The sequence below is a fragment of the Streptomyces sp. NPDC086080 genome (assembly GCF_044540255.1).
Taxonomy (GTDB): domain Bacteria; phylum Actinomycetota; class Actinomycetes; order Streptomycetales; family Streptomycetaceae; genus Streptomyces.
Map to the genome: position 1 here is coordinate 1 of NZ_JBITRU010000018.1, position 43,148 is coordinate 43,148.

At 70.2% G+C, this 43,148-nt stretch carries 43 protein-coding genes, 1 tRNA gene and 1 pseudogene; 31 read left to right on the top strand and 14 right to left on the bottom strand.

What is annotated here, in order from left to right:
- Nucleotides 1-541 precede the first annotated feature (541 nt).
- Nucleotides 542-1,084 (top strand): DUF4262 domain-containing protein, encoded by a 543-nt coding sequence (locus tag ACIF9R_RS21360; RefSeq protein ID WP_399982319.1) that lies wholly within the window; start codon nt 542-544, stop codon nt 1,082-1,084.
- A gap of 162 nt (nt 1,085-1,246) precedes the next feature.
- On the opposite strand, the gene ACIF9R_RS21365 is transcribed toward ACIF9R_RS21360, so the two are convergent.
- From ACIF9R_RS21365 to ACIF9R_RS21380, 4 genes are all read right to left on the bottom strand, one after another.
- Complete coding sequence (locus tag ACIF9R_RS21365; protein WP_399982322.1) at nt 1,247-2,422, bottom strand: ABC transporter permease; 1,176 nt, start codon at nt 2,420-2,422, stop codon at nt 1,247-1,249.
- A gap of 112 nt (nt 2,423-2,534) precedes the next feature.
- Nucleotides 2,535-3,257 carry an ABC transporter ATP-binding protein gene (locus ACIF9R_RS21370; RefSeq protein WP_399982325.1) on the bottom strand — a complete coding sequence of 241 codons (723 nt, stop codon included), beginning with the start codon at nt 3,255-3,257 and terminating at the stop codon, nt 2,535-2,537.
- The gene (locus tag ACIF9R_RS21375) at nt 3,254-4,330 is read right to left on the bottom strand and encodes a hypothetical protein (RefSeq protein WP_399982328.1); all 1,077 of its coding nucleotides are present in this window, start codon (nt 4,328-4,330) and stop codon (nt 3,254-3,256) included. Before ACIF9R_RS21375 ends, ACIF9R_RS21370 begins: the two co-directional genes overlap by 4 nt.
- A 157-nt stretch (nt 4,331-4,487) precedes the next feature.
- A complete protein-coding gene (locus tag ACIF9R_RS21380; RefSeq protein ID WP_399982330.1) occupies nt 4,488-5,381 on the bottom strand; it encodes a DUF3152 domain-containing protein in 894 nt (297 codons plus the stop codon).
- 129 nt (nt 5,382-5,510) lie between these two features.
- Here ACIF9R_RS21380 and ACIF9R_RS21385 point away from each other — a divergent pair, with 129 nt between their 5' ends.
- Genes ACIF9R_RS21385 through ACIF9R_RS21395 form a run of 3 tightly spaced genes read left to right on the top strand, consistent with a single transcriptional unit; the run spans nt 5,511 to nt 8,361 of the window.
- On the top strand, nt 5,511-6,197 hold the full coding sequence (locus ACIF9R_RS21385) for a response regulator (RefSeq protein WP_399982332.1): 687 nt from the start codon (nt 5,511-5,513) through the stop codon (nt 6,195-6,197).
- Nucleotides 6,194-7,777, top strand: coding sequence for an ATP-binding protein (locus ACIF9R_RS21390; RefSeq protein WP_399982334.1), 1,584 nt, complete (start codon nt 6,194-6,196; stop codon nt 7,775-7,777). Before ACIF9R_RS21385 ends, ACIF9R_RS21390 begins: the two co-directional genes overlap by 4 nt.
- The gene (locus ACIF9R_RS21395) at nt 7,774-8,361 is read left to right on the top strand and encodes a hypothetical protein (RefSeq protein WP_399982337.1); all 588 of its coding nucleotides are present in this window, start codon (nt 7,774-7,776) and stop codon (nt 8,359-8,361) included. Before ACIF9R_RS21390 ends, ACIF9R_RS21395 begins: the two co-directional genes overlap by 4 nt.
- Here ACIF9R_RS21395 and ACIF9R_RS21400 read toward each other — a convergent pair.
- Nucleotides 8,289-8,849, bottom strand: coding sequence for a RidA family protein (locus ACIF9R_RS21400; RefSeq protein WP_399982339.1), 561 nt, complete (start codon nt 8,847-8,849; stop codon nt 8,289-8,291). The two genes, ACIF9R_RS21395 and ACIF9R_RS21400, sit on opposite strands and share 73 nt — an antisense overlap.
- A gap of 173 nt (nt 8,850-9,022) precedes the next feature.
- Between ACIF9R_RS21400 and ACIF9R_RS21405 the strand changes: the two genes are divergently transcribed.
- The 5 genes from ACIF9R_RS21405 to ACIF9R_RS21425 all read left to right on the top strand — a co-directional run bounded on the left by ACIF9R_RS21405 (nt 9,023) and on the right by ACIF9R_RS21425 (nt 12,267).
- Nucleotides 9,023-9,379: a hypothetical protein gene (locus ACIF9R_RS21405; protein WP_399982341.1), complete on the top strand. Its 357-nt coding sequence runs from the start codon at nt 9,023-9,025 to the stop codon at nt 9,377-9,379.
- 15 nt (nt 9,380-9,394) lie between these two features.
- Entirely contained in the window at nt 9,395-9,874 is a 480-nt protein-coding gene (locus ACIF9R_RS21410) for a transposase (protein ID WP_399982344.1), read from the top strand.
- A 471-nt stretch (nt 9,875-10,345) separates the two neighbouring features.
- A complete protein-coding gene (locus ACIF9R_RS21415) occupies nt 10,346-10,963 on the top strand; it encodes a hypothetical protein (protein WP_399982347.1) in 618 nt (205 codons plus the stop codon).
- Nucleotides 10,964-11,164: 201 nt separating this feature from the next.
- Nucleotides 11,165-11,473 (top strand): hypothetical protein, encoded by a 309-nt coding sequence (locus ACIF9R_RS21420; RefSeq protein WP_399982349.1) that lies wholly within the window; start codon nt 11,165-11,167, stop codon nt 11,471-11,473.
- Between the two features lie 476 nt (nt 11,474-11,949).
- Nucleotides 11,950-12,267: a hypothetical protein gene (locus tag ACIF9R_RS21425; RefSeq protein WP_399982352.1), complete on the top strand. Its 318-nt coding sequence runs from the start codon at nt 11,950-11,952 to the stop codon at nt 12,265-12,267.
- Between the two features lie 307 nt (nt 12,268-12,574).
- Here ACIF9R_RS21425 and ACIF9R_RS21430 read toward each other — a convergent pair.
- Nucleotides 12,575-12,648 (bottom strand) — tRNA-Gly (locus tag ACIF9R_RS21430).
- Nucleotides 12,649-13,156: 508 nt separating this feature from the next.
- Here ACIF9R_RS21430 and dcd point away from each other — a divergent pair.
- Complete coding sequence (gene dcd / locus ACIF9R_RS21435; RefSeq protein ID WP_399982355.1) at nt 13,157-13,732, top strand: dCTP deaminase; 576 nt, start codon at nt 13,157-13,159, stop codon at nt 13,730-13,732.
- A 122-nt stretch (nt 13,733-13,854) separates the two neighbouring features.
- On the opposite strand, the gene ACIF9R_RS21440 is transcribed toward dcd, so the two are convergent.
- Together ACIF9R_RS21440 and ACIF9R_RS21445 are read right to left on the bottom strand one after the other, a co-directional pair.
- Nucleotides 13,855-14,877 (bottom strand): YIP1 family protein, encoded by a 1,023-nt coding sequence (locus tag ACIF9R_RS21440; RefSeq protein WP_399982357.1) that lies wholly within the window; start codon nt 14,875-14,877, stop codon nt 13,855-13,857.
- A gap of 153 nt (nt 14,878-15,030) precedes the next feature.
- Nucleotides 15,031-17,313, bottom strand: coding sequence for a heterodisulfide reductase-related iron-sulfur binding cluster (locus ACIF9R_RS21445; RefSeq protein ID WP_399982360.1), 2,283 nt, complete (start codon nt 17,311-17,313; stop codon nt 15,031-15,033).
- A 347-nt stretch (nt 17,314-17,660) separates the two neighbouring features.
- Here ACIF9R_RS21445 and ACIF9R_RS21450 point away from each other — a divergent pair, with 347 nt between their 5' ends.
- The 7 genes from ACIF9R_RS21450 (at nt 17,661) to ACIF9R_RS21480 (ending at nt 25,525) form a co-directional block, all read left to right on the top strand.
- Nucleotides 17,661-18,698: an MraY family glycosyltransferase gene (locus ACIF9R_RS21450; protein ID WP_399982362.1), complete on the top strand. Its 1,038-nt coding sequence runs from the start codon at nt 17,661-17,663 to the stop codon at nt 18,696-18,698.
- Nucleotides 18,699-18,791: 93 nt separating this feature from the next.
- Nucleotides 18,792-20,639: a molecular chaperone DnaK gene (dnaK, locus tag ACIF9R_RS21455; protein ID WP_399982364.1), complete on the top strand. Its 1,848-nt coding sequence runs from the start codon at nt 18,792-18,794 to the stop codon at nt 20,637-20,639.
- Nucleotides 20,636-21,304: a nucleotide exchange factor GrpE gene (grpE, locus tag ACIF9R_RS21460; RefSeq protein WP_399982366.1), complete on the top strand. Its 669-nt coding sequence runs from the start codon at nt 20,636-20,638 to the stop codon at nt 21,302-21,304. Before dnaK ends, grpE begins: the two co-directional genes overlap by 4 nt.
- 36 nt (nt 21,305-21,340) lie before the next feature.
- Complete coding sequence (dnaJ, locus tag ACIF9R_RS21465) at nt 21,341-22,525, top strand: molecular chaperone DnaJ (protein WP_399982368.1); 1,185 nt, start codon at nt 21,341-21,343, stop codon at nt 22,523-22,525.
- Between the two features lie 6 nt (nt 22,526-22,531).
- Nucleotides 22,532-22,981: a heat shock protein transcriptional repressor HspR gene (locus ACIF9R_RS21470; protein ID WP_399982371.1), complete on the top strand. Its 450-nt coding sequence runs from the start codon at nt 22,532-22,534 to the stop codon at nt 22,979-22,981.
- Between the two features lie 276 nt (nt 22,982-23,257).
- Nucleotides 23,258-24,364 (top strand): sugar ABC transporter substrate-binding protein, encoded by a 1,107-nt coding sequence (locus ACIF9R_RS21475; RefSeq protein ID WP_399982374.1) that lies wholly within the window; start codon nt 23,258-23,260, stop codon nt 24,362-24,364.
- A gap of 126 nt (nt 24,365-24,490) precedes the next feature.
- Nucleotides 24,491-25,525, top strand: a complete 1,035-nt coding sequence (locus ACIF9R_RS21480; RefSeq protein ID WP_399982377.1) for a LuxR C-terminal-related transcriptional regulator — start codon at nt 24,491-24,493, stop codon at nt 25,523-25,525.
- Here the strand turns inward: ACIF9R_RS21480 and ACIF9R_RS21485 are convergent.
- Both ACIF9R_RS21485 and ACIF9R_RS21490 read right to left on the bottom strand, forming a co-directional pair.
- The gene (locus ACIF9R_RS21485) at nt 25,488-26,462 is read right to left on the bottom strand and encodes a helix-turn-helix transcriptional regulator (protein WP_399982379.1); all 975 of its coding nucleotides are present in this window, start codon (nt 26,460-26,462) and stop codon (nt 25,488-25,490) included. The genes ACIF9R_RS21480 and ACIF9R_RS21485 overlap by 38 nt on opposite strands.
- Before the next feature lie 25 nt (nt 26,463-26,487).
- Nucleotides 26,488-27,435 carry a helix-turn-helix transcriptional regulator gene (locus tag ACIF9R_RS21490; RefSeq protein ID WP_399982381.1) on the bottom strand — a complete coding sequence of 316 codons (948 nt, stop codon included), beginning with the start codon at nt 27,433-27,435 and terminating at the stop codon, nt 26,488-26,490.
- Nucleotides 27,436-27,630: 195 nt separating this feature from the next.
- Between ACIF9R_RS21490 and ACIF9R_RS21495 the strand changes: the two genes are divergently transcribed.
- The gene (locus ACIF9R_RS21495) at nt 27,631-27,786 is read left to right on the top strand and encodes a hypothetical protein (RefSeq protein WP_399982383.1); all 156 of its coding nucleotides are present in this window, start codon (nt 27,631-27,633) and stop codon (nt 27,784-27,786) included.
- A 5-nt stretch (nt 27,787-27,791) separates the two neighbouring features.
- The gene (locus ACIF9R_RS21500; RefSeq protein WP_399982386.1) at nt 27,792-28,127 is read left to right on the top strand and encodes a hypothetical protein; all 336 of its coding nucleotides are present in this window, start codon (nt 27,792-27,794) and stop codon (nt 28,125-28,127) included.
- 168 nt (nt 28,128-28,295) lie between these two features.
- Here the strand turns inward: ACIF9R_RS21500 and ACIF9R_RS21505 are convergent, their stop codons facing one another.
- Entirely contained in the window at nt 28,296-28,712 is a 417-nt protein-coding gene (locus tag ACIF9R_RS21505) for a pyridoxamine 5'-phosphate oxidase family protein (protein ID WP_399982388.1), read from the bottom strand.
- Between the two features lie 148 nt (nt 28,713-28,860).
- Here ACIF9R_RS21505 and clpB point away from each other — a divergent pair, with 148 nt between their 5' ends.
- Nucleotides 28,861-31,458, top strand: coding sequence for an ATP-dependent chaperone ClpB (clpB, locus tag ACIF9R_RS21510; RefSeq protein WP_399982390.1), 2,598 nt, complete (start codon nt 28,861-28,863; stop codon nt 31,456-31,458).
- A 9-nt stretch (nt 31,459-31,467) separates the two neighbouring features.
- Here the strand turns inward: clpB and ACIF9R_RS21515 are convergent, their stop codons facing one another.
- Entirely contained in the window at nt 31,468-31,950 is a 483-nt protein-coding gene (locus ACIF9R_RS21515; protein WP_399982392.1) for a hypothetical protein, read from the bottom strand.
- A gap of 160 nt (nt 31,951-32,110) precedes the next feature.
- Between ACIF9R_RS21515 and ACIF9R_RS21520 the strand changes: the two genes are divergently transcribed.
- From ACIF9R_RS21520 to ACIF9R_RS21530, 3 genes are all read left to right on the top strand, one after another.
- Nucleotides 32,111-32,638, top strand: a complete 528-nt coding sequence (locus ACIF9R_RS21520; RefSeq protein ID WP_399982394.1) for a YbjN domain-containing protein — start codon at nt 32,111-32,113, stop codon at nt 32,636-32,638.
- A 139-nt stretch (nt 32,639-32,777) separates the two neighbouring features.
- Nucleotides 32,778-33,263 (top strand): prevent-host-death family protein, encoded by a 486-nt coding sequence (locus tag ACIF9R_RS21525; RefSeq protein WP_399982396.1) that lies wholly within the window; start codon nt 32,778-32,780, stop codon nt 33,261-33,263.
- Nucleotides 33,264-33,422: 159 nt separating this feature from the next.
- Entirely contained in the window at nt 33,423-33,608 is a 186-nt protein-coding gene (locus ACIF9R_RS21530) for a hypothetical protein (protein WP_399982398.1), read from the top strand.
- Between the two features lie 43 nt (nt 33,609-33,651).
- Here ACIF9R_RS21530 and ACIF9R_RS21535 read toward each other — a convergent pair whose 3' ends face one another.
- A complete protein-coding gene (locus ACIF9R_RS21535) occupies nt 33,652-34,134 on the bottom strand; it encodes an ATP-binding protein (RefSeq protein WP_399982401.1) in 483 nt (160 codons plus the stop codon).
- A 178-nt stretch (nt 34,135-34,312) separates the two neighbouring features.
- On the opposite strand from ACIF9R_RS21535, the gene ACIF9R_RS21540 reads away from it, so the two are divergent.
- The 5 genes from ACIF9R_RS21540 to ACIF9R_RS21560 all read left to right on the top strand — a co-directional run bounded on the left by ACIF9R_RS21540 (nt 34,313) and on the right by ACIF9R_RS21560 (nt 37,293).
- A complete protein-coding gene (locus ACIF9R_RS21540) occupies nt 34,313-35,227 on the top strand; it encodes a helix-turn-helix domain-containing protein (protein WP_399982703.1) in 915 nt (304 codons plus the stop codon).
- On the top strand, nt 35,139-35,321 hold the full coding sequence (locus tag ACIF9R_RS21545) for a DUF397 domain-containing protein (RefSeq protein ID WP_399982404.1): 183 nt from the start codon (nt 35,139-35,141) through the stop codon (nt 35,319-35,321). Before ACIF9R_RS21540 ends, ACIF9R_RS21545 begins: the two co-directional genes overlap by 89 nt.
- A gap of 289 nt (nt 35,322-35,610) precedes the next feature.
- Nucleotides 35,611-36,507 (top strand): hypothetical protein, encoded by an 897-nt coding sequence (locus ACIF9R_RS21550; RefSeq protein WP_399982406.1) that lies wholly within the window; start codon nt 35,611-35,613, stop codon nt 36,505-36,507.
- 88 nt (nt 36,508-36,595) lie between these two features.
- Entirely contained in the window at nt 36,596-36,961 is a 366-nt protein-coding gene (locus ACIF9R_RS21555) for a hypothetical protein (RefSeq protein WP_399982409.1), read from the top strand.
- Nucleotides 36,958-37,293 (top strand): type II toxin-antitoxin system PemK/MazF family toxin, encoded by a 336-nt coding sequence (locus ACIF9R_RS21560; protein ID WP_399982411.1) that lies wholly within the window; start codon nt 36,958-36,960, stop codon nt 37,291-37,293. Before ACIF9R_RS21555 ends, ACIF9R_RS21560 begins: the two co-directional genes overlap by 4 nt.
- 14 nt (nt 37,294-37,307) lie before the next feature.
- On the opposite strand, the pseudogene ACIF9R_RS21565 reads toward ACIF9R_RS21560, so the two are convergent.
- A pseudogene (locus ACIF9R_RS21565) lies at nt 37,308-38,501 on the bottom strand (pyridoxal phosphate-dependent aminotransferase).
- A 795-nt stretch (nt 38,502-39,296) separates the two neighbouring features.
- Between ACIF9R_RS21565 and ACIF9R_RS21570 the strand changes: the two are divergent.
- The 3 genes from ACIF9R_RS21570 (at nt 39,297) to ACIF9R_RS21580 (ending at nt 43,083) form a co-directional block, all read left to right on the top strand.
- Nucleotides 39,297-39,830: a DUF2617 family protein gene (locus ACIF9R_RS21570; RefSeq protein ID WP_399982414.1), complete on the top strand. Its 534-nt coding sequence runs from the start codon at nt 39,297-39,299 to the stop codon at nt 39,828-39,830.
- 59 nt (nt 39,831-39,889) lie between these two features.
- Nucleotides 39,890-41,560: a polyamine aminopropyltransferase gene (locus ACIF9R_RS21575; protein ID WP_399982416.1), complete on the top strand. Its 1,671-nt coding sequence runs from the start codon at nt 39,890-39,892 to the stop codon at nt 41,558-41,560.
- Nucleotides 41,561-41,646: 86 nt separating this feature from the next.
- Nucleotides 41,647-43,083 (top strand): SRPBCC domain-containing protein, encoded by a 1,437-nt coding sequence (locus ACIF9R_RS21580; protein ID WP_399982419.1) that lies wholly within the window; start codon nt 41,647-41,649, stop codon nt 43,081-43,083.
- Nucleotides 43,084-43,148: the final 65 nt, after the last annotated feature.

A 43,148-nucleotide genomic window follows, 5' to 3' on the forward strand; every position in this document is an offset into this window, starting at 1 on the left:
CCTGACCCTCAATGAAGATCAGGATGATCGGACGATCGCGAGGTGGGTCACCGTTGATCCGCCGTTCAGCGGTCAGTTTTCATCCGTCGCCGACAGGCCACCACCCTGAGGCCGCGACGGCGCCTCCGGCACCACACGCTGGAACAGACAGGTCCTGGCGGGTTTGTGGTGCGCCCGGTCACGTTCTGGGAAGGAGGGTGGTCCGGCCGCCGAGGCGGCACTCACTGACAAGGCGATGCCGTTGCAGCGCCGGCAACCGCAGGGCCGGTCATCGGCCGTCGGCATCGCCACGCGTGGCCCGGGCTCACCCGACGCCGTCACGGGCCTGGCGCCCTCGTCGTTGTCGGCGCGGCCACTTCGACAGCGTGATCGGGTGGACGCCGAGGTCGGCGGCGATCTGTTCCAGCGTGACGCCGGGCTCACACCTGTCCGTGCACCAGTACCCAGCTCAGACGCCGTGGGCTTCTGTCGTTGTCGGTCGGTGTCGGGTTCCCTCGGGGCCCGGTGGGGGCCGTGATTGCAGGCGTCGTAGCCTCCTCGGGTGGACGACTCCTCTTGCTTCTGTCTCCTGTGCGCGCCTCCTCCGGGTGGCCCGGCCTGGGAGGAACGTGATGGCCGCATCGCCGCAAGCGTGTCCGAGTTCGGCTGGCACGTGATGGGGGTCGGCGCCGGGGGCGATGCGCCGGCGGACTGGGCCTACTCGATCGGCCTGTGGCACACCCTGCGCAGCCCTGAGGTCTGCATCTTCGGCCTGCGGGTCGAGACGATGATGCCCGTCATCAACGTTGCAGGCGGGGAGATCCGTAACGGTCACCCGCTGGAAGCCGACCAGGTGCGTGACGACATCCTGAACGGCTACCCGGTGACCGTCCGGCCGGTCCACCCGAGTTGGTATGGGGACTTCTTCGGCGCCGGGATCGACTACTACCAGGCCCCTCCATTTCCCGTCATGCAGCTGTTCTGGCCGGACAAGGACGGTCGCTTCCCCTGGGACGACCGGGCCGAGGAATACTGCCGCGCGAGCCAGCCTCTTCTGTGGATCCCAAAGGAGGAAACCAGCGGACCGTGGGCTGATCACGACTGAGGTCGACGTTCGGTCTTGGGCGGGGCAGCCTGGTGGTGAGCACCGCTTGAGGAGTTCGATCACTCCTCGTCACGGCCAAGAAACCACCTGGTCACGCCAGCCGTGTCGGACTGCCCAGGAGTGCTGGCGTCCGGCTTCGCCCGGCCTCCCCGCGGGGCACGACTACGAGCGCAGGGCGTCGACCGGTTCCATGCGGGAGGCCCGCAGGGACGGGTAGAGGCCGGCCAGGAGTCCTACCAGGGCTCCGGCGACCGGGGCTCCGAGGGCGAGGCGGACGTCCAGGACCGGTGTCCACTCCTTGACGGCGGAGACGATCACCACGACGACCATGCCCAGGGCGGCGCCCACGACACCGCCGAGGAGTCCGATCGTCGTCGACTCCACCAGGAACTGGCCGGCGACCTGACGCCGCGAGGCCCCGAGGGCGCGGCGCAGTCCGATCTCCCCGATCCGCTCGATGACCGTCACCAGCGTCACATTGGCGATACCGATGGCCCCGACCACCAGCGAGACCAGCCCGAGGACCAGGAACAGGCCGTTGACGTCGCCCTGCACCCCCTTGCGGGCCTCGGCCGGATCGGTCGGTGCCGTCACGGTCAGGGCAGCCTCGGCGCCGGGGGCCAGCGCGATCGGCGCCTGGCGGGCGACCTGGCCGGCCGCGCCGAGCGCGGTGTTGATCAGCACCCGGGTCACGGTCCCCAGCCCCATCCGGTCCGCGGCCGTCGTGGGCGGCAGGATCACCGCGGTGGCGAGCTGCTGTTCCCGCTCCACTCCGCCGAGTATCCCGATCACCGTGTACGCCTGGCCCTTCAGGAAGACCGCGGGAGCGTTCTCCACCGAGCTGATGCCGAGGAGCCGTGCCGCCTGGTCGCCGAGGACCGCCACCCGGTCGTGCCGGGTGATGTCCCCGTCGTCGAGGAAGCGTCCGGTGGTCATCCCGCCCCGTACCGCGGCCGGCAGCGTGGGGGACGCGGCGACGACCGCCATGGTCTGACCGCTGACCTCGCCGGGAGCGACCACGTCGTTGGCACGCACCTCGACGCCCGCGGTCTCCTGGGAGGAGGCGATCGCCGCCACCGACTCGACCCCGGCCAGCCGGCGCACCGCGTCGACCCCCGACCAGTCCACGAGCGGACCGGAGCCGGCCGAGGCCACGGAGGACACCTCCACCGTGACCGAGGTGGCGGTCAGGGCGTCGAACCGGCCCACGATCTGGTTGCCTGCCGTGGACGAGACCCCGATGGTGATGACCAGGGTGGTGATGCCCAGGACGGTGCCAGCGTGGTCAGGGCGGAGCGCATCGGGCGGGCGAGCACCCCCGCCAGCGCTTCGGACCACAGGTCCCTGAAGTCCATCCAGGGGCGCTCGACGGTCCCCCCGGCCGGTGCTCTTCCCCCGGCCCGTGCCGTGCCCGTGGAAGCCGCGGCTTGCGGGACGCGTTTGCGGAACCTCATCGGTGCTCCTCGGTGAGCCGTCCGTCGCTGATCCTCACCCGCCTGTGGGCACGCCCGCTGACCGCCTCCTCGTGCGTGATCACCACCAGGGTCATGCCCTGCTCGCCGAGCCGGCCGAAGAGGTCCAGCACCGACTCGGTGTTCTCGCTGTCGAGGTTGCCGGTGGGCTCGTCGCAGAGCAGCAGGGCGGGTTCGCTCATCAGCGCCCGGGCGATCGCCACCCGCTGTCTCTCACCGCCGGAGAGCCGGTCGGGCCGGAAGCCGGCCCGGTGCGCCAGACCCACCCGTCGCAGTGCCTGCTCGGCCCTGGTACGGCGGCCGGCCCGGCCGCGCCCGGGGCGCGGCCGGCGGTAGGTCTCGGCCAGCATGACGTTCTCCTCCACGGTCCGGTACGGCAGCAGGTGGAAGGACTGGAAGACGAACCCGTTCCGGCTGCCACGCAACGAGGTGCGCTCCAGGTCGCCGAGCGCGTTGGTCTCCACCCCGTCGAGCCAGTAGGTGCCCGAGGTGGGTCGGTCCAGCAGCCCCAGGGTGTTGAGCAGCGTCGACTTGCCGGAACCGGACGGGCCGACGATCGACAGGTGCTCGCCGCGCCGAACGGTCAGGTTCACCTCGCGCAGGGCGTGCACCGGCGGTTCGGAGTCGAAGGTCCGGTCCACGGCGATCAGCTGGATGACCGTGCCCGCGTCGGGCACGACGGAGAACGGCGGACCGCTCATCGCCCGACCACCACCTGGTCGCCGGACTTCAAGGCGGCACCGGACGACGGGGTGACCTCCACCTGACCGCCCGCGGAGAGCCCGGCCTCGACGGGGACGTCCACCACCTCGCCACCGCGCACGACCTGCACCCGGGCCTTCCGGTCGGCGGACGTGTGCAGCGCGGCGACGGGCACGGTCAGCACCTTGCCCTCCGACGAGCCCACCTCGATGGTGACCTTCGCGGATTCGGCGGCTTTCTCGGCCAGCTTCCCCGCCGACACGGAGATCTGCACCGGTACGGGAGCCGAGCTGTCGCCGCTCCCGCCGTCCGAGGTCCCCTGCTGCTTGTCGGTGTCGGCCGGAGCGTCCTTCGGTACGTCGTCGCCGAGTGCCACCACTTCGCCGTCCGCCTCCGTGCCGTCGGTGGTCTCCACCCGGGCCCGCATGCCCTTGTGGAGCAGCTCGGCGTCGTCGGCCGGGACCACGGCCCGTACCACGACCTTGGAGCTGGTCACCGTGGCGACCGGTCCGGAGGGGGTGTCCCCCGTCTTCACGGACACCTTGTCCAGCCGAGCCGGAAGTTTCGGCAGGAAGACCACCTCACCGGCGGGGACCTTGGTCCCATAACCGGCCTGGAAGGCGGAGAGCGCGGCGTTGGCCGCGTCCAACTGTTGCTGTGCCGACTTGAGCTGCAGCTCAGCGGCGTCCCCGCCGGTGCCCGAGCCGTCTTCGGAGCCGCTGCCGGATTTCCCGGAACCGCCGCCGGGCTCCTCGGAGCCGCTGCCGGATTTCCCGGAACAGGAGGCGGCGGGATCTTCGGGGGGCACGGGGGTGTAGGCGAATCCCTGCCTCTTCATGCAGGCCGCGATCGCGTTCTTCAAGAGGTACTGCTTCTTGAGATCGGCGTTCGCGTCGGCGGGAATGTCGAGCTGCCCCAACGCGCCGGCCGTGGTCCTCTCACCGTCCGACGCGTGGGACTCCGAGCCGGTGTCGGTGTCCGTGTCGGTGTCGGTGCTACAAGCCGCCAGCAGCGACAGCAAACTGACCGCCGCCGTCGCGGCCAGTCTTCGGACAGTGCGGGATCGAGTCATCTACGTCCATCCGATCGGAAGGGAGGGGGATTCAGCCTGCGGACGCAGGAGAGGGCGGAGTTCACAGTGGTGCCGGCAGTTCATGGCCGTGGGGCCGGTACATGACCGAGCTGTAACAGCCGTGTGCCGTGACGGCCGGCCTCGGGACCGGCGCCGGTCATACGGGCGGCCCGGTGACGAAGCCACCGTTCTCGTCGTAGGGCCAGGCGTTGGCGACGCACCCGTGCAGGCCCTTGATCTGCTGCATCATCACGGGGGCCAGTTGCCCGGCGCCCCCGCAGGTCACGTGCGAGTGGCCGAGGAAGTGCCCCACCTCGTGGTTGATGATCAGCGCCCGGTAGTCATGGATCGGCCCGTCGAAGGTGGGCGAGCCCTTGACCCAGCGCTTGAGGTTCACCACCACCCCTCCGGGAACCTCGCAGTTGTACTCGCCTCCGGTGTCCTGCTGGATGCCGGCCCAGCACAGGGCGTCCGCCGTCGCCGGTGTCGCGATCTTTATCGTGATGTCGTGCGGCGATCCCGCGCCCACCAGCTGGAACGCGTTGTCCGGGTCGTGGGTCCAGCCCCGCGGGGCGGCGAGTATCCCGGCGATCTCGTTCGCCGCCTGGGACGGCGAGATGTCGAGGCCGGTCTCGACCTCCACGACGTAGCGCACCGGGCGGGAGCCGCTGCCCACCTTCTCCCCACTGGCCTGCGCGGTGACGAACGTCCCGCTGCCCGTCGGGGGAACGTCGATCTCGGTCCGACTCGCGGTGGGAGAGGGAGTGGGAGAGGGGGAGGAGGGCGGTGTGGGAGTGGGAGTGACGTGCGTGCTCCGCGGGTGCGGCGCACGCACCGACGCGTCGCTCCGCCCGCCTTCCAGCAAGTACGCCGCCGAACCCAGCAGGCCGACGGTCACCAGCAGGCTGGTCAGCAGGCTCCGGCCCCGGCGGCGCGGCCGTTCCAGGCGATGGGCGGACCGGCGTCGGCGACCGGCGCGGTGACCGGTGCGGTGACCGGCCGTGGTGCTGCCGGTGGCGGGTGCGGATTGCCGCTGAGGTGCCGAATGCATGGCAGCTCAATCTGGTGATCCCAGATGATCCCCATGAGCCGGTGCCATCACGGAAAGATAACGACGCCCGCGTTGGAGAGGGGCCTTCTTCGGGACGGTCATCTCGTCCGGTCTGCTTACACTGCCGAGATGCCACGGGTTCTGATCGTCGAAGACGACCTGGATGTCCGCAGGGCCGTCCAACTGGGTCTGCGGCACCAGGGACATGAGGTCTTCGCCGTGGAAACGGGGGAGGAGGGACTGGAACAGCTCCTCCCCTTCCGGCCGGACGTCGTCGTACTCGATCTCATGCTGCCCGGCATGTCCGGCCTGGACGTGTGCCGCCGGATCAGGGACCGCGACCAGGTGCCGATCATCATGGTGACGGCCCGGGGGGACGACGTCGACGTGGTCGTGGGACTGGAGACCGGTGCGGACGACTACGTGGTGAAGCCCGTGCAGGCCCGGGTGCTCGACGCACGGATACGGGCCGTACTGCGCAGACAGGACGTGTCGCTGCCGGACGGCACCCGTCCCCGGGCGGAGACGCACGGCGAGCTGGTCGTCGACCGCGCCGGGCTCGTGGTGACGCACCGCGGCGAACCGGTCACCCTCGCCCCCTCCGAACTGCGGCTGCTGCTGACCCTGTCGGCCTCGCCCGGCCAGGTGTTCAGCCGCCAGCAGCTGCTGGAAGCGGTCTGGGAACACAGCTACCACGGCGACATACGGCTCGTGGACGCCTGTGTGAAGCGACTGCGCAACAAGCTCGGCGAGGGCAGGAATCCCCGTTACGTGCAGACCGTTCGCGGATTCGGTTACCGCTTCGGCACCTCATGAGCCACCGGACGTCCGCCGCCGTACCGGGTGCCGGCCCCCGGCGGCTCCTCCGGGCGGCACTGACGCGCATCCCCCTCCCCCTGCGCGGCCTGCGCCCCCGCCTGCTGACGTCCTTCGTCCTGGTGGCCGTGGCCAGCTCCCTGGGCACCGGGGCCCTCGCCTTCCGCGAGGCGCGCACGGGGGTGCTCCAGCAGAGCCAGGACTCCGTCATCAACCGGTTCCGTACGAGCGTCGACGCCGTCGCGCCCTCCATCCCCCTTGCCCCGGACCGGTCGGACCTCCAGTTTGCGGTGGACCAGGTACTGTCCGCGAACCGTTCGTCGGGCTGGCGGATCATGGCCGCGTACGGCGGCCACCGCGCCTATGTGCCGAGCGCCGGTTTCGTCGAGCCGAGCCCCGAAATGCTCCGGTCCGTCCGGGACCGTCGTGTCGCGGTGTTCCAGCGGATGAACGTCGACGGGCGCCCTCGTCTCGTCGTCGGCATGCCCGTCACGTACACCTCGGGCGAGGGCACGCAGACGCTCTCCGGGCTCGTGATGTACCTGGAGGTCCCGCAGACCACCGAAGAGGGGTACGTCGAGGCCATGGTCCACGGCATCGAGCGGGCCACCCTGATGGCCCTGTGCCTCGCCGTCGTCCTGGCGCTGCTCGCCGCGAGCGGCGTACTGCGTCCCGTACGGGCGCTGCGCCGGGCGACGCGCCGGATGGCCGCAGGGCATCTCGACGTCCGGCTGGACGTCACCGGTTCCGACGAACTGGCCGATCTCTCCCGGTCCTTCAACGAGACGGCGGCCGAACTGGAGCGAACCGTAGGGGAGCTGCGTCGCCTGGAGGCCCAGGGGCGCCGCTTCGTGGCGGACGTCTCCCACGAGCTGCGCACGCCGCTGGCGGCGATGTCGGCGGTCACCGACGTGCTGGACCTGGAGGGGGGAGGGGAGACCGGTGAAGCGCTACGGCTCATCAGCGAGGGAACGAACCGGCTGAGCGGACTGGTGAACGACCTGATGGAGATCTCCCGTTTCGACGCGGGGGCGGCCGAACTCAACCGGGACGAGATCGACCTGGCCGAGTCCGTACGGCGCACCGTCGCCTCCCGGTGGCGGCAGGAGCAGGTGGAGACCCGGCTGCCCGGACCGGGTGAGCTCCGCGCGCGCGTCGATCCGCGCAGGCTCGACGTGGTGACGGCCAATCTGATCGGCAACGCGCTGCGGCACGGAGAGCCGCCCGTGCGGCTGACCATGGGGGTACGGGTGGACGGGGCGGGCATGGCGTGGGCCGTCATCGAGGTGACCGACAACGGGCCGGGGATCGCCGAGGAGGTCATGCCGCACATCTTCGAGAGGTTCTACAAGGCGAGCACCTCACGGGGCAGGAGCGAGAGCAGCGGGCTGGGTCTGGCCATCACGGCGGAGAACGTGCGGCTGCACGGGGGGCGCATCCGGGCGGCGAACCTGCCCTGGGGCGGTGCGGTGTTCACGGTCGAACTCCCGCTGCACCGCGACGACACCGACACCGACACCGACACCGACACCGGCACCGGCACCGGCACCGGCACCGGGACCGGCGGGGGCACCCGGTGAAGGGCTCGCGGACGGCAGCGCTGCTGTCCGGGCTCACGGCCGCGGCCGCGGTCGCGCTCACAGCGTGCGGAGTCCCCCCGTCCGGGGTCATCGAGGCCGGTGCGCCGGCGAGCGGCATGTACTCCCCCAGCGCGGCACCACCCTCGTCGCCCGCCACCGTCTCCCTCTTCTTCCTGCGCGACGGGGACCTGACGCCCTATCCCCGCCAGATCGACGACGCCGGGGACCTCGAGGCCGTCGTACACCTGCTGTTCAAGGGGCCGGCCGCGACCGAGACCGCGACGGCCATCACGGAGCTGCCCCGCCTGACGGACGCGCCACGGGTGGTGGTCGCCGACGGTATCCTCTTCGTCCAACTCCCCGGTAAGACGGCTCCGCTGAGCCGTCGGGCCATGCTCCAGCTGACGTGCACGCTGGACCACGCGGAAGCCGACGGCGGCACCGTGCGCCGTTCCGACATGTCCGTCAGCCTCCATGTGCTCGGGGACGGATGGACGATGACGCAGTCGGACTACGCGTGCCCCGTCGTGTCCCCTTCGCAGGAGCAACCGGAAGCACCGACCCCGGGGGAGCCCTCCGGCTGACCACCGGACGGCCCCCGCCCGGGACCGGAACCGGCCTTCCGGCCACGGTCCCCCGCCTGACCGCGCGATGGCCACCACGGCGACACTCTCCCTCGTTGAACCACCCAACGACCTCTCTCCGCGCTGTGACACCGCCTTCGCGGGGCCGGACGTCGACACCGCAGGCCCGCGTCGATGTACTGGTCCCGCGCCTCCCGCACGGCGGGCAGGAAGGCCACGTCGGTCACGTAGTAGGTGAATTTGACGACGTTGCCGAAATCGGCGCCGGCCGAGGCGAGGCAACGGCGGAGGTTCTCGAAGACCTGCCGGGCCTGCGCGGCGGGATCACCTTCCCCGACCAGCTTGCCGTCCGCGTCGAACGCGACCTGCCCCGACACGGCGACCAGCCGGCCGGTCCCTGTGACCACGTGGGTGTACCCCGTCCCGGGGGCCACGCCGTCCGGGGCGCCGATGTGGGTGAGCGGGGAGGTGTCCTGTGTGGGTTCCATGCCCGGCATTCCGGACCGCGCCCCGCCGAACCGGCCAGGAGGAACCGGGACGGTGGGGCGCCGAGGGAAGACCGACGCCCCCGGACCCTCACGTCGGTCCGCAGGCCGGTTCAGTCCGTAGGCCGCTCGTCCGTCTGGGCGGCTGGCTGGCGAACACCGGTGAGCGCCTCGCGATGGAACTGCGGGTGGGCAACGCGGGGGCGAACACCGTGGACGACCACGTCCGCGTCCTCGCCGCCGCGCTGGAGCAGATACCGCACTCCTCCCAGTCGAAGATCCTCGTCCGCGTCGACGGCGCGGGCGCCACCCACGGCCTGCTTCAACACCTGGAGGCGCTGAACACCAAGCGGCGCACGGTCCGCTACACGGTCGGCTGGGAGATCACGCCCGAGGACGAGGCAGCGATCGCAAGGCTCCCCGAACATGCCTGGGAGACCTCGCTGAAGCAAGACGGCGATCTCCAAGCGGGCTATCAGGTCGCGGAGTCGACCTACCTGAAGACCTGCGACGGCTGGCCGGAGGGTATGTGACTGGTCGTCCGCCGCGTGCGTGCGTCGAGGCGGCACCTGAAGAAGCTGACCGCCTTCGAGCAGAAGACCGGATGGCGCTACTCGATCACGGCGACGGACATCCGGCACATGTGGGGCATCGTCGGCTCCCACCAGATCCAGTTCCTTGACGCCCTGCACCGCGACCACACCGAGGTCGAAGACCGTGTCCGCACCAACAAGGCCATAGGGCCGGCGAACCTGCCCTCACAGCCGTGGCAGATCAACACGGCATGGATGCTCGCCGCGAACCTCGCCGCCGATCTCGACACCTGGCTACGGCTACTCACCCTGCACGACCAGGACAGCCTCGAAGATGCCGGGCCGGACACGATGCGCCTGCGCCTCCATCACCTTCCAGCCCGCCTCGCCCGTCACGCCCGGCGCCGCATCCTCCGCATCGAGCGGACCTGGCCCTGGGCGGCGGCGTTCACCACCGCCTGGAACAGGATCACTCAGCTTCCGGCCGCCACCTGACGGCCGACTCACGCCCCGACGAGGACCAGGAAGGAAGAGAAACCCGCAACCTTCGGGCCCGTGGAATCCGGCACACCCCGCGGGCGTCATGCGACGGCCCGTCCTCCGGCAGCAGAGGACATTACGGGCGAACAGCTGCGATCAGCGACCGAAATCCGCTGACGAATCGAGGCCAGACAACAAGCAGGGCCCAGGTTGATGACCTGGCCTTCTTCGTGGAGCGGGTGACGAGAATCGAACCCGCGCCCTCAGCTTGGGAAGCTAAGGCGACTCGTATCCGTTCACCTGGCTGAGCTGTGGCGGGGCAGTGCCGACTCCTGGCGGGCGGTCGGCGGGTTCCCCGGTGTTCCCCGTGAGTCCCCGCCTGTTCTGGCACGAGAGTGGCACGGTCCTGCGGTGGCGGTGAGGCATCTGACTTTTGCCGCACCCGGGCGGAGGCTTTTGCTGTCCGGCCTGGTGTTCACTAGGCACATGACAGGCAGTTCAGAGCAGCACCGCTTGAGAAGTGCGATCTCTGTCCTCAGCGATGCTGTCCCCGGAGACCTTCGACGGTCTCCCCTCGGCTGGGCTGGCGTACAAGCGTGGGAAGCCGCTCACGACATTGAGCTACCAGAGCCCTACCGTACGTTTGTCGCGGAGGTTTCCAACGGTTCATCGAAGGGCGCATCCATGGCCCACCGGCTCCTTCCGTTGGGAAGAATTCCTGAGAACTGGCAGAGCTGGAAAGCCGATTGCTGGCTCAGCCCCGAACCGTTCGATGGGACGGCTGAACGCAAGTTCACCGAGCCGTTCCCACTGGAGGAGGAGTGGCAGTGGGAGTACGACTACTACGACCACGATGAGCACTCACCTCTACTCCACGGCATCTATCAGAACGGCTCGGTCCTCCTGGGTGGCAACCGTGACTGCGAGTTCTGGGTACTCGTGGTCACGGGGCCTCAGCGGGGCCGGGTCTGGTGGCTTGGAGATGGATGCGCGGCTCCGTACGCGGACGCGGGGGAGAAAAGCGAGCCAGAGGCCGACTTCGTGGCCTGGTTCCAGGAGTGGCAAGCCGACCGAGGATGGTGGTCTGAGCACGTCGATGGGTAGGTCCCATCAGACGGTTGCCTGAGCGGAGTACAAGGGCCTGCCCGGCCGGGCAGGCCCTTGTACTCCGCTTCTGATCCGTAGCTCTGCAGAGATCGGTCATTGGAGGTCATACAGGCTGTGGGGAGGCCCGTGAGGGCCTGTGTGGGTCGCTGACGGTCGCTGGGGTTGCTGTACTTGGCTGCTGTGCCGCAGGATCGCCGGGTGTCCCGTCTGATCGGCCCGCATACCGCCGACCCGTGCCCTCGCTGCGCCGACGAAGCAGTCCGTCTGGGCACCCCGCCCCGCACCGCCGGCCCCGCTGAGGTCGGGTACACGTGCGACCGCTGCGGCCACGTCTGGTCTCGTTCGATCGAGACGGACTTGGCGGTCTACGACATCGTCCGGGCGGATCTTCCCGAGGCGACGTTTTACGAGACGGTCTGGAGCCTGGAGGACGACCGCGTGTTGCTCCGCGGGCCGGGTGGTGATTGGTACCGGTGGGTCGAGCACTGGCGAATCATCCTCTACTGACCATCTCCTGTTTGTACCTCAGCCGACGATAGCCAGCCACGACGGCGGGTCAGCCAACCGTGCAGGCGCGCGTGTGCCTCGCTGCACCCCCGCCGGCCTCAGCCACGCTGTCGGCCGTAGACCAGAGCAAGCCTCGACGGCGGGCGCGTTGGGTGGCACTCTGCGTGGTGACTTCTTCGTCCCGAAGCAACTGCGGTGAGTGCCTGGCCTCGGGCCGATGTGCCGCTCACCTGCCGCGACGGTCCGCAGGCATCCGCAGTTGTCCGCCGCTGTTCGTCGGCATTGTCACGCAGTTAGACACTCACTCGCCCCTCGATGCGAACTACGGGCGGGGCGGTTGCTGAGGCTTGCTGGGCTGACCAGCCAGTCGCGTACGTGCAGTGATGGTCGGCTGGGGTCGTACCGGTTGCTGTACTTCGCTGCTGTACAGCTGGACCCGGTTTTCGAACGAGTCACCGCCTGGAGAGAATCAGAGCATGGGCAAGCCAGTCTTGAACGACCGGCTCCGCCCGCTGTGGGAGGAGCACCGGCGCGCGCCGTTCCCCGGCCGCTTCCGCGGTGTGGACATCGCAGGCGTGGAGCTGGTCCTGCTTGATTCAAGCGTTGCGGGTCTGGTCATGGGAGAGCTGAGCGGCGGGCTGGATCATGACGAAGTCGCGATCCTCTGGACGTGCATCACGGACCTCGACAAGGTCGTGCCCCTGATCGATGACGAGTACTGCAGGGACTACTACGCACGACTGCGGGTGTTGGCCGAGCTTGTCGCACCGAGGTACATACCCAGCGCAATCTGAGGTCTCCATCCGCGCCAGCGTCAGGTCGATGGATTCTCAATGGGCGAGTCAAGGGCCGTCGAGTGCGATCAGTAGCCGAAGAAGTGGTGGGCCGGGTTTCTGACCTGCGGGCTTGTTGACGATCAACACTGCGACCTGCGACTTAGCTGTCGGTGGTTGTCGGCGTTGGTCGTCGTCGGGCTTCCTCGGACGGCCCCGGGACGGCCCATCCGTTGGGGAAGCGTCTCTGATCACTGCCGCATGCCCGCCCTCAATGAGCGTGCCGATTGCGCAAAGAGGCCCGGGTCGATGACCTGGGCCTTCTTCGTGGAGCGGGTGACGAGAATCGAACTCGCGCTCTCAGCTTGGGAAGCTGATGTTCTACCATTAAACTACACCCGCGTAAGATCCAGACCCCGCCGCATCGGTGGTGTCCGGACGCTCGTTCACTCTACCCCATGGCAGGCCCCCGGTGTTCAGGACCCGGGGGCCTGACGGTGTTTCAGGGTGTGGATGTGGCTGCGGAGGGCAGGCGTTGGGGCGTACCGTGAGGCGGTGGGGTGAGGGCGGGGTGCCGCCTGGAGGGTCGCTCCTTTGATCCCGTAACGTGGCTTTTGTCGTCAGGGCAGCAAGCCAGACGCGGTTCTCGGGGAAGGGACTCTTGGACTTGATGGAGCGCACCGTCGTCCGCTGTGCCGATGGGCACGTGTTCACCGCCGCCTCGTTTCCGATGCAGCAGGCCGAGCGACTCGGCCCCGGTCGGCTCCTGCGGTGTCCGCGCTGTGCGCGGCTTCGCAGTGTCGTGCCGGTAAGCCTGCAGAGGCGGTAGCGCGGCGGAGGAAGACAGAGGGCGTGGGCGCGCGGGGCGGCCGGTGACGGGCGTTCCGCGCGCCTTGCGTATTCTCGGGGCGTGCTTCTCTCAGACAAGGACATCCGGGCCGAGATCGACGCCGGGCGGGTGCGCATCGATCCCTACGACGAATCCATGGTGCAGCCGTCCAGCATCGACGTACGCCTCGACCGCTATTTCCGGGTGTTCGAGAATCACCGGTACCCGCACATCGACCCCTCCGTCGAGCAGGCGGATCTGACCCGGCTGGTGGAGCCGGAGGGCGACGAGCCGTTCATTCTGCACCCGGGTGAGTTCGTGCTGGCCAGTACCTACGAGGTCATCTCGCTGCCGGTCGACCTGGCGTCCCGGCTGGAGGGGAAGAGTTCGCTCGGGCGGCTCGGGCTGGTCACCCACTCCACCGCAGGGTTCATCGACCCCGGGTTCTCCGGGCATGTGACCCTGGAGCTCAGCAACCTCGCGACGCTCCCCATCAAGCTGTGGCCCGGTATGAAGATCGGGCAGCTGTGCATGTTCCAGCTCAGCTCGCCGGCCGAGCACCCGTACGGCAGTGAGCGGTACGGGTCCCGGTATCAGGGGCAGCGGGGGCCGACGGCCTCGCGGTCGTTCCTCAACTTCCACCGGACCCAGGTGTGAGCGGAGTGGGGTGCCCAACCGCCGGTGGTGCGGCGGGGCGGGCAGGTGCTTGACGCCTGAGGGCGGCAGATGGACGGGAAGGGGCTCCCCTCGGGGAGCCCCTTCCGCGTGTGGCCGCAGGGTCAGAACGTGCCCAGCTTTACGATCGACAGCAGGGCGAGCAGCTGGATCGCCGAAGCGCCCAGGGCCTTGGGCCACGGGAGGTCGTGGGAGCGGCTGACCATGACGGTGAGCAGGGCGCCGCCCGCCACCCAGGTCGCCCAGCCGAGGATCTGGACGAAGGACGCGTCGCCGCCGGCGAACATCGCGACGACCAGGCGGGGGGCGTCCGTGATGGACATGATCAGCATGGAGAGGCCGACCGTGGGCTGCCAGGCGCCGTTGCCGCCGAGCTGGCGGGCCAGGGTGTGGGTGACCACGCCGAGGACGAACGAGCTGAGCACCATCGCGACGGCCGTCGTCAGGACGATCGGTATCGCGTTCGAGAGGGTGGCGTTGATGGCGTCCTCGCGGGCGCCGTCGAAGCCGAAGACGGCGAGCAGGCCGTAGAGGAAGGTGACGACGAGGGCGGGGCCCCACATCGCGTAGTCGCGCATCTGGAGGAACGTCTGGGAGGGGGAGAGGACGATGCCCTTCAGCAGCTCCTTCCAGCGCAGGCGGGGGCCGATCGGGCCGGGGTGGTAGGTGTCGGCCTGGTGGTAGGGGTCCTCGTCGATCGAGAAGGCATGGGTGTGGCCCGCCTGGTTGGCCGCGTACGGGTCCTGCGGGGCGCCGTGAGGGCCGGGAGGGTACGCGCCGTCGCCGAAGTACTCCGGCTCGCCGTAGCCGCCACCTCCACCAGGGCCGCCGTGCCCGCCGTGCCCGCCGTGTCCGCCCCGGCCGCCGTGCACCTGCGGCCACGGGCTGCCGCCCCCGCCGCCCTGGCCGTACGCCGGGGGCTGCGGTGCCTGCGGGTAGCCGTACGACGGCCCCGGCGGCGTCTGCTGCCCGTGCGGGGGTTGTTGCGGTCGCGTGTGAGGAGCGCCGTTGTTGTTCCGGCCGCGTCCGATCCTGAATCCAGCCACGTCATCGAACGTACCTGGTCCCGGACGGCCGTGTGCCGGGGCCGGGCATTCGGGCGGGGCTTTGCGGCCGAGCTGTGACAACCACTAAGGGATCGTCAGCCACGTCGTCCGTCGTGCGGAGGGGGCCGGGGCGGTCCTGTCCTCCGCAGGACGGACGGCGGGACGTGAACATGGCGAAGGGGCCGCCCTGTTGACTCTGCCGGACGGCCCCCTTCGCTCACGGACGTCGCCGTGCTACTTCACCGGCTCCGGCTCCGGAGCGGGCTCGCTCTCCTCGTCGCCGGCCGGGTCGACCGGCGTCTTGACGGACTCCAGCAGCAGCTGGGCGACGTCGACGACCTGGACGGACTCCTTCGCCGCGCCGTCGTTCTTCTTGCCGTTGACCGAGTCGGTCAGCATGACCAGGCAGAACGGGCAGGCGGTGGAGACGATGTCCGGGTTGAGGGCGAGGGCCTCGTCGACACGCTCGTTGTTGATGCGCTTGCCGATCCGCTCCTCCATCCACATCCGGGCGCCGCCGGCGCCGCAGCAGAAGCCGCGTTCCTTGTGGCGGTGCATCTCCTCGTTGCGCAGGCCCGGGACCTTGCCGATGATCTCGCGCGGGGGCGTGTAGATCTTGTTGTGGCGGCCCAGGTAGCACGGGTCGTGGTAGGTGATCAGGCCCTCGACCGGCGTGACCGGGATGAGCTTGCCCTCGTCCACCAGGTGCTGGAGCAGCTGGGTGTGGTGGATGACCTCGTAGTCGCCGCCGAGCTGCGGGTACTCGTTGCCCAGGGTGTTGAGGCAGTGCGGGCAGGTGGCGACGATCTTCTTGGCCGACTTGGGCTTGCGGGACTCCTCGGTGACCTTCCCGTCGTCGTCCATCTCCTCGCCGAAGGCGGCGTTGAGGGACATGACGTTCTCCATGCCGAGCTCCTGGAACAGGGGCTCGTTGCCCAGGCGCCGCGCGGAGTCACCGGTGCACTTCTCGTCGCCGCCCATGATGGCGAACTTCACGCCCGCGATGTGGAGGAGCTCCGCGAAGGCCTTGGTGGTCTTCTTGGCGCGGTCCTCCAGGGCGCCGGCGCAGCCGACCCAGTACAGGTACTCGACCTCGGACAGGTCCTCGATGTCCTTGCCGACGACCGGGACCTCGAAGTCGACCTCCTTGAGCCACTCCAGGCGCTGCTTCTTGGCGAGGCCCCAGGGGTTGCCCTTCTTCTCCAGGTTCTTGAGCATCGTGCCCGCCTCGGACGGGAACGCGGACTCGATCATGACCTGGTAGCGGCGCATGTCGACGATGTGGTCGACGTGCTCGATGTCCACCGGGCACTGCTCGACGCAGGCGCCGCAGGTGGTGCAGGACCACAGGACGTCGGGGTCGATGACGCCGTTCTCCTCCGCGGTGCCGATCAGCGGGCGCTCGGCCTCGGCGAGGGCCGCCGCGGGGACGCCGGCCAGCTGCTCCTCGGAGGCCTTCTCCTCGCCCTCCATGGTCTTGCCGCCGCCGGCCAGCAGGTAGGGGGCCTTGGCGTGCGCGTGGTCGCGCAGGGACATGATCAGGAGCTTGGGGGAGAGGGGCTTGCCCGTGTTCCAGGCGGGGCACTGCGACTGGCAGCGGCCGCACTCGGTGCAGGTGGAGAAGTCCAGCAGGCCCTTCCAGGAGAACTGCTCGACCTGGGAGACGCCGAAGACGTCGTCGTCACCGGGGTCGGTGAAGTCGATCGGCTTGCCGCCCGAGGTCATCGGCTGCAGGGCGCCGAGGGCGGTACCGCCGTCGGCCTCGCGCTTGAACCAGATGTTCGGGAAGGCGAGGAAGCGGTGCCAGGCGACACCCATGTTGAGGGTGAGCGAGACGACGATCATCCAGACGAACGAGGTCCCGATCTTGATCATGGCGACCAGGTAGACCAGGTTCTGCAGCGTTTCGACCGACAGTCCGTCGAAGGCGAGGACCAGCGGGTACGAGGCGAAGTACGCGGGCTCGTAGCCGTCGACGTGGTGCAGGGCGCCCTCGAGGCCGCGCAGCACGTAGATGGCGAGGCCGATGGTGAGGATGACGTACTCGACGAAGTACGCCTGGCCCGACTTGGAGCCGGTGAAGCGGGACTTGCGGCCCGGGCGGGTCGGAAGGCTCAGCAGCCGGATGACGATGAGTACGGCGATGCCGAGCACGGTCATCACGCCGATGAACTCGATGTACATCTCGAACGGCAGGAAGCCGCCGATCACCGGCAGCACCCAGTCGGCCTGGAAGAGCTGGCCGAAGGCCTGGGCGAGGGTCGGCGGCAGGGTCAGGAAGCCGACGGCGACGAACCAGTGGGCGATGCCGACGATGCCCCACCGGTTCATGCGGGTGTGGCCGAGGAACTCCCGTACCAGGGTCACACTGCGCTGGTAGGGATTGTCGGTCCGGGCGCCTGCCGGAACCGGCTGGCCCAGTTTGAAGTACCGGACGAACTGGCCGATCGCGCGTGCGAGCAGCGCGACGCCGACCACGGTCAGTACCAGCGACACGATGATCGCGGCGAGTTGCATGGGGGCTCCTCGGGCCTGCGAGGGGGGTTCACGGAGGGGACGGTTCCGGGGTTCCGCGGTGGCTTCCCACTGCGGCTTCCCCGAGATTACTAAGCGGTAACTTATGCAGTCCGTCTGAGACTACCCCGAATCTCCGGCCGCACTGTAGCCGGGCACGGGGTGATCTGGATCGCTGAGGGTTGCCTGTGGGGCCCCCGGGAGGCGGCCCTCTCGGTGCCGTTTCCGGATGCCTCGGCGCGCGCCCCGTACGGCGTCCGGGACGGGGTCCGGGGCGGCGTCGGGGTGGCGTCCCGGATCCGATCGTGTTATTCGCGCCAAATCGGTCCATACGCACCTAACTTATATCCGTGCTCTACGGGATCGTCGCCGCCACCACCGCCCTGCTGCTGTCCGCCCTCCTCACGGCGGCGCTGCGGGCCCCCGCTCTGCGCCTGGGAATTCTGGACCGCAGGCGGCGGCGCCCGGTGCCGCTGTCCGGGGGAGCGGCCGTGGGGCTGGTCACCGGCCTGGTCGCGGTCGCCGGGGACAGGACCGGGATCGCGCCGCTCGGCACCGGGGTCGGGCGGCTGCTGGCCGCCGCGGTGTGCGTGGGCGTGCTGGGGCTGGCCGTCGACCTCTGGCGGCTGCGGTGGTGGGTCCCGCTCGCCGGTACGGCGGTGGCCGCGGCGCTCGTCGTGCCGTACGAGGAGACCGGGGTGCCGGCCGGGATGCTCGCCGCGGGGTGGATCACGGCCGTCGCCGCCGCCTTCCGGGGGCTGAACCACGCCGACGGGCTGGCCGGCGGCGTGGGGGCGGTGACCGCGTTCGGGGTGGCCGCCTGTGCGGCGGCGGCGCTGATGGACGGGCTCGCGGTGCTGCTGAGCGTGCTGGCCGCGGCGCTGGCCGGGTTCCTGCTGCACAACTGGCATCCCGCGCGGGCGGCGCTCGGGGTGGGCGGGTCGCTGTTCACGGGATTCGTGCTCGCCTCGGCGGCGGTCTTCGTGCGGGCGGGGCAGGGAATCGGGACCGGCGTCGGTGTGTTGTTCGCACTGACGGCGCTGGTGTGCGCGGACGCCGCCTTGGTGGTGCTCGGACGGCGGCTGGCCCGGTGGCCCCTGACGCGTGGGCGGCCGGACCATCTCGGGCACCGGCTGCGCCGACTGGGAATCGCTCCCCGCGCGGTGGCCGTCCTGTCCGGTGTGGCCTCGCTGGGCGGGGTACTGGTCGGGGTGGCCGTGCACACCGGGCGGATGTCCGGGGGTGCGGCGCTGTGGGTGGCGGCGGTCGCCGTCGTGGTCGTCCTGGGGTTCGTGCGTCTTCCCGTCACCCCCGCGTTTCGGGCCCGGCAGCGGTCCTCCAGTGTGTCGTCGCAGGTCACCACGCAGTTGCGTGTAAGGGATGGATAAGAGTTGAGTCCAGCCGACTCAGCTCTGTTGACCCGGCGGCGGACGTCATGCATGCTTGAGTCTGTTCCACTCAAGTCAGCTGGAGGAATCGAAATGGCACGTGCGGTCGGCATCGACCTGGGCACGACTAACTCCGTCGTCAGCGTTCTGGAGGGCGGCGAGCCCACCGTCATCACCAACGCCGAGGGCGCCAGGACCACGCCGTCCGTCGTCGCCTTCGCCAAGAACGGCGAGGTGCTGGTCGGCGAGGTGGCCAAGCGTCAGGCGGTGACCAACGTCGACAGGACCATCCGGTCGGTCAAGCGGCACATGGGCACCGACTGGAAGATCGAGCTCGACGGGAAGCCCTTCAACCCGCAGCAGATGAGCGCCTTCGTGCTGCAGAAGCTGAAGCGCGACGCCGAGGCGTACCTGGGCGAGAAGGTCACGGACGCGGTCATCACCGTCCCGGCGTACTTCAACGACGCCGAGCGTCAGGCGACCAAGGAGGCCGGCGAGATCGCCGGTCTGAACGTGCTGCGCATCGTCAACGAGCCCACCGCCGCCGCCCTGGCGTACGGCCTGGACAAGGACGAGCAGGTCATCCTGGTCTTCGACCTCGGTGGCGGTACGTTCGACGTCTCGCTGCTCGAGATCGGCGACGGTGTCGTCGAGGTGAAGGCCACCAACGGTGACAACAACCTCGGTGGTGACGACTGGGACCAGCGCGTCGTCGACTACCTGGTCAAGCAGTTCCAGTCCGGGCACGGCGTGGACCTGGGCAAGGACAAGATGGCGCTCCAGCGCCTGCGCGAGGCCGCCGAGAAGGCGAAGATCGAGCTGTCCTCGTCCACCGAGACCACGATCAACCTCCCTTACATCACCGCCTCCGCCGAGGGCCCCCTGCACCTCGACGAGAAGCTGACCCGCGCCCAGTTCCAGCAGCTGACCGCGGACCTGCTCGAGCGCTGCAAGACGCCGTTCCACAACGTCGTCAAGGACGCCGGTATCCAGCTCAGCGAGATCGACCACGTCGTGCTCGTCGGCGGTTCCACCCGTATGCCCGCGGTCGCCGAGCTCGTCAAGGAGCTGACCGGCGGCAAGGAGGCCAACAAGGGTGTGAACCCGGACGAGGTCGTCTCGATCGGCGCCGCGCTCCAGGCCGGTGTGCTCAAGGGCGAGGTCAAAGACGTCCTGCTGCTCGACGTCACCCCGCTGTCCCTCGGTATCGAGACCAAGGGCGGCATCATGACCAAGCTGATCGAGCGCAACACCACGATCCCGACCAAGCGCTCCGAGATCTTCACCACGGCCGAGGACAACCAGCCGTCCGTGCAGATCCAGGTCTACCAGGGCGAGCGTGAGATCGCCGCGTACAACAAGAAGCTCGGCATGTTCGAGCTGACCGGTCTGCCCCCGGCGCCGCGCGGCGTCCCGCAGATCGAGGTCTCCTTCGACATCGACGCCAACGGCATCATGCATGTCACAGCGAAGGACCTCGGCACCGGCAAGGAGCAGAAGATGACCGTCACCGGCGGCTCCTCGCTCCCGAAGGACGAGGTCGACCGGATGCGCCAGGAGGCCGAGAAGTACGCGGAGGAGGACCACGCCCGCCGCGAGGCCGCCGAGTCCCGCAACCAGGGCGAGCAGCTCGTCTACCAGACGGAGAAGTTCCTCGCGGACAACGCGGACAAGGTCCCCGGCGAGATCAAGACCGAGGTCGAGGGTGCCGTCGCCGAGCTGAAGGAGAAGCTCAAGGGCGACGACAGCGCCGAGATCCGCACGGCCACGGAGAAGGTCGCCGCCGTCTCCCAGAAGCTCGGCCAGGCGATGTACGCCGACGCCCAGGCCGCCGGTGGCGCCTCCGCCGGAGCCGGCGCGGGTGCCGGTGACGCCAAGGTGGACGACGATGTCGTCGACGCGGAGATCGTCGACGAGGACCGTAAGGACGGTGCGGCGTGACCGAGGAGACCCCGGGCTTCGACGAGCAGTCGCAGCAGCCCGACGTCCCCTCCGACGAAACCGAGTCGAAGGCCGCCGCCACCCCCTCCGCGGAGGAGGAGGCGGCCCCGGCCGGGGACACGGGCCAGAACGCCGCCCTGGTGGCGCAGCTGGACCAGGCACGCACGGCGCTCGGTGAGCGCACGACGGACCTGCAGCGCCTCCAGGCCGAGTTCCAGAACTACCGCCGCCGGGTCGAGCGGGACCGCGTCGCGGTCAAGGAGGTCGCCGTGGCGAACCTCCTGACCGAGCTGCTTCCCGTGCTCGACGACATCGGCCGTGCGCGTGAGCACGGCGAGCTGGTCGGCGGCTTCAAGTCGGTCGCGGAGTCGCTGGAGACCACCGTGGCCAAGCTGGGCCTCCAGCAGTTCGGCAAGGAGGGCGAGCCCTTCGACCCGACGATCCACGAGGCGCTGATGCACAGTTACGCGCCGGATGTCACCGAGACGACGTGCGTGGCGATTCTCCAGCCGGGGTATCGCATCGGCGAGCGCACCATCCGCCCCGCGCGGGTGGCCGTCGCCGAGCCGCAGCCGGGCGCTCAGACGGCTGCGCCGGCCGAGGAGAGCACCGAGGCGCAGGCCGACTCGGAGAACAAGGAGAGCGGTGGCCCGGACGAGGGCTGACGCGGGAGCTGACGTACGGAAGGAGGGACGTCGGGGATGAGCACCAAGGACTTCATCGAGAAGGACTTCTACAAGGTCCTCGGCGTCCCCAAGGACGCCACCGAGGCCGAGATCAAGAAGGCGTACCGGAAGCTCGCCCGCGAGTTCCACCCGGACGCCAACAAGGGCAACACCAAGGCGGAGGAGCGGTTCAAGGAGATCTCCGAGGCGAACGACGTCCTCGGTGACCCCAAGAAGCGCAAGGAGTACGACGAGGCGCGCGCGCTCTTCGGCAACGGCGGCTTCCGTCCGGGGCCGGGCGCGGGCGGCGGCGGTTCCTTCAACTTCGACCTGGGTGACCTCTTCGGGGGTCAGCCCGGCGGCAGCGGCCAGGCGGGCGGCGGCTTCGGCGGCGGCCTGGGTGACGTCTTCGGGGGCCTGTTCAACCGTGGCGGCGCGGGGACCACGCGGACCCAGCCGCGACGCGGCCAGGACATCGAGTCCGAGGTGACGCTCAGCTTCACCGAGGCGATCGAGGGCGCGACGGTCCCGCTGCGGATGTCGTCCCAGGCGGCCTGCAAGGCCTGTTCGGGCACCGGCGACAAGAACGGCACGCCGCGCGTGTGCCCGACCTGTGTCGGCACCGGACAGGTGGCGCGGGGCTCCGGCGGCGGCTTCTCGCTCACCGACCCGTGCCCCGACTGCAAGGGCCGCGGGCTGATCGCGGAAGAGCCCTGCGACATCTGCAAGGGCAGCGGCCGCGCCAAGTCCTCGCGGACGATGCAGGTGCGCATCCCCGCGGGCGTCAGCGACGGCCAGCGGATCAGACTGCGGGGCAAGGGCGCCCCGGGCGAGCGCGGCGGACCGGCGGGCGACCTGTACGTCGTCGTGCACGTCGGCGCGCACCCGGTGTTCGGCCGCAAGGACGACAATCTCACCGTCACCGTTCCGGTGACGTATCCGGAGGCGGCTCTCGGCGGGGAGGTGCGGGTCCCGACGCTCGGCGGTCCGCCGGTCACGCTGAAGCTTCCGCCGGGCACGCCCAACGGCCGCACCATGCGGGCGCGGGGCAAGGGCGCGGTCCGCAAGGACGGAACCCGCGGGGATCTGCTCGTCACCGTCGAGGTGAGTGTTCCGGAGGACCTGTCGGGGAAGGCTCGGGACGCGCTGGAGGCGTATCGCGAGGCGACCGCGGACCAGGATCCGCGGGCGGAGCTGTTCCAGGCCGCGAAGGGAGCTTGATTGCAGATGGACGGCCGTCGACGCAATCCGTACGAACTGACCCAGGACACCCCGGTCTATGTCATTTCGGTGGCGGCCCAGCTCTCCGGCCTCCACCCGCAGACACTGCGTCAGTACGACCGGCTGGGGCTCGTGTCGCCGGACCGTACGGCCGGCCGGGGCCGGCGGTACTCGGCCCGTGACATCGAACTGCTCCGTCAGGTGCAGCAGTTGTCGCAGACCGAGGGCATCAACCTGGCCGGAATCAAGCGCATCATCGAGCTGGAGAACCAGGTCGCGGCCCTTCAGTCGCGGGTGGTGGAGCTGCAGGACGCGCTCGACGGAGCGGCGACGGCGATGCGTCAGCGCGAGGCCGCGGTGCACGCCTCGTACCGCCGCGACCTGGTGCCGTACCAGGAGGTGCAGCAGACCAGCGCGCTGGTGGTGTGGCGGCCCAAGCGGCATCAGGCGGACTGATCGCGCAGGTCAGATGAGGTGAGGGGCCCCGGGTTCTCCGAACCCGGGGCCCCTTCTTCGCTGCGCGAATACTTGTGTGGTTATGGTGTGGCTGCGTGTCCAGACACGCCCTCACCCTGTGTGCGCAGGTACTTCACGAGTTCGGGCGCACCCGTGCTGTGTCCATCTCGTTAAGTGGCCGAACTTGACTCGGGCAGGGGCCGAAGCGTTGGCTTTTCAGTCACATGGGCCGCGCAGCAGTGCCCACGTCCGAAAACACCTGAAGTGAGCCGTCGTATGCGTCGTATCGCCATATCCGTGGCCGCCACCTCGATGTCCGTGATGCTCGCCGGCTGCGGGGGGCTCAACGCGACCGACAACAGCGGCGACGCCACTCCGGGCAAGGGGGACGACATCACCATCGGCCTGCTTCTGCCGGAGAAGGCCAACACCCGGTACGACCAGTTCGACTACCCCATCTTCAAGGAGAAGGTGGAGTCCCTCACCAACCGCAAGGGCAAGGTCGAGTACGTCAACGCCGACGCGGACGCCGACAAGCAGGCGAGCCAGATGCAGCGGATGATCGACAAGCAGGTCGATGTCATCGTGCTGGACGCGGTCGACTCCAAGGGCATCGCGGAGAGCGTGCGGAAGGCCAAGACCGCGGGCATCCCGGTCATCGCCTACGACCGGCTGGCCGAGGGCCCGATCGACGCGTACATCTCCTTCGACAACGGTCTGGTCGGCGAGGTGCAGGCGCGTTCCCTGCTGGAGTCGTTCAACGGGGACATCAGCATCACCGACAAGATCGTGATGATGAACGGCTCGTCGACCGACCCCAACGCCAAGCAGTTCAAGGCGGGCGCGCTCTCCGAGCTCAAGGGCAAGGTGACGATCGCCAAGTCCTTCGACACCAAGGACTGGAAGCCGGAGAACGCCGAGGCCAACATGGCCGAGGCGATCAACGCGATCGGCGCGGACGAGATCAAGGCGGTCTACTCCGCCAACGACGGTATGGCGGGCGGCATCGTCAAGGCGCTGAAGGCCGCCGGCGTGACCGATCTGCCCCCGATCACCGGCCAGGACGCCGAACTCGCGGCGGTGCAGCGGATCGTCAGCGGCGAGCAGTACATGAGCGTGTACAAGTCCTACGCGGACGAGGCCGAGAGCGCCGCCGAGATGGCGGTGGCCAAGATCCAGGGCCGGGACATCCAGTTCGACGCGCTGACCCGTGAGCGGGTGGACAGCCCCACCGACCAGAACATCCCGGCGCAGCTCGTGCCCGTGGTCGCCCTGACCAAGGACAACATCATGGACACGATCATCGCCGACGAGTTCTACACGGTGGCCGACATCTGCACGGCGGAGTTCAAGGCGGCCTGCGCGGAGATCAAGCTGAAGTAGTCCCTGTCGGTATTCGGCCACCCGCCGGCCTCCGGGCCGGCGCCGGTTCCCGACCGTGTTGCACACCCGGATCCGGCCGCGCATAGTTGCGCTGCGGAAAGTGGCGGACCGGGGGTGGGACGGGCGATGGCCGGGCACGGGACGGACGGGCATCCACACGGTGCTGACCGACTGTGCGAGGCCGGGGATCGCGTGTATTCCCGGGCCGTACGGCGCGGACGGCTGCCGCGCCGGGACGCGGAGCCGGTGCCCTGTCTGCTGGAACTGGCTCTGTTGCACCCGGATCCCGACGACATGGACTGGCTGGTACCGACCTCCCCGCAGGAGGTCATGGCGCGGCTGCTGCGCGGGATGTACGACGAGGTGAGCGCGAGCCAGCGCCGGGTCGGCTCGGCCGTGTCGGCGTTCGAGTGGTACGCCGGTCTGGGCGGCCGGCTGCCGGCGGCACGGTCCGCGGCGGAGGGCCCGGCGATCCGGGTGCTGGACGGACTGGGGCGCATCCAGGCAGCGATGGACGAGGCGACCCAGGCCTGCACCACCGAGGTGCTCACCGTCCAGCCGGGCGGTATCCGGCGCGAGGCGGAGCTGTCGGAGGGCCTGCACCGGGCGACGGCGCTGCGCGGCCGGGGCGTGCGCATGCGGGACCTGTACACGCATGTCGCCCGGCACGGGCACGGGCTGCTGTCCTATCTGGAGCTGATGGGCGGCGCGGTGCAGGCGCGCACGCTGGACGAGGTGATCGAGCGGCTGATCCTGTTCGACCGCACGGTCGCCTTCATTCCCGCCAACCCCGAGCGCACCATGGCGCTGGAGCTGCGTCACCCGGCGCTGGTGGAGTACCTGGGTACGGTCTTCGAGCGGCTGTGGCGGCTCGCCATCCCGCTGACCGTCCCGCTGCCCGACACCGGCATCGAGGGCATCTCGCACCGTGAGCAGTCCATCGCCGCCCTGCTGGCGGAGGGACACCAGGACGCGGTGATCGCGGAACGCCTGGGCATCAGCGTCCGTACCTGCCGGGCGCACATCGCCCGTCTGTCGGAGACGCTGGGTGCGGCGAGCCGTACGCAGCTGGGGGTGCGGATCGCCCAGGCGGGCCTGGACGGGTCCCGGGGGCGGGGCGGGGTCAGGGAGCCCGGTCGAGGATCCCCGAGCGCGCGATGAGGAACCCGAGCTGGGCGCGGCTGCCGCTGCCGAGGGTCGCGGCGAGCTTGGCGATGTGCTCGCGGGCGGTGCGTACGTTCATGCCGAGGCGGTCGGCGACGACGGCGTCGGTGTGGCCCTCGACGAGCAGCGCGGCGATGGCCCGCTGACGGGGGGTGACTCCGTTCAGGGTGGGCCGCCGGACGGCCCGCGGGAACATCGGGGTGGCGAGGCGCCACAGGCGGTCGAACATGGTCGCCAGGAACCCCACGAGCGCCGGATGGCGGATCTCCAGGGCCGCGCTGCGGTCGGCGCTGGCGGGAACGAACGCCACCTCGCGGTCGATGACGACGAGGCGCTCGGTGATCTCGTCCAGTGTCCGGGCCTCGACATCGCCCGAGAGCCGTTCGTAGCGGGCGGCGAGCGGGGGTGCGTGGCGCAGGGTGTGCTGGTAGAGGGCGCGGATGCGGCCACCGCGCTCGAGCAGGGCCTGGTCGCGCCGGAGCGCGGGCTCGTGGAGGGCCGGGTCGTAGTGGGTGTAGCTGTCGTGGGGCTGGACGGAGAGGAGTTCGGTGGCCTCGGCCATCGCCTCGCCGATGATCCGTCCGATGCGCTCCTTGCCGCTGTGCGGCGTGATGAGGGGCGTCGTCGGTGCCTCGGGTGCGCCGGCTCGCAGCAGCGGCTCCAGGGCCTCGACCAGCCGTTCCTCGCGCCGTCGTTCCTCGGCGACACGGTCCGCCGAGACGCGCAGCAGCCGGTGCAGGGCGATCTGCGGCGCGACGGGCTCCAGCCGGTCGGGGTCGTCGAGCGCCTGGTGCAGCAGGCCGAGGTGGAGGAGGAGCGGGGCCGCGGCGGGCGCGGGGGCGGGTACGTGGCCCTGGTGGAGGGCGCGGACGTAGAGGCCGAGGGCGTCCTCGCCCAGGGCCTCCAGTCCGTCGTGACGCGCGTTCCCGGTCATGCCTGGTTCGCTCCCCCGGATCGGATCATGGGTCCTGTTGCAGGATTCCCGACTGGGCGATGAGGTAGCCCAGTTGGGCGCGGCTGCCGCTGCCGAGGGCGGAGGCGAGTTTGGCTATGTGGGCGCGGCAGGTGCGGACGTTCATGCCGAGGCGTCGCGCGATCGCCTCGTCGACGTGGCCCTCGACGAGCAGTTTCGCTATGGAGTGCTGGATCTCGGTGATGCCGTCGGGCGCGGTCTCGTAGGGAGCGCCGGCGGTCAGCGGGACGGCCCGGTTCCACATGAACTCGAAGACCTTGACCAGATAGCGGACCAGACCGGGGTGGCGGAGCTCCAGGGCCACCTGCCGGTCCTCCCTGATGGGGATGAAGGCGACGTTCTCGTCGCAGATGATGAGCCGTTCGACGAGTTCGTCGATGGTGCGGTACTCCACCTTGCCGTCGGTGAAGTGGTCGCCGTAGGCCAGCCGGTCGGGGCTGAACCGGGCGGTGTGCTGGTAGAGCGTCCTGATGCGCACCCCGCGTTCGATCAGCGGCCTGTCCCGTTCCAGTGCTTCCAGGAGCCGGTTCTCGGGGCGGCGGTGTGCGCTCGGCTGCACCGTGAGCATCTCGGAGTGGCAGTGGGCGGTCGCCAGGTCGAGTGCGGCGTTGATGCGGTCGAGGCCCTCCAGCACGGTGATGGAGTGGGTCGGAGTCGATTCCTGGGTGCTGATGTCCATGAACGGCTCGAAGGCCTCGGCGAGCGTGATGGACAGCCGCCGCTGTTCGGTGATCTCGCGCTCGATGGGGTTGAGCCGCTGGGCCAGGGCCACCGACGGCGGCACAGGACGCAGCCGGCTCGCATCGTCCGGATCGGGGTGGAGGAGGGCGAGTTCCATCAGACAGGGGGCGACTTCGGCATCCGTGCGCAGTATGTGTCCGGCGCGGAGGGCGTCCGCGTAGAGGCGGCTTCCCTCCGGACACAGCGCGGTCACCGCATGGGGATGTGTCGCCTTTGTCCCCTTTGCAGTCAAATCTCCACCCCCCAGGGTCCTGAACGTGCAGGAACATGATGCACCGATTGTGTGGCCATGACGTGCCTGAATGAGCCATCGTCTTATCTGACGGGGGATAGAGGGGACCTTCAAGTGAGGACGAAGCCGACTATGCAGAACAGAATGCTTCGCTCGGTGCTTGTCGCCGCTTTCTCCGCCGCTGTGGCCTTCGGCACCCTGGCCGGCCTCTCCGGCGCGGAGAGCGACACGCACCTCGTGGGCAGCGACCGGTCTCTCGTGGTCGTCCATGACGAGCCACTGGCCTTCCCGGCCGACAGCACCTGGGACTGATGGCGATGACCACGCCACCCGACGACCGCTCCTTCCGCCGTGAGATGGCGACCGCCTACCGATCCGGATGGCACTTCATCGACCTGGTCACCGCCATCCCCCACAGTGGTGACTCGTTGATGGTGACCGTGTTCGGTGAGCCGGTCGTGGTCACGCGCGACGAGGACGGAGACGTACGGGCGTTCCGGTGTCTGCGGCGGCCCAGGGGCGCGCCGAAGCCCGTGCGGTGTGCCATCCGGTACGGAATGATCTTTGTCAACCTGGACCAGCGGGACCACCGGCAGGTGGAGTCCGACTCCGCTGCCCCCAGAACCATCTCGGCCACCCCCCGCAGCGCCTGACGCGATTCCCCCGTCGTAAAAGATCGCTCAGGTGCTTCCCCCCGCAGCGGCGTCACCGTGACCTGAACACGGTGACGCCGCTGCAGTTTTGCGGGACATTTCCGGGTATCGCACGATCGCTCGATGGCCGGAACACATCGCTGTACGGTGCCGGCCGCGCCGTCCGCCTCACCCCCGTCCCATCGCGCGCGTGAGCGTGATCTCGATGGCCACCCGGGCCGGATTCGGCGACGGCATCCGCCCGTAGCGCTCCGCGTACCGCCGCACCGCCTCCGCGACCCGCTCCGGCTCCGTACGGACCACGGCGCGCCCCTCCAGCGTGGCCCACCGCCTGCCGTCCACCTGGCAGACCGCGACGGGCGCGCCCTGAGCCCCCGCCGCGCGTACGTGGCGCGCCTTCGCGCTCGCCCTGTTCGTGATGACGCGAGCAAGCCGCGCCTCCGGGTCGTATGTCACCCCGACGGGTACCAGGTGCGGGGTGCCGTCCGGACGGAGGGTGGTCAGCGTGCACAGGTGCCGCTCGCGCCAGAAGCTGAGGTACGGCGCGTCCGGATCGCCCGGATCCACCGAATACGTGACGGTCATGACCCCGGAACTTAGTCCCCGGCGCACTCCCGCCCACCACCTTGAGTGGAATAGACTCAAGTTTGTGCACGTTGACCGAGTCAGCTACGAGGCCCGCACTGGGGCGCGCTGAAGGTCACTGAAGGTCATCAAGGAGGAGAACGGACACGTGGACGCCGAGCTGACCAACCGGAGCCGGGAAGCCATCAACGCGGCCGGGAACCGGGCCGTGACCGAGGGCCACCCCGACCTCACCCCCGCCCACCTGCTGCTTGCCCTGCTCGCCGGGCAGGACAACGAGAACATCACCGACCTGCTCGCCGCCGTCGACGCCGACCAGGCCGCCGTACGCTCCGGCGCCGAGCGGGTCCTCGCCGGGCTGCCGAGCGTCACCGGGTCCACGGTCGCACCGCCCCAGCCCAACCGGGAACTGCTCGCCGTCATCGCGGACGCCCAGGCCCGCGCCCGCGACCTCGGCGACGAGTACCTGTCCACCGAACACCTCGTCATCGGTATCGCCGCCAAGGGCGGAGCCGCCGGCGAAGTGCTCTCCCAGCAGGGCGCCACCGCGAAGAAGCTGCAGGACGCCTTCCAGAAGACGAGGGGAGCCCGCCGGGTGACCACTGCCGACCCCGAGGGTCAGTACAAGGCGCTGGAGAAGTTCGGCACCGACCTCACCGCCTCCGCCCGCGAGGGCAGGCTGGACCCCGTCATCGGACGGGACCAGGAGATCCGGCGCGTGGTGCAGGTACTGTCCCGCCGCACCAAGAACAACCCCGTCCTCATCGGCGAGCCCGGCGTCGGCAAGACCGCAGTCGTCGAAGGACTCGCCCAGCGCATCGTCAAGGGCGACGTCCCCGAGTCGCTGAAGGACAAGCGGCTCGTCGCCCTCGACCTCGGCGCCATGGTCGCCGGCGCCAAGTACCGCGGCGAGTTCGAGGAGCGGCTGAAGACCGTCCTGGCCGAGATCAAGAACTCCGACGGACAGATCATCACCTTCATCGACGAGCTGCACACCGTCGTCGGCGCGGGCGCCGGCGGCGACTCCGCCATGGACGCCGGCAACATGCTCAAGCCCATGCTCGCCCGCGGCGAACTCCGCATGGTCGGCGCCACCACCCTCGACGAGTACCGCGAGCGCATCGAGAAGGACCCCGCACTGGAGCGCCGCTTCCAGCAGGTCCTCGTCGCCGAACCCTCCGTCGAGGACTCCATCGCGATCCTGCGCGGGCTCAAGGGCCGCTACGAGGCCCACCACAAGGTCCAGATCGCCGACAGCGCCCTGGTGGCCGCCGCCACCCTCTCCGACCGCTACATCACCTCCCGGTTCCTCCCCGACAAGGCCATCGACCTCGTCGACGAGGCCGCCTCCCGCCTCCGTATGGAGATCGACTCCTCGCCCGTCGAGATCGACGAACTCCAGCGCGCCGTCGACCGGCTGCGGATGGAGGAACTCGCCATCGGCAAGGAGACCGACGCGGCCTCCCGCGAACGCCTCGACAAGCTCCGCCGCGACCTCGCCGACAAGGAGGAGGAACTGCGCGGCCTCAACGCCCGCTGGGAGAAGGAGAAGCAGTCCCTCAACCGCGTCGGCGAACTGAAGGAAAAGCTCGACGAACTGCGCGGCCAGGCCGAACGCGCCCAGCGCGACGGCGACTTCGACACCGCCTCCAAGCTGCTCTACGGCGAGATCCCCACCCTCGAACGCGACCTGGAAGCCGCCTCCGAGGCCGAGGAGGAGGTCGCCGTGGACACCATGGTCAAGGAGGAGGTCGGCGCCGACGACATCGCCGACGTCGTCGCCTCCTGGACCGGCATCCCGGCCGGCCGCCTGCTGGAGGGCGAGACCCAGAAGCTGCTCCGCATGGAGGACGAGATCGGCAAGCGCCTCATCGGCCAGACCGAGGCCGTACGCGCCGTCTCGGACGCCGTACGCCGCTCCCGGGCCGGGATCGCCGACCCCGACCGGCCCACCGGCTCCTTCCTCTTCCTCGGCCCCACCGGCGTCGGCAAGACGGAACTCGCCAAGGCGCTAGCCGACTTCCTCTTCGACGACGAGCGGGCCATGGTCCGTATCGACATGTCGGAGTACAGCGAGAAGCACTCCGTCGCCCGCCTGGTCGGCGCACCCCCCGGCTACGTCGGCTACGAGGAGGGCGGCCAGCTCACCGAGGCGGTCCGCCGCCGCCCCTACAGCGTCGTGCTCCTCGACGAGGTCGAGAAGGCCCACCCCGAGGTCTTCGACATCCTGCTCCAGGTCCTCGACGACGGCCGCCTCACCGACGGCCAGGGCCGCACGGTGGACTTCCGCAACACCATCCTGGTGCTGACGTCCAACCTGGGCAGCCAGTACCTGGTCGACCCGCTCACCACCGAGACGGAGAAGAAGGAACAGGTCCTGGAGGTGGTCCGGACCTCCTTCAAGCCCGAGTTCCTCAACCGCCTGGACGACCTGGTCGTCTTCTCCGCCCTCACCAAGCCCGAACTGGAACGCATCGCCAAGCTCCAGCTGGAGTCCCTCGCCCGCCGCCTCGCCGAACGCCGCCTCACCCTGGACATCACCCCCGAGGCGCTGGCCTGGCTCGCCGAAGAGGGCATGGACCCCGCCTATGGCGCACGCCCGCTGCGCCGCCTCGTCCAGACCGCCATCGGCGACCGCCTCGCCAAGGAGATCCTCTCCGGCGAGGTCAAGGACGGCGACACGGTCCGCGTCGACCGCTTCGAGGAGGGCCTGCTGGTGGGACCGGCGACGGGCAAGACGTTGTAGGCGGGTGGATCACATCGTGAACGCCGAGAAGCGCACCCGCGCCGTCTCGGCGTTCTCGTATGCCACCCGCACCTGGACCACGTGCGCCTCGGCGGTGCCCGGCAGCCCGGTCTCGGCGGTCACGTCCAGGCAGAGCGCCCCGCAGGTGCCGCCCGAGCGCGGCTTCGGCGCGTCCGGGTACGTCGCGCGCAGCCAGCCGCCCACGTCCTCCCGCGGCATCCGCAGCACCGCCGTATAGGCGGTGTCGATGCCCCGCTGCACGGAGCAGTCGCGCACGTCGGAGTCCTCGGGGCGCTCGGCGGCGCCGAAGGCCAGGGCCTCGGAGCAGGGCACGGCCACCGCCGCGCCGGTGCGGGCGGCGTCGTCCTCCTCCGAGTACGCCCACAGGGTGAAGCCCGCGACCAGAAGACCGAGGACCACCACCGGTGCGGCCAGGAACGGCAGGACGAGCCCCCACCGGGTGTGGCCCCTGCCGGCTTCACGCATGTCCATGGTCCCCTCCGTTTCGCTGTTCAGGAGGACGGATGTGGGCACCCGGGGGTTGCGGCTGACCGGATCGTGTCAGCCGAGGGCTTACAGAGCCTGTCGGGGCTTGCCACCCCCCTCCCCGCATGGGGGAGGATGGCGGGATCCGTACGAAGGGAAATTCACGGTGACCATCGACCCGTCCTCGATTCCGAATTTCGGGGGCCAGCCCGAGCCGCAGCCGCAAGGACCGGCGGGCCCCGTCGTCCCGGATCAGGACCTCGTGAAGCAGCTCCTCGACCAGATGGAGCTCAAGTACGTCGTCGACGACGAGGGTGACCTCGCGGCGCCGTGGGAGCAGTTCCGCACCTACTTCATGTTCCGCGGTGAGGACGACCAGCAGATCTTCTCCGTCCGGACGTTCTACGACCGGCCGCACCAGATTGACGAGAAGCCCCAGCTGCTCGAGTCCATCGACGACTGGAACCGGCGCACCCTGTGGCCCAAGGTCTACACCCACACCCACGACGACGGCACGGTCCGTCTCATCGGTGAGGCGCAGATGCTGATCGGCATGGGCGTCAGCCTGGAGCACTTCGTCTCCTCGACGGTCAGCTGGGTGCGGGCCGCGATCGAGTTCGACAAGTGGCTCGTCGAGCAGCTCGGCCTGGAGCAGGACATCAACGAGGCGGAGAAGCCCGGGGACGACGAGTAGTCCGTCCTCGAGCAGAGCCCGGCCCGGACAGTCACTGTCCGGGCCGGGCTCTTGTGCTCAGCGGGCTCCGGCCGGGCGGGTCGTGTCCCTGTTGCACCTTTCGATGGAAATCAGATCACACTCCGAGTATGGTCTGAGTGTGGCCATCGCGCACTGTGCAGACGAATCGGAAGCCGTCACCTTCACCGACCTGTCCCGGAACCCGAAGGCCGTGGCAGCCAGAGCCGCCGCCCTGGGATGCCTGCGCATCACGCACCGGGACGCACCCGACATGGTGCTGACCACGGCCATACATGCCGAGCGCACCGAGGAGAACCTGACCACCGCGTCCCGGTTGTTCCTCGCCCTGCTGAAGCAGGACGACGGTGCCAAGTCGCTCGTGCTCGCGCTGCCCGACGTGTTCCCGTGGGTGCGTCACCTGGACAGCGAGGAGGTCCGAGAATTCACTGTCGAGCTCCTGGACGCCCTGTCCGACGCCGCTGAGCTGGGCACCAGGGAGGCCGTGCACCGGGCGATCGTCTCGTGGCGAGCGACGGCCCGTATCAACGCGGACCCTGACCAGCTCAGGGGAGCACTCCGTCCGCTGGGTGATGTCGATCTCGGCCCGGTCGAGGTGCACGAGTGAGTCCCAAGAAGGGCGATCGGGTCAGCGTCCCCCCGCTGAGCGGCTGGAACGTTGTTCACGGCACGACAGAGGCCGCAGTCGGTTGGGAGGAGCTGTGCCGGGTGGCGCTGCCGAACGCGCATCGCTGTCTGGAAGCCCTTCGCGCGGACCCGCTGTCGCGTGCCCATTTGGAACCGTCAGCACCAGCTTCGCGGCAGGCACGCCACCCGGGTGTGGAAGGGGGCCGAACTGGAGCAGTGGGAGTACGAGATCACCAGTGGTGGCCGGGTCCGCTACCTGGTCAGCCCGGAGACCTCGACCAATCATCCTGGTGTACGCCTCCCCGCGACACCCGAAAGACACTGAGTAGCCTCGTCGGCCGAGCCGGGTGGCTGCCACGTGCGCGTTTCTACAGGTGAGTCGGTGCCTCCGCGGACATCTCCGCCCACATCGTCTTGCCCAGCGGGAGGCGGGGTGCCGACCCCCAGCGCACCGCCAGGGCCTCCACCAGGAGCAGCCCTCGACCGGACTCGCCTTCCGGATGCGACGAGGGCGCGGCTGCGGGTGGTCGTTTCGTGGCGGCGGCGTCCGCGACCTCGACCCGTACCAGGCCCGCCACCTCGTTGAGGGTGAGCCGGAGGCCGAAGTCGTGTCCGGGGACGCGGCCGTGCTGCACGGCGTTCGCGGCGAGTTCACCGACGACGAGGGCGATCGCGCACGACACGTCCGACGCGGGCGGGTGACCCCACACCTCCATGCACCGGACGGCGAAACGCCGGGCGAGGCGTGCGCCTCGGGGTGAGGAGGCGAACTGTTCGCGTGCCTCCGCGGCAACGGGGGCGGTGCTTCGTCCCGGCGGCTCGTCCTCGTGGGTGGTCGTTCCTGTCAGCACGGCTGTCCGTCCTTGCGTGTCGAGCACAGACGTCTCGCGTCGTCGTACACGAGCCATCACATTCCGTGTTCAAGAATCGTCCGGTCGCCCTACGCTCAACAGGGTTCGCAGTATTACCTTTCAGGCCATAAGGAACGGAAGTAACGCTTTGGCCAACGCAATTGACCCCAGTGCGTCGATGGCGGCACTGTTCGGCGCGCGGGTGCGCAGGCTCCGTACGGCGGCCGGACTCACCCAGGCCGAACTCGGAGCCAGGACCCACGTGGTGGGCACGCGGATCACGCAGATCGAGCGGGCGTCGGGAGCGAAACCGACACTGGAGCTGGCGCGTGCGCTGGATGCCGCCCTCGGTGCGGACGATCTTCTCGTCGAGCTGTGGCCGTACGTGTACCGGGAGGCGTTCCCGGACTGGTCGCGGAAGTTCATGGAGTACTCGGAGCGGGCGGTGGCCATCCGTGAGTACGCGGCTCACGTCGTGCCCGGGCTGTTGCAGACGGAGGGCTACGCACGGGCCCTGCTCAAGGTCGGCCGAACGCTCGGTAGCGAGGAGCAGTTGGAGGAACGGGTCGGCGTTCGTATGGGACGGCAGAAGCGTCTCGTCATGCCCGGCCGTCCTGAACTGTGGGTGGTCCTCGATGAGGCGGTTCTCAGGCGTCCGGTCGGTGGTCAGCCTGTCATGCATGAGCAGTTGGAGCGGTTGCTCGAGACTGGGGCTGATCCCTGCATCGCCGTTCAGGTACTGCCGTTCGATCAGGGTGAGCATGAGGTCATGGGCGGTTCGCTCACCGTCCTCACTCTGCCGGACGGCTCGGAGGTCGCCTACACAGAAGGCGCACACTATGGGCAACTCATCGAGGATCCGGGCGAGGTGCGGCGATTCTCCCTGACCTACGATCGGCTGCGGGCGGCAGCTCTGCCCCCGCTCATGTCACTCGACATGATCCGATCCGTGAGGGAGGACAACCATCGTGGAGCGAACGTCCCGTCCCGATCTGAGCGTCGCCGTGTGGCGCAGGAGCAGCTACAGCAATCAGGAGGGCGGCAACTGCGTGGAGGTGGCCGACGGATTCCCCGGCGCCGTCCCCGTCCGTGACAGCAAGGCCCCGCACGGTCCCGAGCTGTCCTTCGACGCAGCATCCTGGGCCGCCTTCATAGGCGGGCTGAAGGCGGAACACCACCGTCCCTGAGTCGGCTGGGCCCCGGTGGCCGTCCGTCTTCCGGGCCCACCGGGGCCTCGTCCGCGAGGGTCCGGTGGGCCGCTGACCTCCCTGAAGAACCGGGAGAAAGAACTACCCGCCCGCCCACCCTCCCGGCCGCAGGGCCCGCGTCACCCGTGCGGGTGACCGGCTTGCAGGCGCGGGACGCGGACGGCTACGTTCGCCGCAGCAAGCTCGACAACCCCCAAACAGATGCGACCCCCGGCCGGGACGGGCATCCCGGACGAGGGCCTCACCGATCAGGAAGCAGACCTTCCCGATGGCTGACTCGCAGTCTAACGCGCGCCTGCGCGCCGACGCCGGAGCTCCGACTTCCGGCGTGATCCACATCCGCACCCGCCTCACCGCCGACTTCACCGTGATCTCCAACGCCCTCGCCCAGCGGCGCGGCAGCGCGGTCACCGTCGGCGTCGCGGTCTACATTGCCTCCCTGCCCACCGGCGCCCCCGTCTCCATCGCCGCCCTGTGCGCGCACTTCACCGAGGGCGAGATCCTGATCTCCCGGGCCCTGCGGGAGCTGGAAGCCGCCGGCTACCTGGAACGCCGCCGCGAGCGCCTGTCCTCGGGGCAGATCCGCACCCGGACGTACTTCTACGACGTACCGGGCGGTGGCGAGCCGCGATCGGATCCGGACCCGGACCCGGACGGGCCGCCCGGCCCTCCGGCCCCGCGAGGGCCCCGGAAGCGCCCCGTCACCGCACCGGCCGCGGCCGTGCCGGAAGCTCCACGGCCCGAGGCGAAACAGGAACCGGAACCGGAGCCGCCGCCGTCACTTGCCGAAGCCGACCCGCAGGCTGTCGCCGTGCTCGCCGCACTGCAGCGGGTCGATTCCCGGCTGCACCTGTCCGTGCGGGACGCCGCACGGCTGGCACCGGGCATCTCCCGGTGGCTCGCGTCGGGCCTGGGAACGGTGCAGATCATCAAGCTGCTGACCGACGGCCTCCCCGCTCAGCCCCTGATCCATCCGGCGGGCATCCTCGCCTACCGCCTGCGCGAGACACCACTGCCCGCCCCACCCCTCGCGCCGGCGCCCCGAGACGAACGCCCCGCCGTCTTCCCCTTCCAGACCTGCGACGGCTGCGACCTCGCCTTCCGCGCACCGGAACCCGGCCGGTGTCGAAGCTGCCGATCGGGGAGCGGTCGCCATGCCGCCTGATCAGCCGCCCGCTCAGTTCACTTGACCAGCTCGGACACGAGGACGACACTGGATGTATTACATCTGTCATACACGAGGGGAGGCAAGGATGACCTCGAAGGCCGAACGGAAGAGCCATGCTGGGGGTGCCACGACCAGGACGCGCACCTCAGCCGCGGCCCGGCCCTCGCAGACACGCCGGAAGCAGGGCGACAGCGTCGCGACCAGCGTGGCCCAGGTACGGCTGCGCCCGGACGAGATGGCGGATCTGCAGCGGGTGATGCAGACCCTTCAGCTGAACTCGCTCTCCGACGCCCTGCGTGAAGGACTCCGCCTTCTGTCCCGCGAGGCGACCGAAGTCGCAGCCTCCCAGGAGATCCGCGACTTCTACGGCGGCACTCAGGCCCCGACCCCCGAAGGCGTCCTGCCCGCAACGGCGGACGAACTGGCGGCAGCGGACGAGACCGAGTGGTGAATACCGGCTCCGCACTGCGGGGCGAAGTGTGGGGGTGTGCTCTCCCCCACCCCATCGGCCCGCACCCCGTGGTCGTCCTCACGGTGAACCGGATCGCCGAACCGCTGTCGGCGCTGACCGTCGTCGTGATCACCGGAACCCCCGGCCCGGCCTCCACTCACGTCCCGGTCGGTCCCGACTGCGGAGTGACCAAGTACGACGAGTCGTATGTGAACTGCACCGACCTGCACACCGTGGACAAGCCAAGGCTGCGTCGACGTCTTGGGCTGCTGGCGCCGAGCGAGATGCGGCGTGTGGAGGAGTGCGTGCGCGTGATCCTCGGGCTGGCCTAGCCACCTCTTTCCGCTCAGCGGGCCCCGGCGGACTTGAGGCGGCGGGACGCTTCCTCCAGGACCTCGGTCTTCTTGCAGAAGGCGAAGCGGACGAACGGGGCGCCCATGTCGCGGTGGTCGTAGAAGACGGCCGTGGGGATGGCGACGACGCCCGCGCGTTCCGGGAGGGCGCGGCAGAAGGCGATGCCGTCGGTTTCGCCCGCGGGGCGGATGTCGGCGGTGATGAAGTAGGTGCCCGAGGGGCGGTAGACCGTGAGGCCCGCCTGCTGGAGGCCGGACGCGAGGACGTCGCGCTTGGTGCGCAGGTCCGCGCGGAAGTCGTCGAAGTAGGAGTCGGGCAGGGCCAGGGCCTCGGCGATCGCGTACTGGAAGGGGCCCGCGGAGACATAGGTCAGGAATTGTTTGGCCGAGCGGACCGCGGTGATCAGGGGCGGGGCGGCGGTGATCCAGCCGACCTTCCAGCCCGTGAAGGAGAAGGTCTAGCCCGCGCTGGAGATCGTGACCGTGCGGTCCCGCATGCCGGGGAGGGTGGCCAGGGGGATGTGTTCGGCGTCGTCGAAGACCAGGTGCTCGTAGACCTCGTCGGTGATCACCAGCAGGTCGCGTGCGACGGCCAGCTCGGCGATCGCGGTCAGCTCCTCACGGGTGAGGACGGTGCCGGTCGGGTTGTGCGGGGTGTTGAGCAGGAGCAGGCGGGTGCGGTCGGTGACGGCGTCGCGCAGCTCGTCGAGGTCGAGGCGGAAGCGGCCCTCGCGGGGGCGGAGCGTGACCGGGACGCGGGTGCCGCCCGCCATGGCGATGCAGGCCGCGTAGGAGTCGTAGTAGGGCTCCAGGGCGATCACCTCGTCGCCGGGCTCCAGCAGCGCGAGCAGTGCGGCCGCGATCGCCTCCGTGGCACCCGCGGTGACCAGGACCTCGGTGTCGGGGTCGTAGGACAGGCCGTAGCGGCGCTGCTGGTGCGCGGCGACGGCGGTACGCAGCTCGGGGATGCCGGGGCCCGGCGGGTACTGGTTGCCCCGGCCGTCGCGCAGCGCCCGTACGGCGGCCTCCCTGACCTCCTCGGGGCCGTCGGTGTCGGGGAAGCCCTGGCCCAGGTTGATCGCCCCGGTCCGCAGGGCCAGGGCGGACATCTCGGCGAAGACCGTCGTCCCGAACTCGGCGAGCCGGCGGTTCAGGAGAGGACGCGTGCTGGAGGTCATGCCGGCCATCCTGCGCCGAACCTCTGGACTTCCTCAACTCTGCTTTGGGCCGCGCGGGCGGGGGGCATCTCCCGGTCACGCACGTGAGCGAGGCGCCCACGGGGGGCTGCTTCGGGGGATCACGGGGGATCCGAAAGGAGGGTGACGCCATGACCTTCGGCATCATCCTGGCTGTAATCGTCCTGCTGTTCGTCTGTGCCCGCTTGGTCAACCGGCGCAGGGACGCCCGTCCGGTGGGCGGCCGTGGTGGCGGGAACAACCGCAGTTGGTGGGCCGACAGCGGGCACGGCGGCGGGGGCGGCGGGGGCGCCGGTTGTGGTTCTTCCTCCGGCGGAGGCTCGTCCTGCGGAGGCGGGTCGTCCTGCGGAGGCGGCGGATGCGGCGGCGGAGGAGGCTGACACGGGGCAGCTCGCCTCCACGTCGGGGGAAGGCGCATCCGCGCCGGCGGGGTCCGCACCTGGGGCGGACCCCGCCGGGGTGTGTGGGGGGCGAGGGGCGGGAGTGTGCGTCCGTCGGGTGCCGTGTCCGAGCGCGCGGCGGCGTACGCCGTCCCTCACAGGAGTACTCAGAGGTTGAACAGGTGAGCTGAGGAGCCCCCTAGGGGATGGAAAGCCCACGAAGTTGGGTAAAAACGCTGTGGTGGCGCCACATTTCATGATTCCCTATAAAACACCAGCGCAGCCCTCGGACTCCCCGCGGACCCTTCTTCCGGCCGGGCGACCGGGCTGACGGGCCGAGTTCCCCGGTGCGACCGGGGTGCGCGGACCCATTTCTTCTCTCCTTGTGTGCCTGCGGAGCCGATCCATGCTCACGACCCTGAACACCGCCTATTCCGACACGCGCGCGGCCGACCTCGCCTGGGCCCTGGGGCGGGAGCCGCTTCCCGCGCTGGCCACGCTCGATCTCGAACTGACGGGGGCGAAGCTCCAGTTGCGTCTGCTGGGCGCGTCCCACCAGGTGCTGGTGGAGGAGGGGCGGGGCCTCTGCTCGGAGACGGTGGCGTGCATTCCGGGCAGCAGTACGCCGCTTCCGCTGGGGGTGGCCACGCGGGTGGGCGACTGGGAGTACGAGTTCGCCGCCCGGGTGGAGGTGCTGGCTCCGGGTTCCTTCGCGGGCCGGGCCCAGGAACTGCTCGCCCTGGTGGCCGACCATCCGCAGGGTCTCGCCGGGGTCTTCCCGGGCAGTCCGCACGCGTTCACGGCGATGCTCGCCCAGCGGTGCCAGGGCAGAATCCACTGGCGGACCTGGCACGCCTATCCACAGGACGGGCAGCTCGTGGCCACGCGTACGAGGGTCGGGGTGCGGACGATGGCCCATTCCGGTGTGGGGCGGGCGTAAACAAATATCACGCGTGTGGGTGACGCAGTGCGGTGGAGGAGTGACGTAACGTCGCTGGGGTGATCGAACCGCAAGCCCCCGCACCGCCCGGCTCCGCGCAGTCCTGGGACGGCCCCGGTGGCGACGCGGGGAGTCCGCTGCGGCTGCCGGTGCGCCAGGAGACCGGGCGGTTCCTGGTCCTCGCGGGCGTGTTCGTCTGCGCGGCCTGCGGACTGGTGTACGAGCTGGAACTGGTCGCGCTGGCCACGTACTTGATGGGCGACTCGGTCGCCCAGACGTCCGTCGTGCTGTCCGTGATGGTCTTCGCGATGGGCATCGGCTCCCTCGCCGCGAAGCGGCTGCGGCGGCACGCGGCGGCCGGATTCGGCGCCGTCGAGGCGCTGCTGGCGCTGGTCGGGGGATGCAGCGCGATGGCCCTGTATGCCGTCTTCGCCTGGACGGGTGACTGGGGCGGCGTCTGGGCGAGCGGTCCGCACACCCTGCTCGTCGCCTTCTCGCTGGCCACCGGGCTGCTGATCGGGGCCGAGGTGCCGCTGCTGATGGAGCTGATCCAGCGGATCCGCCGGCAGGACGCGGGCGGCGCGGTGGCCGATCTGTCCGCCGCGGATTATGTGGGCGCCCTGGTGGGCGGACTCGCCTTTCCGTTCCTTCTCCTGCCGCTGCTGGGGCAGTTGACCGGCGCGCTGATCACAGGGGCGGTCAACGCGGTCGTCGGGGGCGCGCTGGTGCTCGGGCTGTTCCGGCAGGACCTCACGCACCGGGCCCGCCGGCTGCTGGTGGCCGCCAATGTGTGCGTGCTGGTGATCCTCGGTTCCGCCGCCGCCCTGGTCGACGACTTCGAACGGGCCGCCCGGCACGCCATGTACGGCTCGGACGTACGGGTGGCCGTGCACACGGACGTCCAGGAGGTACTGCTCACCGGCGGGCGGGACGGGCGGCCGCTGAACCTGTTCCTCGACGGGCGGCTGCGGGTCAGTGGCCGGGACGAACGCCGGTACCACGAGGCGCTGGTGCATCCCGCGATGAACGGGCCGCACACGCGTGTGCTCGTCCTCGGCGGCGGTGACGGGCTGGCCGTGCGCGAGGTGCTGCGCCACACCGGGGTGCACCGGGTCGACGTCGTCGAGCTCGACGCGGGTGTGGTGCGGCTGGCCCGCCACGACCCGGCGCTGTCCGCGCTGAACGGGCACGCACTCGACGACCCGCGCGTGCGCGTGACCACCGCGGACGCCTTCGACTGGCTGCGGGGGGAGCCGCCGACGGCGTACGACGTGGTGGTCTCGGACCTGCCGCATCCCGGGATCACCGCGAGTACGAAGCTGTACTCGCAGGAGTTCTACGGGCTGGCCCGGCGGGTGCTGGCGCCCGGCGGGCGGCTCGTGGTGCACGGGGGCGCGGTGGCGCACCGCCCGCGTGACTTCTGGACGGTGGACTCCACGCTCCGCGCGGCGGGGTTCCACACCGCGGCGTACCGCGTGCGCGGGCGGCAGGCCGGTTTCGCCGCCGGGCCCGACCGCAGCCACACGCGCACCGCGCAGGCCCACCGCGACTGGGGGTTCGTGCTGGCCTCACGCCACCTCCCGCCGGGTGAGCCGCGTCTCGACCCGACCGGGCCGCGCACCCGCACGCTCACCGACGCCTCCCTCGCGGCGGACATCCGGGCCGCCGAGGAGACGCGGGTCAGCGACCTGCCGGCGTCCACGCTGATCCACCCGCGATACACCGGCTGAGCTCCCTACCGCGTTCCCCGCCGACGCGCCGTGACTTTCCGTCGGCGGGGGTGCGGTCCGGTCTCGGCTGGGTAGGCTCCGGACTCATGGAGCACGAGGTGTTCGTTCCGGTCGAGGAGCAGCGGCTCAGGGAGGTGCTGGACGACCCCGCGCGGGTCGCCCGGGCGGTGCCCGGGCTCCAGCACGACGCCGGTGCGGATCCCGTCGCCGGCCGCCTGAAGGTCCGCGTCGGCAGCCACTCCGTCACCTACCGGGGAGCCGTACGGGTGTCCGCGCGCGACGACGGTTCGTACACCTTCGAGGGCGAGGCGTCGGAGACCCGGGGCAGCGGCACGGTGAAGACGGCGCTCCGGCTGCGCCTGGCCCCCGCCGACTCCTCCGGCACGACCCTCACCATCACCGGCACGGCGACGGCCGACGGCCGGGTCACGGAGTTTCCTCCGGAGGCGGTGGCGGCAGCGGTCACCCGCCTGCTGAACCGCTTCGCGGAGAACCTGGCACGAACGGCGGCCGAGCGGGAGCCGTCCGACCCGGCGCTTGGCCCGGAGGCGGGCTCTGGCCCGGGGGCGGGCCCGGGTGCGGGGGAGGGTGCGGGGGAGGGGCCCGGCCCGGTCCCGGATGGCGGTGCCTCGGGGTCGGTCGCCGACGGCCCGGAGGCGGCTCTCGGCTTGGGCGCGGCTCCCGGCCCCGAAGCGGCCCCCGGTCCCGAAACGGCCCCTGGCCCGGGGACGGGCCCTGGTGCGGGGGAGGGGCCCGGCCCGGTCCCGGATGCCGGTGCCTCGGGGTCGGCCACCGACGGCCCGGAGGAGGCCCCTGGCTCGGGCGCGGCTCCCGGCCCCGAAGCGGCTCCCGGCCCCGAAGCGGCCCCCGGTCCCGAAGCGGCTCCCGGCCCCGAAGCGGCCCCCGGTCCCGAAGCGGCTCCCGGCCCCGAAGCGGGCCCTGGCTCGGAGGCGGCTTCCGCCCCGGGAGCGGGCACTGGTGCGGGGGAGGGGCCCGGCCCGGTCCCGGATGGCGGTGCCTCGGAGTCGGCCATCGATGGTTCGGAGGAGGCTTCCGCCCTCGAGGATGGCCCCGCGGAGCAGCGGCCGTCCGAGGCCGCCGACGGGCGGGAGTCGCCGGAGCTCCTGTCCATGGGGGACTTCGAGCCCCAGGTCACCGACGACTTCGAGACCACCCCGGACGCGGACGACGCCCCGCCGCCCGCGCCCGGACCGGAGGAGACGGAGGAGCCGGCGGCCGAACCGGAGGAGTCGGTGGACGGCTTCGATGTCGAGGTTCCGCCTTCGCTGGAGGGCGGCGAGAGCGGCGACGAGGCCGTCGCGGAGGCGGCACACGCCCGGCGGACGATGATCGGCCGCAGTGCCGAGGAGGTGGACCACGCCCCGCCCCGCGGCCGCTACGCTCCCGTCCCCGCCCCGCAGACCGTCTCGTCCGCGACCCCGCTGCGCTGGGCCGCCCCGGCAGCGGCCCTCGCGGTCGCCTCGGCGGTCGTGGCGATCAGGGCCCTCCGCCGACGCCGCTGAGCCCCACCGGGCGGGTGGGGTAACAGGCGGTACCCCGCCCCACGCCTGCCCGGCACGTCGCTCGG

Coding starts and splice junctions, on each gene's coding strand:
- ACIF9R_RS21550 (WP_399982406.1), top strand. CDS start 35,611: ATGGCTGACTCGCAGTCTAACGCGCGCCTGCGCGCCGACGCCGGAGCT.
- ACIF9R_RS21505 (WP_399982388.1), bottom strand. CDS start 28,712: ATGACCGTCACGTATTCGGTGGATCCGGGCGATCCGGACGCGCCGTAC.
- ACIF9R_RS21385 (WP_399982332.1), top strand. CDS start 5,511: ATGCCACGGGTTCTGATCGTCGAAGACGACCTGGATGTCCGCAGGGCC.
- ACIF9R_RS21515 (WP_399982392.1), bottom strand. CDS start 31,950: ATGGACATGCGTGAAGCCGGCAGGGGCCACACCCGGTGGGGGCTCGTC.
- ACIF9R_RS21485 (WP_399982379.1), bottom strand. CDS start 26,462: ATGACCGGGAACGCGCGTCACGACGGACTGGAGGCCCTGGGCGAGGAC.
- ACIF9R_RS21405 (WP_399982341.1), top strand. CDS start 9,023: ATGGAACTGCGGGTGGGCAACGCGGGGGCGAACACCGTGGACGACCAC.
- ACIF9R_RS21370 (WP_399982325.1), bottom strand. CDS start 3,257: ATGAGCGGTCCGCCGTTCTCCGTCGTGCCCGACGCGGGCACGGTCATC.
- ACIF9R_RS21415 (WP_399982347.1), top strand. CDS start 10,346: ATGACAGGCAGTTCAGAGCAGCACCGCTTGAGAAGTGCGATCTCTGTC.
- ACIF9R_RS21540 (WP_399982703.1), top strand. CDS start 34,313: ATGGCGGCACTGTTCGGCGCGCGGGTGCGCAGGCTCCGTACGGCGGCC.
- ACIF9R_RS21475 (WP_399982374.1), top strand. CDS start 23,258: ATGCGTCGTATCGCCATATCCGTGGCCGCCACCTCGATGTCCGTGATG.
- ACIF9R_RS21570 (WP_399982414.1), top strand. CDS start 39,297: ATGCTCACGACCCTGAACACCGCCTATTCCGACACGCGCGCGGCCGAC.
- ACIF9R_RS21390 (WP_399982334.1), top strand. CDS start 6,194: ATGAGCCACCGGACGTCCGCCGCCGTACCGGGTGCCGGCCCCCGGCGG.
- ACIF9R_RS21445 (WP_399982360.1), bottom strand. CDS start 17,313: ATGCAACTCGCCGCGATCATCGTGTCGCTGGTACTGACCGTGGTCGGC.
- dnaK (WP_399982364.1), top strand. CDS start 18,792: ATGGCACGTGCGGTCGGCATCGACCTGGGCACGACTAACTCCGTCGTC.
- ACIF9R_RS21480 (WP_399982377.1), top strand. CDS start 24,491: ATGGCCGGGCACGGGACGGACGGGCATCCACACGGTGCTGACCGACTG.
- dnaJ (WP_399982368.1), top strand. CDS start 21,341: ATGAGCACCAAGGACTTCATCGAGAAGGACTTCTACAAGGTCCTCGGC.
- ACIF9R_RS21470 (WP_399982371.1), top strand. CDS start 22,532: ATGGACGGCCGTCGACGCAATCCGTACGAACTGACCCAGGACACCCCG.
- ACIF9R_RS21380 (WP_399982330.1), bottom strand. CDS start 5,381: ATGCATTCGGCACCTCAGCGGCAATCCGCACCCGCCACCGGCAGCACC.
- ACIF9R_RS21555 (WP_399982409.1), top strand. CDS start 36,596: ATGACCTCGAAGGCCGAACGGAAGAGCCATGCTGGGGGTGCCACGACC.
- ACIF9R_RS21500 (WP_399982386.1), top strand. CDS start 27,792: ATGACCACGCCACCCGACGACCGCTCCTTCCGCCGTGAGATGGCGACC.
- ACIF9R_RS21400 (WP_399982339.1), bottom strand. CDS start 8,849: ATGGAACCCACACAGGACACCTCCCCGCTCACCCACATCGGCGCCCCG.
- ACIF9R_RS21425 (WP_399982352.1), top strand. CDS start 11,950: ATGGGCAAGCCAGTCTTGAACGACCGGCTCCGCCCGCTGTGGGAGGAG.
- ACIF9R_RS21580 (WP_399982419.1), top strand. CDS start 41,647: ATGGAGCACGAGGTGTTCGTTCCGGTCGAGGAGCAGCGGCTCAGGGAG.
- ACIF9R_RS21375 (WP_399982328.1), bottom strand. CDS start 4,330: ATGACTCGATCCCGCACTGTCCGAAGACTGGCCGCGACGGCGGCGGTC.